Origin of the sequence: Kocuria sp. TGY1127_2 (assembly GCF_013394385.1) — a bacterium.
Classification (GTDB): Bacteria; Actinomycetota; Actinomycetes; order Actinomycetales; family Micrococcaceae; genus Rothia.
In genome coordinates this window covers 403,700-461,370 of record NZ_AP022834.1, presented here as the reverse complement: position 1 = coordinate 461,370, position 57,671 = coordinate 403,700, and the positions used below count along the sequence as shown (strand labels likewise).

The 57,671-nt window shown below is 60.0% G+C and carries 51 protein-coding genes and 2 riboswitches (2 of these 53 running past the window's edge); of the genes, 16 read left to right on the top strand and 35 right to left on the bottom strand.

Annotation, left to right across the window (positions count from 1 at the left end):
• Window positions 1-836: the end of a glycoside hydrolase family 15 protein gene (locus tag sake_RS02020; protein WP_178945347.1), read on the top strand. Its footprint begins 991 nt before the window's first position; the window shows 836 of its 1,827 coding nt (coding positions 992-1,827); the start codon falls outside the window, past its left edge; it ends in the stop codon at window positions 834-836.
• 197 nt (window positions 837-1,033) lie between these two features.
• Here sake_RS02020 and sake_RS02015 read toward each other — a convergent pair whose 3' ends face one another.
• From sake_RS02015 to sake_RS01970, 10 genes are all read right to left on the bottom strand, one after another.
• Window positions 1,034-2,080, bottom strand: a complete 1,047-nt coding sequence (locus sake_RS02015; RefSeq protein WP_178945346.1) for an LLM class flavin-dependent oxidoreductase — start codon at window positions 2,078-2,080, stop codon at window positions 1,034-1,036.
• A gap of 50 nt (window positions 2,081-2,130) precedes the next feature.
• Window positions 2,131-2,370, bottom strand: coding sequence for a tautomerase family protein (locus tag sake_RS02010; protein WP_129358666.1), 240 nt, complete (start codon window positions 2,368-2,370; stop codon window positions 2,131-2,133).
• A gap of 4 nt (window positions 2,371-2,374) precedes the next feature.
• Window positions 2,375-3,856: an aldehyde dehydrogenase gene (locus tag sake_RS02005; RefSeq protein WP_129358664.1), complete on the bottom strand. Its 1,482-nt coding sequence runs from the start codon at window positions 3,854-3,856 to the stop codon at window positions 2,375-2,377.
• A complete protein-coding gene (locus sake_RS02000) occupies window positions 3,849-4,604 on the bottom strand; it encodes an alpha/beta fold hydrolase (RefSeq protein ID WP_129358662.1) in 756 nt (251 codons plus the stop codon). The genes sake_RS02005 and sake_RS02000 overlap by 8 nt, the downstream gene beginning before the upstream one ends.
• A 5-nt stretch (window positions 4,605-4,609) precedes the next feature.
• Window positions 4,610-5,161, bottom strand: coding sequence for an amino acid synthesis family protein (locus tag sake_RS01995; RefSeq protein ID WP_129358660.1), 552 nt, complete (start codon window positions 5,159-5,161; stop codon window positions 4,610-4,612).
• On the bottom strand, window positions 5,158-5,802 hold the full coding sequence (locus tag sake_RS01990; RefSeq protein WP_129358658.1) for an amino acid synthesis family protein: 645 nt from the start codon (window positions 5,800-5,802) through the stop codon (window positions 5,158-5,160). The genes sake_RS01995 and sake_RS01990 overlap by 4 nt, the downstream gene beginning before the upstream one ends.
• The gene (locus tag sake_RS01985; RefSeq protein ID WP_129358656.1) at window positions 5,792-6,541 is read right to left on the bottom strand and encodes a GntR family transcriptional regulator; all 750 of its coding nucleotides are present in this window, start codon (window positions 6,539-6,541) and stop codon (window positions 5,792-5,794) included. The genes sake_RS01990 and sake_RS01985 overlap by 11 nt, the downstream gene beginning before the upstream one ends.
• Window positions 6,542-7,036: 495 nt before the next feature.
• Entirely contained in the window at window positions 7,037-7,573 is a 537-nt protein-coding gene (locus tag sake_RS01980; RefSeq protein ID WP_129358654.1) for a cysteine hydrolase family protein, read from the bottom strand.
• 1 nt (window position 7,574) lies between these two features.
• Window positions 7,575-9,026, bottom strand: a complete 1,452-nt coding sequence (locus tag sake_RS01975; RefSeq protein WP_178945345.1) for a cytosine permease — start codon at window positions 9,024-9,026, stop codon at window positions 7,575-7,577.
• A 44-nt stretch (window positions 9,027-9,070) separates the two neighbouring features.
• Window positions 9,071-10,018: a flavin reductase gene (locus sake_RS01970; RefSeq protein ID WP_129358650.1), complete on the bottom strand. Its 948-nt coding sequence runs from the start codon at window positions 10,016-10,018 to the stop codon at window positions 9,071-9,073.
• Between the two features lie 816 nt (window positions 10,019-10,834).
• On the opposite strand from sake_RS01970, the gene purS reads away from it, so the two are divergent.
• The 3 genes from purS to purL are packed head-to-tail and all read left to right on the top strand — an operon-like array spanning window position 10,835 to window position 14,234.
• Window positions 10,835-11,086, top strand: coding sequence for a phosphoribosylformylglycinamidine synthase subunit PurS (gene purS / locus sake_RS01965; RefSeq protein WP_129358648.1), 252 nt, complete (start codon window positions 10,835-10,837; stop codon window positions 11,084-11,086).
• Between the two features lie 2 nt (window positions 11,087-11,088).
• Window positions 11,089-11,898: a phosphoribosylformylglycinamidine synthase subunit PurQ gene (gene purQ, locus sake_RS01960; protein WP_129358646.1), complete on the top strand. Its 810-nt coding sequence runs from the start codon at window positions 11,089-11,091 to the stop codon at window positions 11,896-11,898.
• A 32-nt stretch (window positions 11,899-11,930) separates the two neighbouring features.
• Window positions 11,931-14,234 (top strand): phosphoribosylformylglycinamidine synthase subunit PurL, encoded by a 2,304-nt coding sequence (gene purL, locus sake_RS01955; protein ID WP_178945344.1) that lies wholly within the window; start codon window positions 11,931-11,933, stop codon window positions 14,232-14,234.
• Window positions 14,235-14,318: 84 nt separating this feature from the next.
• Here the strand turns inward: purL and sake_RS01950 are convergent, their stop codons facing one another.
• Window positions 14,319-15,506, bottom strand: coding sequence for a hypothetical protein (locus tag sake_RS01950; protein ID WP_129358642.1), 1,188 nt, complete (start codon window positions 15,504-15,506; stop codon window positions 14,319-14,321).
• A gap of 219 nt (window positions 15,507-15,725) precedes the next feature.
• Between sake_RS01950 and sake_RS01945 the strand changes: the two genes are divergently transcribed.
• Window positions 15,726-18,203 (top strand): HAD-IC family P-type ATPase, encoded by a 2,478-nt coding sequence (locus sake_RS01945; RefSeq protein ID WP_178945343.1) that lies wholly within the window; start codon window positions 15,726-15,728, stop codon window positions 18,201-18,203.
• A 353-nt stretch (window positions 18,204-18,556) separates the two neighbouring features.
• On the top strand, window positions 18,557-20,758 hold the full coding sequence (locus tag sake_RS01940) for a glucose PTS transporter subunit IIA (RefSeq protein ID WP_129358637.1): 2,202 nt from the start codon (window positions 18,557-18,559) through the stop codon (window positions 20,756-20,758).
• A 67-nt stretch (window positions 20,759-20,825) separates the two neighbouring features.
• Here sake_RS01940 and sake_RS01935 read toward each other — a convergent pair whose 3' ends face one another.
• The 3 genes from sake_RS01935 to sake_RS01925 all read right to left on the bottom strand — a co-directional run bounded on the left by sake_RS01935 (window position 20,826) and on the right by sake_RS01925 (window position 24,627).
• On the bottom strand, window positions 20,826-21,284 hold the full coding sequence (locus tag sake_RS01935; RefSeq protein WP_129358635.1) for a thioesterase family protein: 459 nt from the start codon (window positions 21,282-21,284) through the stop codon (window positions 20,826-20,828).
• A 133-nt stretch (window positions 21,285-21,417) separates the two neighbouring features.
• The gene (locus sake_RS01930; protein WP_207718913.1) at window positions 21,418-23,079 is read right to left on the bottom strand and encodes a GH25 family lysozyme; all 1,662 of its coding nucleotides are present in this window, start codon (window positions 23,077-23,079) and stop codon (window positions 21,418-21,420) included.
• A 138-nt stretch (window positions 23,080-23,217) separates the two neighbouring features.
• Window positions 23,218-24,627, bottom strand: a complete 1,410-nt coding sequence (locus tag sake_RS01925; protein ID WP_238147523.1) for an amino acid permease — start codon at window positions 24,625-24,627, stop codon at window positions 23,218-23,220.
• Window positions 24,628-24,781: 154 nt separating this feature from the next.
• On the opposite strand from sake_RS01925, the gene sake_RS01920 reads away from it, so the two are divergent.
• Window positions 24,782-25,648: an MBL fold metallo-hydrolase gene (locus sake_RS01920; protein WP_129358631.1), complete on the top strand. Its 867-nt coding sequence runs from the start codon at window positions 24,782-24,784 to the stop codon at window positions 25,646-25,648.
• Here the strand turns inward: sake_RS01920 and sake_RS01915 are convergent.
• A complete protein-coding gene (locus tag sake_RS01915) occupies window positions 25,638-26,387 on the bottom strand; it encodes a queuosine precursor transporter (RefSeq protein WP_178945341.1) in 750 nt (249 codons plus the stop codon). The two genes, sake_RS01920 and sake_RS01915, sit on opposite strands and share 11 nt — an antisense overlap.
• Before the next feature lie 145 nt (window positions 26,388-26,532).
• Here sake_RS01915 and sake_RS01910 point away from each other — a divergent pair, with 145 nt between their 5' ends.
• The gene (locus sake_RS01910; protein ID WP_129358627.1) at window positions 26,533-27,348 is read left to right on the top strand and encodes a hydroxymethylpyrimidine/phosphomethylpyrimidine kinase; all 816 of its coding nucleotides are present in this window, start codon (window positions 26,533-26,535) and stop codon (window positions 27,346-27,348) included.
• 64 nt (window positions 27,349-27,412) lie between these two features.
• Here sake_RS01910 and sake_RS01905 read toward each other — a convergent pair whose 3' ends face one another.
• Both sake_RS01905 and sake_RS01900 read right to left on the bottom strand, forming a co-directional pair.
• Entirely contained in the window at window positions 27,413-28,093 is a 681-nt protein-coding gene (locus sake_RS01905) for a TetR/AcrR family transcriptional regulator (RefSeq protein WP_129358625.1), read from the bottom strand.
• Window positions 28,094-28,167: 74 nt separating this feature from the next.
• A complete protein-coding gene (locus tag sake_RS01900; RefSeq protein WP_129358623.1) occupies window positions 28,168-28,506 on the bottom strand; it encodes a type II toxin-antitoxin system VapB family antitoxin in 339 nt (112 codons plus the stop codon).
• 378 nt (window positions 28,507-28,884) lie between these two features.
• Here sake_RS01900 and sake_RS01895 point away from each other — a divergent pair, with 378 nt between their 5' ends.
• Complete coding sequence (locus sake_RS01895) at window positions 28,885-29,586, top strand: heme oxygenase (biliverdin-producing) (RefSeq protein WP_243155722.1); 702 nt, start codon at window positions 28,885-28,887, stop codon at window positions 29,584-29,586.
• Window positions 29,587-29,706: 120 nt separating this feature from the next.
• Here the strand turns inward: sake_RS01895 and sake_RS01890 are convergent, their stop codons facing one another.
• From sake_RS01890 to paaA, 9 genes are all read right to left on the bottom strand, one after another.
• Window positions 29,707-31,464 carry an MDR family MFS transporter gene (locus sake_RS01890; protein WP_371811968.1) on the bottom strand — a complete coding sequence of 586 codons (1,758 nt, stop codon included), beginning with the start codon at window positions 31,462-31,464 and terminating at the stop codon, window positions 29,707-29,709.
• Window positions 31,465-31,556: 92 nt separating this feature from the next.
• Window positions 31,557-32,207, bottom strand: coding sequence for a TetR/AcrR family transcriptional regulator (locus sake_RS01885; protein WP_129358621.1), 651 nt, complete (start codon window positions 32,205-32,207; stop codon window positions 31,557-31,559).
• 202 nt (window positions 32,208-32,409) lie between these two features.
• Window positions 32,410-33,846: an LLM class flavin-dependent oxidoreductase gene (locus tag sake_RS01880; protein WP_178945340.1), complete on the bottom strand. Its 1,437-nt coding sequence runs from the start codon at window positions 33,844-33,846 to the stop codon at window positions 32,410-32,412.
• 116 nt (window positions 33,847-33,962) lie between these two features.
• Window positions 33,963-34,085, bottom strand: a riboswitch (SAM riboswitch).
• A 183-nt stretch (window positions 34,086-34,268) separates the two neighbouring features.
• Window positions 34,269-35,039, bottom strand: a complete 771-nt coding sequence (locus sake_RS01875; protein ID WP_178945339.1) for an enoyl-CoA hydratase/isomerase family protein — start codon at window positions 35,037-35,039, stop codon at window positions 34,269-34,271.
• 33 nt (window positions 35,040-35,072) lie between these two features.
• Window positions 35,073-36,251 carry a 1,2-phenylacetyl-CoA epoxidase subunit PaaE gene (gene paaE, locus sake_RS01870; protein ID WP_243155750.1) on the bottom strand — a complete coding sequence of 393 codons (1,179 nt, stop codon included), beginning with the start codon at window positions 36,249-36,251 and terminating at the stop codon, window positions 35,073-35,075.
• Between the two features lie 37 nt (window positions 36,252-36,288).
• Window positions 36,289-36,867, bottom strand: a complete 579-nt coding sequence (paaD, locus tag sake_RS01865; RefSeq protein WP_129358612.1) for a 1,2-phenylacetyl-CoA epoxidase subunit PaaD — start codon at window positions 36,865-36,867, stop codon at window positions 36,289-36,291.
• A 5-nt stretch (window positions 36,868-36,872) separates the two neighbouring features.
• Complete coding sequence (paaC, locus tag sake_RS01860; RefSeq protein ID WP_178945337.1) at window positions 36,873-37,709, bottom strand: 1,2-phenylacetyl-CoA epoxidase subunit PaaC; 837 nt, start codon at window positions 37,707-37,709, stop codon at window positions 36,873-36,875.
• On the bottom strand, window positions 37,706-38,014 hold the full coding sequence (paaB, locus tag sake_RS01855) for a 1,2-phenylacetyl-CoA epoxidase subunit PaaB (RefSeq protein ID WP_129358608.1): 309 nt from the start codon (window positions 38,012-38,014) through the stop codon (window positions 37,706-37,708). Before paaB ends, paaC begins: the two co-directional genes overlap by 4 nt.
• Window positions 38,015-38,016: 2 nt before the next feature.
• The gene (paaA, locus tag sake_RS01850) at window positions 38,017-39,039 is read right to left on the bottom strand and encodes a 1,2-phenylacetyl-CoA epoxidase subunit PaaA (RefSeq protein WP_178945336.1); all 1,023 of its coding nucleotides are present in this window, start codon (window positions 39,037-39,039) and stop codon (window positions 38,017-38,019) included.
• Between the two features lie 146 nt (window positions 39,040-39,185).
• Here paaA and paaI point away from each other — a divergent pair, with 146 nt between their 5' ends.
• From paaI to sake_RS01835, 3 genes are all read left to right on the top strand, one after another.
• On the top strand, window positions 39,186-39,593 hold the full coding sequence (gene paaI, locus sake_RS01845) for a hydroxyphenylacetyl-CoA thioesterase PaaI (RefSeq protein WP_178945335.1): 408 nt from the start codon (window positions 39,186-39,188) through the stop codon (window positions 39,591-39,593).
• Window positions 39,594-39,598: 5 nt separating this feature from the next.
• Window positions 39,599-40,936: a phenylacetate--CoA ligase family protein gene (locus tag sake_RS01840; protein WP_178945334.1), complete on the top strand. Its 1,338-nt coding sequence runs from the start codon at window positions 39,599-39,601 to the stop codon at window positions 40,934-40,936.
• Window positions 40,937-41,190: 254 nt separating this feature from the next.
• Window positions 41,191-41,832 (top strand): TetR/AcrR family transcriptional regulator, encoded by a 642-nt coding sequence (locus sake_RS01835; protein WP_129358600.1) that lies wholly within the window; start codon window positions 41,191-41,193, stop codon window positions 41,830-41,832.
• 387 nt (window positions 41,833-42,219) lie between these two features.
• On the opposite strand, the gene sake_RS01830 is transcribed toward sake_RS01835, so the two are convergent.
• The 4 genes from sake_RS01830 to sake_RS01815 form a co-directional block, all read right to left on the bottom strand.
• Complete coding sequence (locus sake_RS01830) at window positions 42,220-43,665, bottom strand: sugar porter family MFS transporter (protein WP_129358598.1); 1,446 nt, start codon at window positions 43,663-43,665, stop codon at window positions 42,220-42,222.
• A gap of 73 nt (window positions 43,666-43,738) precedes the next feature.
• Window positions 43,739-44,866, bottom strand: a complete 1,128-nt coding sequence (locus sake_RS01825) for a glycoside hydrolase family 172 protein (protein WP_129358596.1) — start codon at window positions 44,864-44,866, stop codon at window positions 43,739-43,741.
• Window positions 44,867-45,055: 189 nt separating this feature from the next.
• A complete protein-coding gene (locus sake_RS01820; RefSeq protein WP_129358594.1) occupies window positions 45,056-46,114 on the bottom strand; it encodes a LacI family DNA-binding transcriptional regulator in 1,059 nt (352 codons plus the stop codon).
• Between the two features lie 79 nt (window positions 46,115-46,193).
• The gene (locus sake_RS01815; protein ID WP_178945333.1) at window positions 46,194-47,849 is read right to left on the bottom strand and encodes a fucose isomerase; all 1,656 of its coding nucleotides are present in this window, start codon (window positions 47,847-47,849) and stop codon (window positions 46,194-46,196) included.
• A 412-nt stretch (window positions 47,850-48,261) separates the two neighbouring features.
• Between sake_RS01815 and sake_RS01810 the strand changes: the two genes are divergently transcribed.
• Window positions 48,262-49,686, top strand: a complete 1,425-nt coding sequence (locus tag sake_RS01810; protein WP_178945332.1) for a sugar porter family MFS transporter — start codon at window positions 48,262-48,264, stop codon at window positions 49,684-49,686.
• Here sake_RS01810 and sake_RS13590 read toward each other — a convergent pair.
• Window positions 49,583-50,104 (bottom strand): hypothetical protein, encoded by a 522-nt coding sequence (locus tag sake_RS13590; RefSeq protein ID WP_371811966.1) that lies wholly within the window; start codon window positions 50,102-50,104, stop codon window positions 49,583-49,585. The genes sake_RS01810 and sake_RS13590 overlap by 104 nt on opposite strands.
• A 359-nt stretch (window positions 50,105-50,463) precedes the next feature.
• Entirely contained in the window at window positions 50,464-52,566 is a 2,103-nt protein-coding gene (gene paaZ / locus sake_RS01800; RefSeq protein WP_178945331.1) for a phenylacetic acid degradation bifunctional protein PaaZ, read from the bottom strand.
• A gap of 187 nt (window positions 52,567-52,753) precedes the next feature.
• On the opposite strand from paaZ, the gene sake_RS01795 reads away from it, so the two are divergent.
• Window positions 52,754-53,158, top strand: a complete 405-nt coding sequence (locus sake_RS01795) for a PaaI family thioesterase (RefSeq protein ID WP_129359402.1) — start codon at window positions 52,754-52,756, stop codon at window positions 53,156-53,158.
• Window positions 53,159-53,248: 90 nt separating this feature from the next.
• Here the strand turns inward: sake_RS01795 and sake_RS01790 are convergent, their stop codons facing one another.
• From sake_RS01790 to sake_RS01780, 3 genes are read right to left on the bottom strand one after another with little or no spacing between them, the layout of a single operon-like run.
• Complete coding sequence (locus sake_RS01790; protein WP_256394851.1) at window positions 53,249-54,115, bottom strand: 3-hydroxyacyl-CoA dehydrogenase family protein; 867 nt, start codon at window positions 54,113-54,115, stop codon at window positions 53,249-53,251.
• Window positions 54,116-54,886, bottom strand: a complete 771-nt coding sequence (locus sake_RS01785; RefSeq protein WP_129358583.1) for an enoyl-CoA hydratase/isomerase family protein — start codon at window positions 54,884-54,886, stop codon at window positions 54,116-54,118.
• Between the two features lie 3 nt (window positions 54,887-54,889).
• Window positions 54,890-56,104 (bottom strand): acetyl-CoA C-acyltransferase, encoded by a 1,215-nt coding sequence (locus tag sake_RS01780; RefSeq protein ID WP_178946252.1) that lies wholly within the window; start codon window positions 56,102-56,104, stop codon window positions 54,890-54,892.
• Between the two features lie 204 nt (window positions 56,105-56,308).
• A riboswitch (SAM riboswitch) is annotated at window positions 56,309-56,445 on the top strand.
• A gap of 8 nt (window positions 56,446-56,453) precedes the next feature.
• On the opposite strand from sake_RS01780, the gene sake_RS01775 reads away from it, so the two are divergent.
• Both sake_RS01775 and sake_RS01770 read left to right on the top strand, forming a co-directional pair.
• On the top strand, window positions 56,454-57,296 hold the full coding sequence (locus sake_RS01775) for an ABC transporter ATP-binding protein (RefSeq protein ID WP_178945330.1): 843 nt from the start codon (window positions 56,454-56,456) through the stop codon (window positions 57,294-57,296).
• 79 nt (window positions 57,297-57,375) lie between these two features.
• Window positions 57,376-57,671: the 5' end (the start) of an aliphatic sulfonate ABC transporter substrate-binding protein gene (locus sake_RS01770; protein ID WP_178945329.1), read on the top strand. 748 nt of this gene lie beyond the right edge of the window; the window shows 296 of its 1,044 coding nt (coding positions 1-296); it begins with the start codon at window positions 57,376-57,378; its stop codon lies off the right edge, out of view.

Genomic DNA, 57,671 nt, shown 5'->3' with positions numbered 1-57,671 from the left:
GGTACCAGGGTTCACGACCGGTACGAGTCGGCAACGCAGCTGCGGGACAGCATCAGCTCGATGTGTGGGGAGAGACCCTCGATGGTCTACATCTCGCCCGCGAAGCGGGGCTTCAGGCCAACGATTCCGCCTGGGATCTACAACGTTCGCTCGTCGACTGGATTCAACAGCACTGGCAAGAACCCGACAATGGGCTCTGGGAGATGCGGGGGCCCAAGCAACATTTCGTTCATTCCAAAGTTATGGCTTGGGTCGGAGTCGACCGTGCCATTCGGGCCGTCGAACAGCAAGGACTGCCCGGAGACGTTGCCACCTGGAAACAGTTGGCGCAAGCCATTCATGCCGATATTTGCGCGCATGGCTTCGACCCGAAACGCAATACTTTCACCCAGTTCTACGGTTCCCACGGGCTCGATGCTTCCTTGTTGCTTCTGCCACGAGTTGGGTTCTTGCCCTGGGATGACCCTCGTATTATCGGAACGGTTGAAGCCGTGGCCCAAGAACTCGACAGCGATGGGTTTTTGCTTCGTTATGACAACACCGCGGATGGGAACGCCGATGGATTATCCGGCAGAGAAAATGCGTTCCTGGTCTGTAGCTTCTGGCTGGTAGATGCTTGGCACGGGATCGGTGAGCACCAGCGAGCCGAGCATCTGTTCGAACGTCTTCTGGCATTGCGCAACGACCTGGGACTGTTATCGGAAGAATACGACACCCAAGCACATCGGCACATGGGAAATACCCCGCAAGCGTTTAGTCTTGTCGGGCTGATCAACAGCGCCCAGACTCTAAGCGGCCAGAGCGATCCTCTCATTACTCGAGAGGCATCCCGTTAACGACCATGGTGCCTTGAGAAAGCCCAGGACGTGGCTCCACAGATCATCAAGATGAAAACCGACTGTGCGGGGTCCCACCCGACCGGAGTGAACCTGTTGAGTCAGTGCCCCGCAAGCCGGGACACATCTCGCCACCATAGGGCCCCTCGAGCGCAATCGCTCGAGAGGCCCTATAAAAACATCACGCGATTTATTGACTAATGGAAGTTCGGCATCACTTCGTCTATAAACAGTTGCAGAGAACGCTTCTTGTCCTCATGGGGCATTGAGTTATCCGTCCAGAAGCTGTATTCGTCGTAGCCCATATCTTCATAGGAACGAATCCGTCCTGTGATCTCATCAGGCGTACCAATCATCGCAGTATGATGAAGGGCCTCTGGGTCGAACTCAGGACGCTCGGCGAAATCTTCCTCTGGCATTGGTTCCAGGAATCCGTTCACCGGATCCTTTTTCCCGAAAGACCAGGCGGAAAATGTCCGGTAAAACCGGTTGACCGCTTCCGCGGCCGGCCGCCATCCATCGGGTTCCTCGGAGGGGTGGACGTAGGTGTGCTTGAGCACCATGATTTCCGGCTTCTTCTCCACCTCGGGGTGATTGGCTACTGCAGCGTCGAACTTGTCCTTGAGGTCTTTGACTTCTTCATCCCCCTTCATCAAGGGGGTGACTTGGATATTGCAGCCGTTGGCCACAGCGAAGTCGTGTGTCTCAGGGCTGCGCGCAGCGACCCAGATCGGAGGAGTGGGCTTCTGAACAGGTTTCGGAACGCTGGTCGAGACTGGGAACTGCCATAGTTCGCCGTCATGGACATAGTCGCCCTCCCAGAGTTTACGCACCGCCGGAACAAGCTCACGAAGATATTTACCCCCTTCTGCCCCGGCCATACCGCCAGCTAAACGGTTGAACTCGAACTGGTAGGCCCCACGGGCGATCCCGATCTCAGCTCGCCCGCCGCTGATGACATCAAGCAGAGCGGTTTCCCCAGCAGCCCGAATGGGATTCCAGAAGGGAGCAACGATGGTCCCAGCTCCAAGTCGAATTTTCGAAGTCTTTGCGGCCAGGTATGCCAGTTGGGGCATCGGGCTGGGTGAGATGGTGTATTCCGTGGAATGGTGTTCTCCGATCCATACAGTTTCGAATCCTCCCTCCTCGGCGATTCGCACCAGTTCCACCAAGTTCTTCCAGTGTTCTTCGTGGCTCAGCGATTCGTCCCACCGCTCCATATGGATGAACAGCGAAAAACGCATCTTTCTCCTCCTCTTCTTCTCGGTTCCAGGAACGTCACTGTTCCTGGACATCAGCGATTCTTGGTCTCGACTTCGGCAGGCGATACCGTCAGGTCGGTGCTTGCCGTCCGTTCCGCGATAGTTTGGTTGTTGCGAGACCAGAGCTCGTGGGACACCTCGCGAACAATGACGGTGATGTTTTCCGGCGCGGCGCCGACTGTTGACTCAGCAACGCGGTGCACACCTTCCATCAGTTCCCGCAGTTGTTTCCGACTGCGCCCTTCGGCGATGGAAATATCGATCAGCGGCATTCCTTTACCCCCTCATCACGAACGGGTCCGCGACAGGGCCCTCATCGGTGTTGATCCAGATACTCTTCAGCCGGGTGTATTCATTCATCGATTCGAGACCGTGCTCGACTCCGACGCCAGATTGTTTGAATCCTTCTCGGGGAGACATCGGTGACATGGCCCTGTAGGTGTTCAGCCAAACTGTTCCGGCATCGAGTCTTTGCGACATCCGCATTGCTCGTTGCAGGTTCGAGGTCCACACCCCTGCGGCCAGCCCGTAGTCGGTGTCATTAGCAAGACGCAGGGCCTCTTCCTCGGTCTCAAAAGGCATGATCGCCGCGACTGGGCCAAAGATTTCCTCACGGCAGATCCGCATGTCGTTTGTTGCACCGGTGAGAACCGTCGGAGTAATGAAGTAACCGGGCAGGTCCACCTCGGGGTCTTGGCCACCGTAATGAACTGTGGCCCCTTCATCCGACCCGATATCGATATATGAACGCACCTTCTTGAGCTGATCCTCAAAGGCCAACGGCCCCAATTCGGTTTCATCTTCTAAAGGATCACCGATTTTGATTGTTGATGCCCGTTCGGTGACGCGTTCGACCAACTCGTCGTAGATGCTTCTGTGCGCAAGAACCCGGCTACCAGCGATACAGGTCTGGCCCCCGGCGGCAAATATCCCGGCGATCACACCCATGGCAGCATTAGAAACATCGGCGTCCTCAAAGACAATATTGGGACTCTTCCCGCCCAGCTCCAGTGTGCAGCCGATAAATCGAGCTGCAGCCGACGAAGCGATCGCAGAGCCAGTCCGGGTGGAGCCCGTAAAAGAGATTTTGGCCAGCCTTGGATCATTCACCAGTGCGGCTCCGGCTTCCGCGCCGAAACCTGTTACGACGTTGACGGCCCCGGCGGGGAAACCCGCTTCGTCGGCCAGTTCACCTAGTCGCAGGATGGTTCTAGACGTGTGCTCGCTGGGCTTGATCACCAGCGTGTTTCCAGCGGCCAGCGCCGGAGCCAACTTGGAGACCGTAAGAGTCAGCGGCGAGTTCCAGGGCGTGATTGCTCCCACGACCCCCAGCGGCTCCCGCTGTGTGAAGTTCAATACTTCAGGAGAATTGGTCGGGATCTGAGAACCCTGAACCTTATCGGCCAGGCCGCCGTAGTAGTACAGGTACTCCGGTAAGCTTCTGAGCTGGCCACGCATCTCGCGGTACAGCTTGCCGTTATCTACGCTCTCCAACCGGGCCAGCTCATCAGCGTGTTCGCCGATCACATCGCCCAATCGTCGCAAGAGGTGCCCCCGCTGAGTGGGGGTTTTCCGAGTCCATTCAGGGGAGTTAAACGTTTTGTGGGCTGCCTCTACAGCGGCTCGGACATCGGCCTCGTCGCCGCGTGCTGCCTCGTAGAGTGTTTCCAGGGTTGCGGGGTTGGTACTGGGAAACCATGTCCCGCTGGATGGAGAGTGGTGTTCTCCCCCGATAAAGTGATCGAGACGCTCAGCCATGATGAGCTCCTTCCGCTTCGTTGATGAAATCGTTTAATTCCGCGACAAGTTCTTCAGGGGCCTCCGCGGGAAGCATGTGTCGGACTCCGGCAACGATGCGACGCCGGGCATCGGGTACGACTTCTGCCAACCGGGTGGTCATTTCCGGGGTGGAACCGGTGTCTAGCTCCCCGGTGATAGCCAGAGTGGGCACGGTAATTTTGGGCAGTTCTGGTGCGACGCTTCGGTCCCCACCGGCAAAAACGGCGTATGCATGAAGATAGGACTCGACGTCATTTGCCATCAGCACTTTGAAGGTCCTGTCCCGGCGCAGAGAGCTGATCTCGGTATTGCCCGGAAACCAACGTTGGACCGCTTGTTCCATGCTGGCCCGGAAGTCGTTCCGAGCTGTAGTGAGTCTGTTCTGGACTGCAGCCGCCTCCCCCTGGGTCCTGGAACAAACCGCACTCACGCAGGTCAGTGTCACCAGGCGTTCAGGGTCTCGTGCTGCGATCAACTGGGCGATCAGCGCCCCCAAGGAAAAACCGACGAGGTGGACCGGCTCGTCGGGCATACGTTCAAGAACGTCATCGGCCAGCTCTGCCAACGTCATTGATGACCTCAACGGTGGCTGAGCCCCGTGACCTGGAAGGTCAAGCGCCAAAGTCGGGCGTCTACCCATCTGTTCTTCAACGGCGGACCAGACTGTCCGGTCAAGGCCCACTCCGTGCAGGAGAACCACCGAGGTGCCGTTAGCGGGCTCAGCCATCCGGATCACTGCTCGGATTTCAGTGGCGCCAGTCGTTGCTGCGGGCGTCCTTGGGCAGCACCGGCCAACGCGATCAAGATTTCATCCGGGTGCGGAGCATCCGCGATGCGTACCTCGGTCGTCTGGTGATGCGACCGAATGCTGGCGTCAGTGAAGTGCTTCAGGGGGATATCGAAGACGGCCCCGGAAGGGGCTCGTTTTTCGACTGCGGGCAGCAAGGTGCTCGCTTGAGCAGCATCGCGAAAATGATTGCCGAACTGCAAAGTATGGATCAGGGCCGACCCGTGTTCGATCTCGCCGTTGAGCCCCACGATGGCAGCTTTGCCATAAGCCTCCAGATCTGCACCGAGTGCCTTCATCACTCGCGGTGCCAATTCCGCTCCGAGATCGGAAGCGACAGCTTCGATCCCGTCGGTAAGGTCTTCGACGAATCCCTGACCTTTCCATGGGTTTTCGATAACTGCAGCGACCACGGCCAGACGAGCCGGAGGATCGACAGTTCGTCCTCCCTCACTGGTGATCTCTTCGGTGATAGTAGTGATTTTTCGAATGTTCATGGCAGGATTCCTTTCAGAATTTCGGCGGTAATCGGACGATCAGTTTGCCGGTCGCCCAGGCGCGGGAACGGGCGCGGGCCATTGGCCGCTGCAGCAATGACGCAAATTTCATCTGCCCGAGGAGCGTCAGGCAGGTGGATTTCCATCGTCTGATAGTGGTTCCTGGACGTCGCCCGAGTCTTGTGCCACAAGGGAACCCGCAGATCAGAACCTGGGGCAGAACGTCCGTCGGTGAAACAAAGTACCGAGGTACCCTGTAACAATTCGCGGACAATGTTGCCGAAGTACGGAGTATGAATCAGCGCTCCTGCATGCTCGAGCTCGCCATCGATTCCCACCAGAGCGGCTTTACCGAAGGCTTCAATGGTTTCGACGTCGCCCAACGATGAGATGAGCTGGTCCGTGAGTATCTTGCCCAAGACAGGCGCGATGAACTCCGACGCTGCTCCGAGATCGTTTTGGGTCCCTTGTTCGAGCCACGGGTTTTTCACGACCGCGATCGCCGCGGCCTGACTCAAGGGGCGTTGAAGGGGACTTCCGGCTTCGAGACGCAATTCATCGCAAACGGTCGTGAGCGAGCGGAGACCGATCCGAGTCGCTACCTCCCCACCAATAGCTGTCGGTGCCGTGTTAACAGCCATGGCGGCTACTCCTGACGGTAGGCGAGTGTTCTTCCGTGTTGTCCAAGGCACCAGCTTCGGTGAGACGCGGGTAGTCCGTCGGAGCCAACGCTGCTTGGCTCGAAGCACGAACGTGATTGCGCATGGTGAACTCTGCGTCCAAAGCGTCTTTGCGGTTGATGGCCTCGACCACGGCATGGTGCTCATTATCGGAAGCTTTGAGCCGACCGGGCCGAGTCACCGTGTCAACAACAATGCGGTGGTATGCCAACTGGTTCATCAGTCGCTCGTAGGTCTCGTACAACTTCCGGTTATCGGCACCACGTACCAGAGTCCAATGGAATTCGTGGACTAGCTCTGCATACGATTGGCTGTTTCCTTCAGACGCGGCCACGTCTGAGGCCTCTAGGTTGCGTTCAAGTGTCTCGAGCTCAGGGACCCGGCCGCGTCGAGCCATGAGACTGGCAGCTAACCCTTCCAGGGACTCCTTGAGTTCGAATAGTTCAACGATCTCCCGACGCGTCGGTTCTCGCACGAACGTCCCTACGCGGGGCCGAATCTCCACCAGCCCTTCGTTCTGCAACTGCTTGAGGACTTCGCGGATGGGGGTGCGACTGACCCCAAATTCTTCCGCCAGCACGATTTCGGGGATGAGGTCTCCAGGCCCATAACGTCCGTTGATAACTTGACGACGTACCTTCTCCAGCAGAGGGACCTCAACACCTGTGCTTTGCGTTGGGTTTTCCATGGCTTCTTGCATACATGAAATCTATGACTTGCGTTACGTTGCTGTCAAGGGGAAGCAATGTACCGTGATATTCCGCCTTTTTACCCTTGGTTAACCCATCCGAGTTTTTATTCTCTGGGCTACTGGCATGCAACAGGTGATAATCCTCTAGCTTTAGGGTTTATCAGCCTCGGCAAGGTAGCTCATCGTGGCGTCATCAGGTTCACCCGCAGACGGAGGCACCCATAGCGACGCGAGATTACCCTTCTCTGGTCGAACACCCAGTCGCCGACGAGCTGACTCGGCATTAATGCTTGTCTCGTCAGCGGGCCGGACATGTTTCCGCGAAAGGATTCAGTCGGCTCTTCCTGCACTTCGGCAAGTGACGTACGGATTCACCCTGCACATGGAATCTCTTGCCCGCCCTGGGCAAGTATTTGCCCTTCACGGGTGGTCCCCGCGCAGAGCGTGGGAATGATCTTCTGTCCCCTTGTCGGGACCTGCACAGCTGGCCGCGATTTTGGCTCCTTATCCCAACTCTGAGGCTTTGACGATGCGGCACATCGGTGACAGTAGACCGAGGATCGCTAGCGTCTGGTCTTGAACCTCGTCGCTGACTGCTGCGCACGCATCGGAGACCACCGTGACGGAACGACCGGCGTCGACCGCTGCGATGGCCGTTGCCAGCACGCAACAATCGGTCGCGACTCCGGTGAGCAGCATTTCGTGGCCTTCTGGAATGAGCCGAGCCAGTTCAGGCCCCCATTTTCCAAAGGTGGGTTTGTCAATGACAGAGGCATTGTCCGGCAGGCTGAGGGTGATCTCCCATTGGTTATCGTCGGGCGCGAGCCTCATCTGGTGCCAGTAATCGTAGTAGTTATGCCATGTGCCGCGTTCGGCTGGATCGCGGATGAATCGAGTGGCAATCGGTGGTGTTGAAGTGGACTCGATCAGGTCACTGATGACGGGAACGATATTGTCATAGCGCGGAATGCGCCACTGGGTCTCGTCGCGGAAGGCCCGCTGCATGTCGATGATGACAAGTCTCGGCGATAATTTGAGCATGTCAGTTTGTCGTTACTCGTTCCGTCTCCGGCTGTTCTCTCTCTGACCTGACGGCGGTACGTGGCGTGATACGCCGCCCCGATAGCCGCGGCAACGGGTAGGTGAGGAAATAAATGACGATGGCGATCGCGGCTCCGACGTAATAGGTCACGTCACCGATTTGCGGGAATGCCGATGCCACAGGCCCTGTGTAAAGGGAGGATATCCAGAAAGGCGATGATCCTATGACGCCGACCGCCCAGGCTACGAAACCCCATTCGAATTTGCGGGACCTATCAAATAGCTCGGCGATACCCTGTTTGCTGGCCCGTTTGCCGAAGTAGAAGTCGCACATCAGGAGCGCGGCGAAAGGCGCGATGAAATACGCGGTCAGGTTGAGGAAGACTTTGAAGCTGTCGTAAAAGCTGGTCTGACCCCATAACGCGACAAGGTAGGCGGCAACGCAGATGAGTACAACACCGGTCTGGCGTTTAATGGGAATGCCCAAGGTTTGGATCGAGATTGCGCCGCCGTACACATTGAGGAAATTCTGCGAGAACGAGGAGAGCGCAATTGCCCCAAGCCCCGGCAAGGCCCACGGCCCCATCAGAGAGTGCAGTGCCGTGATTGGATCTTCGGATGTCGCCGAGCCAGCAAGGATGACTCCGAGGATGCCCATCCAAGCAATGGTCACGAAACTGCCCAACGCGGTGAAGATACCTGCACCGCGGCGCGTCTCCTTCGTATTTGGCAGATAGCGAGAGTAGTCCGAAGCGAAAGGGAACCAGGCGATGAGAAATGACAGGAAAAAACCGAAGAATATGATCCAGCTACCGCTGCCGGCGAATCCTGGAGCTTCCGGGTTCGTGTGAAGTTGTGTTCCTCCACGTTGCAGGCTGACGATGCTGATGACGAGGAAAGCAAAGAACAGCACGATGGCTAGGATGCGCTGAAGATAGTGGATGAGGTTGTAGCCTACGAACCCGACAGCGAGCTGCAGGACAACAAGGATGAGCGCTGAGGCCCAGAACGGAACATTGGTCAGCTCGGCGATCGCCTTGCCGCCGAGGATGATCGTCGTGGCGGCCCAGCCTATGCCGGCGAAGACGTTAATGTAGGCGACCGGGAACATATTGCCGATGAAACCGAGCGTGCCGCGGGCTTGCATTTGCTGCGGTATCCCGAGGCGGACCCCCATTTTGGAGAGGATTCCCATCAACATGGATCCGACGAAAGCGGCGATGAGGATCGCGGTGATTGAGGCGCTCGTAGACAGGCCCAGACTGCTTGCACTGAATCCAAGAACAATGATGGGGAAGTTCATACCGGCGGCGAACCAGATGAAAAACTGGGAACTGGGCTTTCCGTGCCGTTCGGCCTCGGGAATGTGTTCGATGCCGTACGGTTCAACTTTGGTCAGGCTGTCTCGATATCCCTGGTCGGGGGCCGTGCCGTTTTCATCGATGCGCGCCATTGCGTATCCTTTCAGGTCATTATGGAGACGTCTCGCCGTCGTGTTTAAAGGGCATGAAGGTCGGCGCCGTCGTAAAATCGGCCCGCCTTGTAAACCATTGGTTCAGAGTCAGTTACTTCTGCGTGTCGCACGCGGCAGATGAACATCGTGTGGGTCTTGGCCTGGAAGCGCTCTTTGATCTCGGCTTCAAGTGCAGCGGATGAACCGTCGATAAGTGGCGAACCATGAGGGCCCTCGTGCCAGGTGACGCCCGCGAATTTGTCGACGCCTTTTGACGCAAACGTTGCCAGTGTTTCGCTCTGATCGTTGGCGATGATATTGATGCCGAGATGAGAGGACTTGAACAGGTCCGGATGCGTCGAAGATGTCTTCTGGACACATACGAGAACCAGCGGGGGCTCGAACGAAATCGAGCAATAGGCGTTGCAGGCAAGGCCTTTCGCCATATCCCCGGAGCCGGTGGTTACGACCGTCACGCCCGTTATGAATTTCCGGTTGAATCCTTTGACGGCTTCGTGGTCGGGGTCCTCGGCCATGGTGTCGACCACAATTTCGGAATGGGACGGTTCGTGAGCAGCAGAAAGTTGCTTGATCCCGGTATCAGCCAACAACCCTGCGCGGTCCCATGTCACGGTCTCGTGGGTGACAAGGTCGCTCTCGATTTCGAGAATATTGGATCCTCGCGTTACGACGGGAAGATTCGTGGAGGGGGCGTCGAGGCTATCACCCGTATGTGTGCCCCTTGATGTCCAGAAGATGACGGCTTTGCAGTCATTGGCTATGAACTCGTCGATTGTGGTGGTCAGGTCCGGGAAAGCTGCTCGTACGCTACGGATCTCGTCTTTGAGCCCATCCATTGTCATGGATGTGTCGCTCGAGGTGCTGGAGCGTCTGTAGTCGGGCGCCATGATGTCATCGAGGCGGTCTACTTCTCCACGGTCCCATGCCGCTTCCCACGCTTTGCAGATTGCTTCTTGTATCTCCTGTTGCATGGTAGAGACTGTAATCGGGGTCACCAATAGGAGTCAACACCTTGTGCAGAACGGCTTTATTCCCACTATTTCAGGGGTGATGGGAATTTTTAGCCATGACCGTTGATGTCTTGTTGTACACAACATGAGGTTTCATGTATGAATGAACGGTCCGGTCCTCAGTCGTCGAATGACCGCAGTCCGACCATTCCTCGACCGGATCTGTGGCCCCCGGCGCGCCGAGGCCCGCGAGCCTGGCGACACAGACACTGTCCCCCTCCCAGCGGCCGTATTCATTGCCCTGCACCTGGCTCTACTCGTTCTCAATTACGGACAGAGGCCAATTCTCGACACTCTTGCGGTGACGGGCTTTTCACGGAACCGACTGGCATCCACAAGATTTCATCAGCTTGGACCATGCGGAGGCACGCCTCCTGACGCCGGGAATATTGGGTTCTCTCCGATCCATGCCCCACACGCACAACTCCCCGAAACGCCTTGGCGCTTGCGGCAGGATTTCATACCCCAATCTCCTACGAGCGCGGGAGCCGCGGGACATGTGAGATCAAAATGGTCAGTGAGATTGTCGACCACCGGGATGGCATTCTTTCGGACGACGAACGGGAAGAACCGGGTTTTTGCTTTTCCCGTCTCAACCGGCCCCAGTGCAACGAACTGATCATTATGCCGGTCGACAACGGTCCGGACGCAACCGCCCCTTTCACCAGTTAGACTGGGGAGGCAAGCTCGCGGAGCGTCCGGGATGTTAGCGTCCGACGTGAGACGGCACCGGTTTCCGCGCGCCTGAATACCCCTAACCGCGTACAGGAGCGACGGATGCCCCGGATCATTGTTGATGTCATGCCCAAGCCAGAAATTCTCGACCCTCAGGGCAAGGCTATCGCCCGCGAACTGCCCCACATCGGACTGAGCAGCTTCGCCGAGGTTCGGCAGGGCAAGAGATTCGAACTGACCGTCGAGGGCGACATCACCGAGCGTCACCTCGAGGAAGCTCGACAAGCCGGGGAAGAGCTCCTCTCCAACCCGGTGATCGAGGACGTCGTCAACGTTTCCATCGCGGAGGACTGACCATGCCCGAATCGCTGTCTTCCACAGAAGTACCTTTGATCGCCGATCTCTCTTCCGAGGTTTCGGACGATCGTCTCGCGAACGCTCGCGTCGGCGTCGTCACCTTTCCCGGGACCCTCGATGATCGCGATGCCGCCCGCGCCGTGAAACTCGCGGGTGGAACGCCGATTCCGCTCTGGTACAAGGACTCGGACCTGCAATCCGTGGACGCCGTGATCATCCCCGGCGGCTTCTCCTACGGTGACTACCTCCGCGCGGGGTCAATCGCCGCCAAGGCTCCCTTGATGCGTGAGGTTTACCGAGCCGCAACCGCCGGGGGCACCTCGGGTTCCTCCCCGCTGCCCGTGCTGGGCATCTGCAACGGTTTCCAAATCCTCACCGAGATGCATCTGTTGCCCGGATCGATGATCAAGAACGATCATCTCAAGTTCATCTGCAAGGACCAAAGGCTCCGTATCGAGTCCACGTCTACCCCGTGGACCGCCGAGCTGGAACAAGGCAGCGAAATCGTGGTTCCGCTCAAGAACCAGGACGGCCAATACGTCGCCGACGCGCAAACGCTTCGCCTTCTCGAGGAAGAGAATCGTGTGGTCTTCCGCTACGTCGACGGCAATCCGAACGGTTCACGCCAGGACATCGCGGGGGTTGCCAATGAACACGGCAACGTCGTCGGCCTCATGCCCCACCCGGAGCACGCCGTGGAACCGGGCTTCGGCCCGTCATCGTCCGGAACGGATGAGGTGGCGATGCGATACGGCTCGGACGGACTCCATCTGTTCACTTCTCTTCTGCGCCAGATCGTCGCCGCATAATCTCCCGAGCCGACACAAGGATTCACATTCACATGAACGAACAGCAGTTCAACCTGGACACCGTCGAGCATGCACAGTCCACCCCGGAGACTATTCTTCCCTGGGCCGAGCTCGGTCTGAAAGAAAACGAGTTCGACGACATCAAGAAGATCCTCGGGCGCCGTCCCACGGCCGCCGAGTTGGCCATGTACTCGGTCATGTGGTCCGAGCACTGCTCCTACAAATCGTCCAAGGTGCACCTCAAGCAATTCGGCGCCAAAGTCACCGAAGAAATGAAGAAGGACCTCATGGTCGGTATCGGCGAGAACGCCGGCGTAACCGACATCGGCAACGGGTGGGCGGTAACCTTCAAGATCGAGTCCCACAACCACCCCTCCTATGTTGAGCCTTACCAAGGAGCCGCCACCGGAGTCGGCGGCATCGTTCGCGACATCATCTCGATGGGTGCCCGCCCGGTCGCCGTCATGGACCCGTTGCGCTTCGGAGCCATCGACCACCCGGACACCCAACGCGTAGTGCACGGCGTCGTCGCGGGCGTCGGCGGATACGGCAATTCCTTGGGCCTGCCGAATATCGGCGGCGAGGTCGAGTTCGACCCCTGCTACCAAGCCAACCCGCTCGTCAACGCGTTGGCCGTAGGCGTGATGAAGCATGAGGACATTCGGCTCGCGAACGCTTCCGGAGTGGGCAATAAGGTCATCCTGTTCGGTGCGCGAACAGGCGGTGACGGCATCGGCGGTGCGTCGGTTTTGGCTTCGGAATCCTTCGATGACGCCAAGCCGTCCAAGCGACCGGCCGTGCAGGTCGGAGACCCCTTCGCGGAGAAGGTTCTCATCGAGTGCTGTCTGGAACTGTTCAAGGACTCGGTCGTCGAGGGGATCCAGGATCTCGGCGCGGCAGGGATATCCTGCGCGACGTCGGAGCTCGCCTCCAACGGCGAGGGCGGTATGCACGTAGACCTGACCAAGGTTCTGCTGCGAGACAGTACTCTGACTCCCGGCGAGATCCTGATGTCGGAATCCCAGGAACGCATGATGGCCGTCGTGACCCCGACGAATATGGCCCGCTTCGAAGAAATCATGGACAAGTGGGACGTCGAGTACTCGGTGCTCGGTGAGGTCACCGACTCGGGCCGCCTGGTCATCGAGTGGAACGGCGAGGTCATCGTGGATGTCGATCCGCGGACCGTGGCCCATGAGGGCCCCACGTACGAACGCCCTTATGAGCGCCCTTCATGGCAGGACGAGACCCAAGGCGACCACTTCGTCGCTTCTGAGGCCGGCTCGGATCGTCCCTCGGGTCCGGCTCTGGGCCAGGCCGTCATCGATCTCATGGCCTCGCCCAATCTGTGCTCCAAGGAATGGGTCACCAACCAGTACGACCGCTACGTCCAGGGCAACACCGCGCTCTCCCAGCCGGACGATGCCGGCGTGATTCGCATTGACGAGGAAACGGGACTGGGCGTCGCCCTGGCCACGGACGCAAATCCGCGATACACGTATCTGGACCCGTATGAGGGTGCCAAGGCCTCCTTGGCGGAGGCTTACCGCAACGTGGCGACCGCAGGCGCCAGACCCGTTGCCGTATCCGACTGCCTCAACTTCGGTTCCCCTGAGGACCCGGCCATCATGTGGCAGTTCGCTGAGGCCGTACGCGGTCTGGCGGACGGTTGCATGGAGCTGGGCGTCCCTGTGACCGGAGGAAACGTCTCGCTGTACAACCAGACCGGCGGCCGCGCGATCAACCCCACCCCCGTCGTCGCGATGATGGGCGTCATGGACGATGTAGCTCGCCGCACCCCGTCGGGCTGGGCACCGACCGAGGACGGCAATGCGATCTACATGCTCGGAACCACCTATGAAGAGCTGGATGGCTCGGAATGGGCTCGGTTGAAGGGACACCTCGGTGGCCGGCCTCCCCGCGTTGACCTGGCACAGGAGAAACTCTTGGGGGACATGCTCGTGAACATGTCCCGCGATGGCATGATCGATGCCGCACACGATCTCTCCCAAGGTGGGTTGGCAGCCGCCTTGGCTGACTCGTGCCTTCGTTTCGGCGTAGGCGCAAGGATCGGATTGGGCGAGATCGCCGAACGCGACGGCGTGGACGAATTCACGATGTTGTTCTCGGAATCCCAAGGACGCGCGATCTGCTCCGTGCCCCGCACGGAGGAAGTCCGATTCAAGGACATGTGTACCGCACGCCGTTACGCGTTCGCGCGCATCGGTGTCGTGGACGCCGTCAACGATGCCTTGGATTTGCAGGGCATCGCCAGCGTCGGGCTTCCCGAACTCCGCCAGGCATGGTCCGACACTTTGCCAGAGTACTTCGGCTAAGCACCCCGGTAAGGCATTGCGGCATGGCCCTGTCGAACATCCCGTGTTCGGCAGGGCCATGGCGCTTGTCTGGGCTACGATCGGTCACAGCGTGTTGACGAGGATTGTTGCGATCACGATCGATCCGGCACTGACGCTGGTGAAACCGCCGATCAACATAGGCGGAAGAATCCGATCCTGGACCGCCTTCTGCAATTCAGGATCCTCCGAAGAGGACCGGGCGACCTCGGTCGTAATGAGGTAGTCCGCGGGAAAGCCGAACATCGCAGTGAGTGCCACGGGCATGCCCAAACGTATGTCCCAGCCCAGGAGCTTCGTCGCTATCGCGCCTCCTACCACGATGCCGATCATTCCGACCAGAAGAATCAATACGACAGCTCCGAGAGACGTCACGATCTGCGATAGCGAGGCGCTCATCAACGGCGCCGCAACGATGACGATGATCGCGACCATGCCCAGTGAGAACGCGTTGGCCTTCTCCAGTGAAGCCCGCGGCAAGACTCCCGACCACACGCACAAGATCCCGAGTCCCAGGCCCCAGAGGCTGTAGGAAACACCCGTGATTCCTTGCATGTACATGGCCAGTGCGCCACCAGCGACCACCATGAAGAGCAGGACGATCTGGTTTTCGCGCACGGAAGCCGGCAGCCTGACCAGCGTCTTACGGTTTGCCTCGGCTTGTGCCTCGGGAGACAGCTGAATCGCTCCGGTATCGGGATCCCGGGTGACTTTGACCTCGCCGCTTTCGATCAGACGACGAGCGTGCCCTTTCAGGAAGAAAGCCGTCAGGGGCATTGCGGGCAAGGCTTGGAGCATCAGAACCAGGGGTGGGATGGCCGCCAAGGTGGTCATCCCGGCGGATGTAAGCCCCTCGGTCGTCAGCAATGTCGAGACGATTCCGCCCACCAGAGGCCCTGTCCCGGCAACAGCCGTGCCATACCCAAAGAGCAGTCCCACGACCAGCAGAATCAACCCTGTTGCGCACGCCATACCCGCTACGGAGATGATGATGGGACGCCACTGCTGTTTCAAGGACGCGATGGGAAGCAAGGTTCCCATGTGAACCATGATCGCGGGTTGCAAAATCGTTCCCATGCCGACGAATAGCGAAGCTTCGGCGATTTGGACGGGAAATAAGCCAGTCTGGGTCAGCGCGGCCATTGCAATCATGGCGACGAGGAGTGCGGGTATGCGAGCCCGAGTCGCGGCCGAGATCAACTCGCCCAAGGCGACGCAGGCCAGGAGAACCACGGCGGCGTACATAGTGTCCATGGGTTTTTCCGATCTGTCATGAGCTGTGAAGGGATTGCTGAATCGAACGGAACGGCGACGGATGTTATCTACATCACCTTCTGGCGCGGTATGCCCGACACTAACACCTCCTCGTTTCACACAGATGACGGGTCGTCGGAATTACAGGCAGGTCTACTCCGACCACAGGGGACACGCCCGTAAACTAATGAATGCACGTTGTGAACCACGAGGAGATCGATGCCAACTCGCACCAAGGATGCCCAGCCGCGACTCTCGCGCGTCGACGACGCCGAGCTCGCGAACACGGGCTTATCCGCCGAGGAGGTCCTCGAACGCACCGAGCTCGGCCTGACGAATCATCAGCCCAACACCACTTCGCGAAGTGTGTGGGCCATCGTCCGCACTCACCTGTTCACGCTGTTCAATCTCGTGCTGGGCATGTGCGCGGCCGTCATCATCATCCTGGGACGCTGGCTCGATCTCCTCTTCTCCCTTGCGGCCCTGGCCAACATCATCATCGGATTCGTTCAGGAGTTCTCGGCCAAACGCCAACTCGACAAGATTGCTTTGCTCCGCCAGGATCCCGCCCGCGTCCTGCGCAATGGTGCGGTTTCCCAGATCAAACTCGAGGAGATAGTTCTCGACGACGTCCTCCTCCTCTCCCGTGGCGACCAGGTTCCTGCCGACGCCGAGGTTCTGACCGCGGACGGTTTGGATCTGGACGAATCACTCCTGACTGGCGAGAACGATCCGGTCGTCAAAAAACCGGGCGATAAAGTCTATTCCGCCTCGTCCGTGGTCGGGGGCTCCGGGCGGGTCCGCGTGACGGCGGTCGGCGAGCGCTCGCACGCGTCACGGCTAGCCAAGGAGGCGCGGCAGTTCGCGCCGATCAATTCCGAGTTGCGCGCCGCAACCGAGCGAGTCGTCAAATGGATCTCGATCGCGTTGATCCCGATCATCCTGGTGGTGCTCAACGGCCAGATGCAAGCGGTCGGCGGCTGGCACCGCGCTCTCTCGACCGGCAGCTGGGAGGACGCTCTCGTCGTTGCGGTCTCGTCGGTTGCCTCGATGGTCCCCCAGGGCCTGGCGCTCATGACCACGATTTCCTTCGCCGTTGCGGCGGTCAAGCTTGCCGCCGACGAGGTCCTCATCCAGGAGCAGCCCGCAGTGGAAGTACTTGCCCGGGTGGACACGGTGTGTTTCGACAAGACCGGAACCCTTACCGAGGGTGGAGTTACTTTCGACCGAGCATATCCCCTGGGTTCGGCCGCTGATCTTGAGGAGCAAGCCCGCGCGGCCCTGGCCTGGTTCGGCCATGATGAAAATGCCAACCCGACCGCGGCCGCTCTCGGGGAAAGTTTCGACTCCGTTCCGCAGCACGAGCCGAGCGGAGTGCTGGGTTTTTCCTCGGCCAACCGCTTCTCCGGCGTGGAATTCGCGGATTCAGGGGCCTGGCTGCTCGGTGCCCCCGAGGTTCTCATCTCCCCCGGTGAAACGCGGGATCGCGCCACGCAGCTCGCATCCGAGGGGCTCCGGACCATGGTCCTGGCCCGTGCCGACGCGCTGACCAGGGACGACGATGCCCGGCCGGTACAGAAGCTGCCCGACCATTGGGATCCTGTCGCGCTGTTGACGTTTCGGGAACAGGTCCGCTCGGACGCCAAGGAGACCCTTTCCTATTTCACCGGCCAGGGAATCGATCTGAAGGTCTTCTCGGGGGACAACCCCGCAACCGTCGCCGCCGCGGCACGGTTGGCCGGCATGAACGTCGAAAAAGGCGCGATCGACGCCTCGGATCTTCCCGACGACGGACCGGCCCTCGCCCAAGCGGCCCTCACCCACCACGTGTTCGGCCGGGTATCTCCTCATCAAAAGAAGAACATGGTGGTAGGGCTTCGGGAACATGGCCGCGTCGTCGCGATGACCGGGGACGGGATCAACGATGCGCTGGCACTCAAACACGCCGATCTCGGCATCGCGATGGGCAACGCCGCCCCCGCGACGAAGGCCGTTTCCCGGTTGGTCCTCCTGGACGGAAAATTCTCCCGGCTGCCTTCAGTGCTCGCTGAAGGCCGAAAGATCATTGCGAATATCGAGAGAGTGACCAACCTTTTCCTGACCAAGACGAGCTTCGCAGTCATGATGGGTGTGGTCCTCGGGTTGCTGGCGTGGAAATTCCCCTTCCTGCCCCGGCAGTATTCGACGGCGGACCTGCTCATCATCGGTGGACCTTCCTTCATCCTGACTATGTTGCCGAATAATCGCCGTTACGTCGGAGGGTTTTTGCGCCGGGCGCTGCATTTTGCGCTACCCAGCGCCGTGGTGGTCACACTGTGCATTGTGGCCGTGAATTTCTATTCGAAGTACGTGGATCCCAGCGGGATGCAGGTCCAGCAACAGATCCAGACGGCGAACTTCATCGTCCTGGTCCTCGTCGGTTTGTGGATCCTCTGTGTCGGCTCTCGTCCCCTGACGCCTGCGCGGTGGGCGCTACTGATCAGCATGTACGTCGCTTTGGTCCTGGTCTTGGTCATTCCGTGGTCGCTCATGTACCACGAGTTCCAGGTGCCCGAAGCGAACCTGCTGTGGGCTTCTTTCTCCATCGCGGTGGTCGGCAGCGGACTCGTCGAGCTGAATTACTGGTTGCATCGACGGTGGATGCGGAGGCACCAGTCCGAGGCATTCCGCGCGGGGGTCTTATCGGGCGAGGTCTAAAAGGCCGCGCACCGCACGTTATAACAAGCGGGGCGAGCTGCGCCTTGTCCGTGTGACTTACCCGTTGCGCAGGTTATGACGTACGGGTAAAGTAATTCCAGGTTCGGCGGACATCGCCGAAATATCAGGGTTGTTACTGACACAGCAGGCAAGACCTGAGTCGCATTGCTGGTCCCAGGACCAGCGGCTTCATCGCGAGGCGCAAAGGCATCGAGGCATTCCATGCTTCGTACCCGCGCCCGTCGCCCAGGACCGTTCACTACGGAACCTAGGTCGTAAGCACCGTGCGGCTCGGGTCTTTTGTGTTTTAAGACGCCGGCCCCACGGCCGGTTGATTCACCGAGGAGTCATCCGTGGACTATCAGAAAACGGCGAAGTCCGTCCTGGACGGACTGGGTGGTGCCGACAACGTCGACTACTTCACCCACTGCGCGACCCGTCTCCGGGTCACCATCAACGACAAGAGCAAAATCAACAAGCCTCAGATCGAGAAGACCGACGGTGTTCTGTCGGTGATCGAGCAGTCCGGCCAGACCCAGGTTGTCATCGGCAATGAAGTAGCCGAGGTCTATGGAGAAATGTCCAAACTGCCCGGCATGGACAAGGAAAGCGGTTCGACCGCGTCGAAGACCAAGGCCGCGGGGCAAGGGAATGAGAAGAAAGCGGGAATCATCACCCGCATGTTCGATGTTCTTTCGGATTCGTTCCGGCCCGTGCTCTGGGCGCTTCTTGGTTCGTCGATGATCCTCACCCTCATCGTGCTGCTTCAGCAGCTCGGTGTATTCGGCCACTACACGAACTTCGCCGGCCAGGTGGTCAATGTCGACCTCGTCAACGGCCCCAAGGTCGGGGACGACGCCGCGAACGATGCCCTGCTCAACGACTGGCGCTCGCAGTTCCCGTTCTGGTTCATTCTGCTGGGCGCGGCCATGTCGGTTTTGAACTTCATGCCGATCTTCATCGGCGCGACGGCGGCAAAGCGGCTTGGCGCCAATATGTGGGTGGGCGCGGCCATCCCCGCTGCCCTCATGACGGATGCTTTCCGAGGCTTGGCAGAGATGGCCGGCAACGCCGACCACATCACCCTCTTCCACATCGGCGGTTGGGGCGTTCCGCTCTACCTGTTCAATTACACGGGACAGGTTTTCCCTCCCCTGTTCGCGGTCGCGGTTCTGGCGCCGCTGGAAAGATTCCTCAAGAAGATCATCCCGAACATGCTTCACATGGTCTTCGTCCCGATGATTTCGATTCTGATCATGGTTCCCTTGACTGCCCTCATCATCGGGCCGATTGGCGTGAACCTCGGACTCGGCATCTCGAACGTGTTCCAGTGGCTCAACGACATCAACCCCGCTATCGTGGGCGTCGTCGTCGCCGGTTCATATCTGTTCATGGTTCCGCTCGGACTCCACTGGCCCCTCAACGCAGTGATGATCTCCAACCTCTCAACCCTGGGCTACGACTTCATCCAGTCCCCCATGGCCGCGTACAACTTCGCCGTCTTCGGCGTGGTCACCGGCGTTGCCATTCGTGCCGCTCGTGACAAGGAACTGCGTCAGGTTGCCACGGGAGCCGCGGTCTCGGGTCTTCTCGGAGGCATTTCAGAGCCATCACTCTACGGTGTGGTCCTACGCTACAAGCGGGTCTTTCCGCTGATTCTGGTCCCGGCCATGATTGCCGGCGGCCTGATCTCCTGGATGGGCGTCAGGTCCTATGCTTTTGCCTTCACCTCGTTGCTGTCGATTCCCGCAATGCAGCCGATACCGCTCTTCGCGATCGGCCTGGCCATTGCATTCTTCGGTGGTTTGGCAGGAGTGCTGATCTTCGGTTTCCGCACCCGCGAGCAACGCGAAGCCGATCTCGCGAAACAGAATCTCGCCTCGGATGAGGTTCCCACGAGCGAGAAAACCGAGAACGTTATCGAGAAGGATCATCAAGACTCCGAGGTCGCGCGCTCCGAAGAACGCACTCCGGTCGGCGCGGGTGTAGGTGCTGCCGCGGCCGGGTCGACCGCTGCTTCCGCCGGGACCTCGGCTCCGGTGTCAGCCGCATCAGCGGAGCAGACGGGCCACTCAACCTCGCAACCGGCGGCGGGTACTGAGCTGACAGTTGGCGCTCCACTAGAAGGCGAAGCCGTCTCCCTGTCGGAAGTCCCCGATCCGATTTTCGCCGCCGGTAAGTTGGGTCAAGGCGTGGCAATCAAGCCGAGCGCCGAAACAGTTGTGGCTCCGGAGGCCGGCAAGATCATAGCGACACCTACCTCCGGCCATGCACTCGGTATCCGGTTGGATTCGGGGGTCGAACTGCTCATCCATGTGGGCATCGATACCGTGAACCTGGGTGGCCAGGGCTTCACACCCGAGGTGTCCAAAGGCGACCGGGTCGAGGCGGGGCAGAAGCTGCTGACGTTCGACCGCGAGGTCATCGCCGACTCCGGGTATTCGTCCATCACCCCCGTGCTGGTAACCAACACGCCCAAGTATGCGAGCGTCGAAGGCATCCCTGCGGGTGCCGCGTCCTTGGGGAGCCCGGTAATCCGGATCGTCACCAAGTAGCCTTCTGACGGTACGGCAACGGCCCGGCGTCCCATGGGACGCCGGGCCGTTGCTGCACGGGTGAAATTCAGTCTGAGGACGCGGAGCCCTCGAGGAGCTGACGCTGTTCGGCTGAGATGCGAACGATCCTCCCTTCCGGTTCGTTGAAGAATGCCAAAACGGTAGAGGCATCTACACAACGCTGACCGGTTCGAGCATCGTAGATTCGGTATTCGATCGCCAAACTTGCCGCAGTGATCTTATCCACCCAAACCTCTACCCGAGCAGGCGTCCTGCTGTACGGAAGCGGGGCACGGTACTTGATGTGGTTCTCAGCAATCAACGCCTGCGTTCCGCGGGGAAGCCGGGTGAAAAGCGGAATGGGAGCGTCCGACTCTTCCGCTCCCGGAGCCGCCGGTGGCGGGCCGAATGCTGCCACGCGGGCTTCCTCCATGATGCGCGCGATCTGCACGTTGTTGATGTGGTGGTACGCATCCATGTCGCCCCAGCGAAGGGGCACATTTACGGTGAGGATTCGAGAACTCATCCTTCCACCTTATCCATTGGAGGGAAGGTTGGATTTCAATCCCGCCGTGCGTGCGAGAACGCACCGATTCCGCCCCTCGGGCGGCGCCCCAGGAACGGAACCGGTACGTTCTCGCACGTACCGACATCGGTCATCAGCTCGGATTGGTTACGGTCCAGCCATTGGAGAACTTCTGGTAATACTGGCTTCCGTTCCAGATCCGTTCCGTTGTCGGGTACCCGTACCCTCGCTCATAACCGGCAGCCATCCATTCCTTGCCGATCTCGCCCCAGGTGTACACCGCATGGGTTCCGGTGCCGAATGGAGTCCAGTACACCGTGTAGCCGTTGGAGAAGGTTTGATAACAGCCGCCTCCGACCAACCCGCACGTCTCCTCGTTGACCGGATACCCATAGAACCGCTCATACCCGGAAGCCATCCATTTATCCCCGATCGCACCCCACGTATATACCGCGTGGGTTCCCGTGCCGTTCGGGGTCCAGTAGATGGTGTATCCATTCGAGAAAGTCTGGTAACAGCCGCCCTGGACCAAACCGCACGTCTCGTTATTGACCGGTTCGCCGTATTTGCTGCGATTTGCGTTCCACTTGGCACCGATCGCCCCGGAGAGATTGACCCTTCTCCCATTCGCCGACGTGTAATACGAGCCCCCCGTATCACCACCCGGATTTCCTGGGGAGCGGCCACCGACCGGCTTGTAACCCGCGTTCCTGACCAAGTCGGACAGTCCAGCTGCGTTGCCGTTGAAAACGTTCGAATCCCCCGAATAGGGCCCGGAAGCGCTGTATTGCCAGATGTCGTAGGTACTCCACCCGGCGGGCATCGGTCCCGCCGTGGACGAATAATACGAGATATCCAGCGGCATAGAGTTGAACTGATTGGTGTTACCGGTGCAAGAAACCCACCAGGAGTAGTTCGTGTAAATCACCGGATACCGTCCGGTTCGGTTCTTGTACTGTTCCGTGAATGATGTGATCCACGAGTTCATCTGGCCTTGGGACATGTTGTAACAGGTGTTGCCCAGACTCGGATACGGATTGAACTCGATATCCAGCATTCCGGGCATCGTTCGACCGTCCGCGGTCCAGCCACCGCCGTTGTTCACGAAGTAATCGGCCTGCGCCGCCCCGGAAGACTGGGAGGGCAAAGCAAAATGGTAGCCACCACGGTACATTCCCGCGTTGCTGGCTCCGGTGTACTGAGAAGAGAAAGTGGGAGAGGTGTAACCAGTCCCCTCACTGGCTTTGATGTAAGCGAAACGAGCCCCGTTGGCGTATTCGGAATTCCAGTTGACGTTGGGCTGCCACCCGGAAACGTCCATCCCCTGGATTCCCGACGTCGCCGCGGTTTGCCCTACCCCTGCCGATGCGGCTGCACCCGCGACTTCCGGAGCAGCGTTCTTGGTCACCGCTTCGCCTTTGAGTGCTTTCTGCATGTCCTGGTGAGCTGATTCCGCCGATGCCGGAGACAGATGGTCCATCTGGTCCATGGGCTTCTGAGTCTGCCCCATCGTCGCACCCGGATTCTCGCCACCGGTGATAGGGGGATTCGCACCGAGGGTCGGTGATTTGAGGACATCCCGCTCGGGGACAAGGCTCCTGACCTGTTTGTTTTCGGTACCATCGGTTTCATTCGCCAGCGACGACGTGCCGGTCGAAGTCGACTCCGGTACACCGTCGACCGCGAAAGCAGGCGCATGGATGCCCAACAACCCCATGCATAAGGTCAGTGTCAGAGCCCCTTTGGCCGTTCTTTTCAGTCCTAATGCGGAAGGGGGACGAAGAGTTATTGTCATGCGATTGATTCCCTTAAGGCCGGCCCGGCACGATATGGGTCGATACAGGCAATTGCCTCCCCTATCGGCGCGGGTGAATGATCGTGGGGTATTCCACGGATCAAGATTAGCGCCGACCAACCGCTCGTCTCGGTAGAACTACACGTCAGTTTTCGTTGCGAGTTCCGCCTCGTCGAATGCGTCTTTGTCACTGCCGACAAACCGGCGCACAAACGCGTAGTAAATAATCGTCAGGAAAGCGTAGAAACACACCGCGACAATGCCCGGCAGGCGCATATCAGGACTCGAGAACACCGCGGCAAAAATGGCCACCAAACAGATGATGCCGATAATTGCCGTTGGTACTCCCCCGATCAATCGGAATTCTGCGGAAGCCCCGTTCCGGCGCCGGTAGCTGATGTAGGAGAACAGGATCAATGTCCACACCACGAGGATGAACGTGGTGATCACCGACATCATGATCAGGAAAACGTTCTCGGTGACCAGGGCAAGGACGATGACCAGAAGAATGCCCACACATGAAATGGCCAAGGACCGTACAGGGCTGCCCAGCTTGGTCGTTCGCTGCAGTCCGCGAGGCGCCATGCCCTGGTACGACAGCGAATGAATGAGGCGCGTCCCGGCATAGACGTTTGCGTTGGCTGCGGAGAGCGCCGCGACGAGAACAATGAAATTGATAATCGCTGCTGCCGCCGGGATTCCGACCTCGGAGAAGACCATCACGAAGGGACTCGATGACAGGTCACCGGTGCCCGCGGCCGCGGACCACGGCATCAGCGCCATGACCACGAATAGGGCCAATACGTAGAACGTCGCAAGACGCCAGATCGTTGCCTTGCCGGCGCTGCGGACGGAGCGCACAGGGTCCTTGGCCTCCGCAGCGGAAATCGAGATGAGCTCAATACCGCCGAAGGAGAACATGACCACTGCCATGCCCAACCAGATCGAGCTCGGACCGTTGGGCATGAAACCATGTTCGGTCAGGTGCCTCGTCCCCTCGGCTGGGTGGCTTGGAAGACCGAAGAACACGATGATCAGACCGATCACAATGAACGCAATCACGGCGATGACTTTGATACCAGACAGGAAGAATTCGACCAGGCCGAAGGACTTCACACTGTATGCATTGAGGGAAATGACGACGACGGCGAAGACCAGGATGCCCGCCCAGAGCGGGAATTCCGGCCACCAGAACTTGAGATAAGTGGCCACGGCGACCAGTTCGGCGCCGGCAACACACACGGTCGTCGCCCAATAGGCCCAACGGGTCACGAAGCCACCAAAGGGACCGAGAAACCGGCCCGCCATGGTTCCGAAACCGCCCCGAACGGGGAATTTGACCGCCATTTCCCCGGCCGCGCAGGCGATGATCGCCGCAATCAACGAGCCGATCGCATAACAGATGATGACCGCAGGCCCGGCCACGCCGATCGCCGCTCCCGAACCCAGAAAAAGTCCCGTGCCCAGGGCGGAGCCCAACGCGATCATGGTCATCTGCTCATGAGACAGCGAGCGCGCGAGCGCGCCATCCTTCGTATTCTTTTCCATTGAGCTGCCCAGGGCCTTTCGCGTGAATTCGAGTGAATATCCCGTATTATCGCGCGATTGCACCGGGTTACGCACACTGGATTCCACACTTCAAACAACGCAAGAACCCGGAGGGAAGCAGGTACTCATTGCTGAGGTGTGATGAACTAGTGCTATGAGTGCTTCTTCGAGCTATACGTCCACGCCTCCCGTGCCAGGATCGCACGGTTGGGTTCGAACGAGCGCCCACACTGCGTACCTGACCGTCGACAATCCCAGCGCAATGACGCTGGAGGGCACGAATACCTACGTCATCGGCGACTTGGGAGAAACCTTCCCACCGGCTCCGGGTCAGCCGAAGCCGCAGGCGGTCGTCGTCGATCCCGGCCCCCGAGACCAAGGGCATGCCCGCGCTGTCACCGCCGCCGTGGATGTCGCCCTGATCGTGGTGACCCACTGGCACGAGGACCACATCGGCAACGTTCAATTCTTGCGCGAGCTCACTGACGCACCCGTCCGTGCGTGGGATCGATCGCTGTGTGTTGGGGCCGGACCGCTTCAGGACGAAGAAGTATTGCGGGAAGTCGACGTCGAGATCAGCGTATGGCACGCGCCGGGGCACACCTCCGATTCGATCTGTCTCAGCATTTTCGACGACGGCGTGATCCTGACGGGGGATACGATTCTGGGCCGCGGCACCACAATGCTCGACTACCCCAATGGCGATTTGGAGGACTATCTCGATACCCTGCGGGTGTTCAAAGATGAGCCAGGCTTCACGGTACTGCCTGCTCACGGCCCGCACGGCGAATTCCTCGAAGAAGCTTGCGAGCGCCTGTTGGACCACCGTCTCAATCGAATCCACGAGCTGCGCCGCCGTCTCAAGGCGTCCAACGACGACCTCGGTCCCTCCGCATCGGCGCTGGCCTCCGATATCTACGCGCATGTCCCTGAGGAAGTGCGCGGGCCGGCCGTGAAAACCCTCAAGGCCCAGCTCGCGTACCTCATGGACATCGGAGAAATAGCCGGATTTACCGATTGACCGCACCCGGATACGTGGGTTCGTGCCGTTTGAACCAACCTATAGTCGGGTACGTGATGGGCAACAGGACAACCTCGATGAGGCACTTGTAGAAGTAGCCGACGATGACGTAATTAGCGAAATCACCGAATTGTTCGATGCCGAGGATCGGCGCCGCGATCGTGCAGAAGATCAGGGTATCGGCGAACTCTCCCACCAGAGTGGAACCGATCAGGCGAATCCACATGAACCGCTCACGGGTCCATTTCTTGATCAGCGCCATGATCCATGCATTCAGCAGCTGCCCGACCAGGAAGCCGAGCAGCGAGCCACCGATGATTCGGGGCACCGGCCCGAGGACGGCTTCGAAGGCCTCTTGGTTCTCGTAGAAATCAGCCGAGGGCAGCATGATCGTGATCCAAAAACACAGGGACGCGAAAGCCCCCGCGCAGAAGCTCGTCACGATCGCCCGACGCGCCGCTTTGAATCCGTACACCTCGGTCACCACGTCACCCAAGACGTATGCGAGCGGGAACAGGAAGAAACCGCCGTCGGTCAGAATGGGCCCGAATGCGACACCCTTGGTCGCGCCGATGTTCGACAGGATCAGCAATACGCAGTACAACGCGAGAAGTAGGTCGAAGTAAGTCCGCGGGCGCTTCGCGTATCGGGGCTGAGCCGGTCGCCAAGGCGTCCCGGCTTCGGGGCTCGGGGCTGACGGCCTCGCCCGTCTGCCCTGTCCGGATGGGGTGGACTGCATGCTGGTCACCAATCTGTATTGACGCGACCTCTCGATTCCGAGAAACCGTGGTTCGACTGTTCCGAAGTGAAGGCCTTCTCAGCCTTCGAGGCCCGTCTGCCACCCGAGCCGTGAAAATCTTACCTGTCGGCTGGATAATGGGTACATGACTACGACTACTCAAACCCCTGTTGCGATGACCATCGCGGGTTCCGAAGCCACCGGTGGCGCCGGGGCTCTGGCTGACATCAAGACGTTCCAGGCCCTCGGCGTCTCCGGGTGTCTCTCCTTGACCTGCATTGTGTCTTTCGACCCCAAAAACGACTGGGGGCATCGCGTTTTCCCGATCGATCAGCAAACCCTCGCAGACCAGTTGGAGGTCAACACGGCCGTCTACGATCTGGACGCGGTCAAGATCGGCATGCTCGGTTCGCCCGCAACCATTGAGACCGTCGCCTCGACTTTGGTGCAAAACAAGCCCCGGAACATCGTGCTGGACCCGGTGCTGATCTGCAAGGGCCAGGAGCCCGGTGCGGCCTTGGACACGGATGAGGCTCTCAAGGCCAAAATCCTTCCCTTGGCCGACTTCGTGACCCCGAATCACTTCGAGTCCCTCTCGCTGTCAGGAATGGATGAGATTTCCAGCGTCGAGGATTTGGAAGAGGCCGCCAAACGGATTCACGAACGTTCCGGTGCTGCGGTACTCGCCAAAGGCGGCGTAAGGCTCGCGGGACCGGATGCAGTTGACGTGTTCTATGACGGCAAGACCTTGAAAGTGTTGTCCGCACCCAAGATCGGTGAGGTCGCGGTTGCCGGGGCCGGATGCTCACTTGCGGCCGCCGTGACCGCCGAACTTGCCAAGGGTGCTACGCCGCTCGAGGCGGCGGAGAATGCCAAACGCTTCGTCAGCCAAGGCATTGAGGCACGAATCAGCTCCCATGCTCCGTTCGATTCGTTGAGGCAGATCAACCAAACCTCCTGACGGTACGCACGTGGCCACGCCGGAAGGAATCCGACCTGGCCACGTGCGTACGCTCGGAAGGAGGTCAAGAAGCCACTGAGCGCAACCTCGGCCCCTCCACCGGGAGCAGATCCGTATACGCCGCAACCGGCCGGCCCTCGTCGTCGAATTGGGCTCCCAGGCCGAGCTGGATAAATCTGGTCGTGTGCCGGATACGTTCGTCGCGAGCTTCTTCGTCTTCGTTCTTGCCGCGGTCCGCAGCCGAACTGAGCGATCCGTGCACCAGCTGCGCAAGTTCGGTGATGTCCGATTGGGCCAGGTATCCCTGGTCTATGCAGGCCGTCAGGATCCTCGCGAGCACAGCTTGCAGTTCACCGACGTGATCCCCGAGCTTCTCGAATGCCTCCGGAGACAGCACCGACCTCATGGCAGGCCCGGGCGGAAGATGACGACGGGACATGTCCTCGATCTGCATGCGAACGTAGACCGCAAGTTGGTCCACCGGGTTGGTGACGCTGGTCAGCTCCGTACGCAGATCGTTGATGAAACGTTCGGTCTCATCCAGCGCATATGCAACCAACAGCTCGCCCATGTCGGCGAAGTAGTTGTATACGGCGGTTCGACCGATCCCGGCGTTCTTGGCAACGTGGGTCATGGTCAAACCGGTGAGACCGCGGGTATAGAGGAGCTCCCCGAAGGATTTTAGGATCGCGTTCTGGGTGTTCTCTCGCTGGGCGGCATTGGAGGCTGCGGAGATACGAGGCATATTGACAGTATAGGACCGGTTGTCACTAAATAACGAGCCGAGAGGCGATGTCTCAGTGACCTGCCAGGCGGCATTCAGCTTTCCCACTTGTGATTTTCTTCCGGGTCGACGGCCTCTGCGTCCAGGTCGAGGATGCGAGCATACATCACGGGGCGATGCTGCAAAGCTGTTCGCAAGGCACGGTGCACCCCTTCTTCGAGGTACATCCGGCCCTCCCATTTGACGACATGAGGGAATATGTCCCCATAAAAGGTGGAATCCTCCCCGAAGAGGGTCGAAAGGTCGAGCATCCTCTGCGTGGTGATCAGCTGATCGAGCCTCACCTGCCGCGGGGCGAGCATGCCCCACTCCTTCTGGCTCTTGAACGGATGCGCGGGGTATGGCCGCGTCTCCCCGACCGCCTTGAAGATCATGAGTTCCATGGTAGTACCGCCCACTGTGTTCTGCGTTACTTTTCACGCTGAGCTGTCTACAAATGCCCTTGCCACTCCGGGGCAACGAAGAGTCTTGCCGGTCCGCGAATGGGGGGGGGGGCAGGCCCCCAGCGCCCAGCCGTGGGCGTCGGCCAAGCGCTCGGTCGTCACAACCTCCTCAGGGTGCCCCGGCGCCATTACCCGACCCTGACGGAACAGGACAACTCGGCCGGCATGAGCCGCGGCGACGTCGAGATCATGCAGAACCACGGCCGCTTTAGTCAAGACGAACCTTGTTGCGGTCGAAATAATTTGGTGACAAGATGTCACCACCATGTTGCTGACACTTTGTCAGCATCTCGATACACGGAGACCCCCTTGAAATCAGCGCCTTACACCCCTCCGAACCCCGATGACGCGCCGAACGAAGACACCAGATTTTCGGCGGTTGTTCGCGCCCGTACCGCGGAAAGGCATTCCAAGGCCGAGCACTCGACCTTCATGTCAGATCTCATGGAAGGGAGTCTGGATGCTGCGGCCTATACCCAACTCCTCACGCAGTACGAGTACATCTACGAGGCCCTCGAGTCAGTCGCCCACCGCTTCCGCCAGCTCGACGACGAGCTGACTCGCCCTTTCAACCAACCAGGGCTGGACCGCCTCGCATTGATCCGACACGACCTTCGGCAGTTACGAAAGCCGGGTGACGCGATGACCCCTTGCCTAACCTCGACGAACGATTACGTGGAACGAATCAGGCAGACCGCAGCATCGCCCGAGCGTTTCCTGGCTCATCATTACTTGCGGTACTTGGGCGATCTTTCCGGCGGGCAAGCGGTTGCCGCGCTCATGGAGCGCCACTACGGCGTGTCCAGTGAGGGATTGAGCATGTATCGCTTCGAGGAGCTCCCCAAGCCCAAGATCTTCAAGGACCAGTACCGCACCCTCCTGGACGAGGCGCCCATGTCCGAGGAACAGCACCAAGCCTTTCTCGATGAAGCGGTCCTGGGCTTCGATCTGAACGCCCGCGTCTTCGATGACCTGGCGGCCCACCGCGAGCGCGCAGGTACCACAATCTAGCCTCGATCTCTCCTTAACGTACGACGCCGCCCGCCCACCATCCCTCAAGGATGGTGGGCGGGCGGCGTCGTCATGGAGCCCAAGGCCCGAGGTGCGATCCCGGGCGTACAGACAGCCGAGTTACTTTCGGTGGATATTCATCATCGAACCTGTTTCCGGAAGGGGAAATTCACCGGTCCGAGGGCGAACCTCATCTTCCGAACCTGCCCTCGATTCCGCACCATCACTGTTGCCGGATGAAGCAACGTGGCGCGGAGCCGACGACTCGGTCTCACCCTCGTGCGAAGCTCCCTCGGAGGAACCCTCGGCCTTGACGTCCTCGGTTTTTCCGGAGTCGGAGACGCTGGTTGCCAGTGCCTTCTCGCGGATGAACAAGAGGACGAGAGCCGCAAGAATACCGAGCGGAGCGATCCACAAGAAGATCGGGACGAGGGCGTCGTTGTACGCTCCCACGACGATTCCCTTGATCGGCTCCGGAAGGCCGCTGACGAGCGCCGGGGTCAGCGAGTTGGACCCACCACTTCCGGTAGCGGACATCGCCTGTGGAGGCATGCGGTCCTCGAGGAACGTCTTCAGGCGCGAAGTGAACAGGCCGCCCACCAAGGCCGAACCCATGGTCGCACCGACCTGGCGGAAGAAGTTGTTGGACGCCGTCGCAGTGCCGACCATGCTGATCGGGAACGAGTTCTGCACGATGAGCGTCAGCAGCTGCATGGACATACCCAAGCCCAAACCGATCACGGCCAGGAAGATGCAGATGATGTAGGCCGGGGTATCAACCTCGAGGTGGGACAAGAGGAAGAGACCAAGAGCCAGCAGAACCGAGCCCACGACGGTGAAGGCCTTGTAGCGGCCGATTTTCGAAACGATGAAGCCGACGGAGATCGACGTAATGAGCAGCATGCCCATCATCGGAATCATGAGCAGACCGGCTTCGGTCGCATCCACGCCGAGAACCATCTGCATGTACGTCGGCATGTAGCCGACGGCACCGAACATACCGATGCCCATGCACAGGTTGGCGATGGTGGTCAGGTTGAAGTTGCGGTCCTTGAACAACGCGAGCGGCATGACCGGCTCGGTCACCTTGGACTCGATCGGAATGAAGATTGCCACGCAGACGACGACGGCGATCAGCAGACCGATAATGGTCGGCGAATTCCAGTCGTACTGGTTGCCGCCCCAGGTCATCGCCAGGACCAGACAAGCGGTTGCCGCACCAAGGAACATCATGCCGAACACGTCAATCTTTCGACGTTGCTGGTCCACAGCCTTATTGGTGTGCGGGATGAGGAAAATGGTTGCCGCGAGCGCGAGGACTCCGAGCGGAATATTCATCCAGAAGGCCCAACGCCAACCGGGCCCTTCGGTCAACCAACCACCGAGCAGCGGGCCGGCAACGGATGAGAACGCGAAAACACCCATGAGGGCGCCCATGTACTTACCGCGCTCACGCGCGGGGATGACGTCCGCAATCACGGACTGCGAGAGGATCATCAACCCGCCGCCGCCGAGGCCCTGCAGGCCACGAGCAATGATGAGGGTCGTCATATTTTGGGCGACAGCGCCAGTTATCGAACCGGCTGCGAAGGCGAGGATTGCAAAAATCAGCAGAGGCTTGCGCCCCCAGAGGTCGCCCAGTTTTCCGTAGGCCGGCATCATGATGGTCGAGACCATAATGAACGCTGTGATGACCCAGCTCATGTGCTCGACGCCGTTGAGCTCGCCGACGATGGTCGGCAAGGACGGAGAGAGAACGGTCTGGTTCAGCGACGACATCAGCATGATGATCATCAGGCCGATGAAGAGCAAGGGGATATTGGTGTTCGGGGTGGGTCGGCCGAACCCTTCCTTCTCCGCAGAATGCGCAGAACTCAATGTCCCCGTCTGGGGCGATGCGGACCCGCCGTCTGCGGCTCCGGAGTCGGTCGTGCCACCCCCTGGGGCGTGACGCGGTGTGTAGGTGGTACTCAACGGGGCTCCTTGACGATGGTGGAGAACAGATTCACTGTGCGGTTGATGGATGCGGCAAATTCTTCCCGGGAAGACCGTGCGCCGTAGTCGACGTATCGGAGAACCGCGGTGGCCATGAGGATGATCGCGCGAATGCGCTCTTCCTGCTCCGGCGCCGGGTCGCTGTTCTCGTCCTCGCGAGGCACGAACTGTCCGGTCTCTTGATAGACCGACCAGTCCATTCTCAGCAAGAAATCCTTGAGCTCCTGCTCGCAACGAAGCATGTGGATTTTCATGCGTTGACGCATGTACTCCCCGTCTTCGACGAGTTGGCCCATGACCTCCTTGAGGTCACCTGCGAAGGAATCGTACATGACACGAGCCAAAAGCTGGGCGGCCTGTGCGAGAAGACCACCGGAGTCGCTCGCTTGAACGCTACCGAGTATTTCCTGGGTCATTTGCGGAGGACGCAATCCGATGACGGCATCCTCCTTGGTTGCGAAGTAATTGAAGAACGTACGCGGCGAGACGCCGGCCTTTTCTGCAATCAACTCCGCCGTGGTCTGCTTGATCCCCCGCTCGGACGCGAGCTCACGCGCGGCCTCGTGGATCGAGTCCCACGTCCGCGCGCGGCGACGTTCTCGGAGGGATGGTTCAGTGGTTTGCACTCATGCAGTTTATGCAGTTCTGCAAACAGTGCACAACTGCAAATTTTGTGGCGTTGCTCTCAAAGGTTCGCCTTACTATATAAGTAGGCGATGGGCGCACGACGGCGCCGCGTGAAAATGACAGCCTCGTGGACCATCTTTTTTCACGCGGCGCCGTCGTTCGTGGAGCTCGTGGAAGTCGCCTTTTCTCGGACCGCCGACTCTAGGCGGCGTCATCTTCCTCGCCGGGACGCGCCGGGGTGTCCTCCGTGGACGGCTGACCCACGTACGCACCCTTGTATGCCGCCGCAGGGTGGTTCTCGTCGATGGAAACCTGCCCCTGACCGAAGAGGTTCTCCCGGAATGTCGAGCCTTCGTACGAGGTGCGGTAGCGCCCGCGCTTCTGCAGCTCGGGAACAACGAACTCCACGAAGTCTTCGAATGAACCCGGAGAGACGTGGTACGCGAGATTGATACCGTCCAGCCCTCCTTCATCGATCCAGCGTTCGAGCTCGTCCGCAACCTTTTCCGGGCCGCCGATGATCACATCGCCCATGCCGCCAATCGCGCAGTGCTTCGCAATGTCCTCTCGGGTCCATTCCTTGTCCTTGGACTGCAGAGTAAATGGCGTGAGGAAGGACTGGATCGAGTCGGTCTTGATGTAGTTGAGCACCTCATCCTCGCCGAATTGGGAAAGGTCCACTCCTGACCAACCGCCAATGATCGCCTGAGAAGTCTCGGTCGAAACATACTTCAAGTACTCCTCGTACTTTGCCTGGGCCTTTTCGTCGGTCTCGTCCACGATGACCGAGAGCATTGCGAAGATCTTGACGTCATCGCGCTGACGACCGGTCTTCTCTGCCTCGTCTCGAATCTTGTCCGTCATGAATCGGGTGAGGTCCGGTCGAAGGCCCCCGACGAACACGGCTTCGGCGTGCTTGCCCGCAAAAGCCTGCCCCCGCGACGAAGCCCCTGCCTGAAAGATCACCGGTGTGCGCTGACGGGAAGGCTCGGTCAGACCGGCGCCCGGGACGGTGAAGTATTTGCCCTGGTGTCGAATCGGATGGACCTTAGCCGGGTCCGCGTAGACGCCGGACTCTCGATCCTTGACCACGGCGTCGTCCTCCCAGGATCCTTCCCACAGTTTGTAGCAGACGTCGAGGAACTCGTCGGCGATCTCGTAGCGCTTGTCATGCTCGATTTGGCGCGGCAGTCCCTGATTCTCGGCCGCAGAGGGGAGGTACGAGGTCACCACGTTGAATCCGACGCGCCCTTTGGTCAGGTGGTCGAGCGTCGCGTATTTCCGGGCGAGAGTATAGGGCTGCTCGTAGGTCACGGCGCTGGTCACGCCGAAACCGAGGTTTTCGGTCACGGCCGCCATCGCTGAAATCTGCATGAACGGATCGTTGACCGGTACCTGTGCACCGCCGCGGATCGAAGGTGCCGCGGAGTTCTTGTAGACGTCGTAGATGCCCACGACGTCGGCCAGGAAGACCCCGTCGAACAACCCTTTCTCTAGGGTTTTGGCGAGGTCTGTCCAGTATTCGATGGTGTTGTACTCAGTGGCACGCGAGCGAGGGTGGCGCCACAGATCAAAGCTCTGATGACCCACGCACGTCATATCAAAGGCGTTGATGGCGATGCGCTTCTTTTCCGACATCGGGATTCCTTTCGGTGCATGGAGGGACTCCAACAGGTCTCCGCGCGCCCGAGCCTTGCGCTTCTGTCCCGGTAACGAGAAGCGGCGCAAACATTCACGCGGTGGCGCCGATTCTCGCGCCGTACTTGCATGTCCGCCGGTCGCAATGCCGACGGTGCCAGATCATCATCTGGGGCACCCCGCTACGGGAGAGGGTTGCCGCCCAACCAGCCAGAGCTTGATCGTTGGGACTCTTGATCTTCTCCATCCGAGCGTATGCAAGCACCTGGTTCGCAGCCATCCTGTGAGCTTCTGTTACCCGCTTTTCGCAGTGTTACGTGGAACCGCGTCCGTACCCCAATCCAGCCACATCAGACATATTGCCCGCTTTCGCAAAGAAAACGGGCAATATGGGCCTGGATCAAAAGTAGGGGTTGATACGGCTATTGGCCTCGGAAGTTCGGTTTGCGCTTTTCCTGGAACGCCGTGAAACCCTCCGCGTAATCATCCGTCGAGCAGAGCCGTGCCTGTTCGGCGGATTCGGCGGCCATGGACTCCCACAGTCCAGCCCGTTCGTCGCGCAGTTGACTGATCAGTGATTTCGAGACCAAATATGCTTGGGTCGCCCCTTGGGCCACTTTTCGCACCCTCTGCATCGTAAAATCGAGCACGTCGTCCGCCGGTACGGACCGGGAAAACAGCCCTGCGGTGACCGCTTCGGAGCCACTCATCATCTCGCCCGTGTAAATCAGGTCGAGGGTCCGGTGCGCGCCCAACCGCTCGTAGAACAGTGCGTGGCCACCCGAGTCCAACGTTGCCCCAAGATTCGCGAAGGGGGAACCGATCTTGGCGTCCTCGGCCACGTAGACGACGTCGCTCGCGATCGCCAGGCCCAGCCCGACCCCCAGACACGCCCCGTGGACCGCGGCGAAGGTCGGAGCCGAGAATGCAGAAATTTGCCGAAACAAGGCCGTGGCCCGATTCCCGAGATACCCTTCGACGTCATCGTGGGCCGGATCGACCCCGGAGATGTCGCGGCCGGCGCAGAAACCCCGTCCTTCACCCCTCAGAACCAGCGCCCGGACTCCCGCATTCTCTGCCGTGCGGTAGGCCTCCGACAGTTCGGCAAGGTCTTCGGAATTCAGTGCATTGAGCTTCTTCGGTGCGTCGAGCACTATCTCGGCGATGTCGTCGGAGATGGTCAGATCAATCATGATCGGGATTCCTTTCCTCGCGCACTCCAGCGGTTACGCGTCGAAGTCAACTTCCAGACTGTCGGAGGTCGGCCGTGTTTGGCAGGTCAGAACGTAGCCCGATTCGACTTCGTCCTTCTCCAGCGCAAAGTTCTCTTCCATCGTAAAGTCGCCGGAAACCACCTTGGCCCGGCATGTTCCACACACGCCACCTGCACATGCGAACGGCACATCGGGCCGAACACGCAAAGCGGCATTCAGGACAGTCTCGTTGGCCGACTTGGGCGTGTCCACCTTTCCGGAGTTGCCATCCAAAGTGAAGCTGATCTGGAAATTTTCGCCCTCGGGGTCGACGGCGACCTCCCGGCCCTGCTGTCCCGCGGGTTTCTCCGGTTTCCCCGTACTGAACAATTCGAACCGCACCTTGTCCTCCGGGACGCCTCGTTCTTTCAGCGCGTCCCTGCACAACTGCACCAGCTCGAACGGCCCACACAAGAACCATTCGTTGACGGTCTCGACCTGCAGAACCCGATCCAGGAGTTCGTCGAGCTTCTCCGGGTCAATGCGACCGGACATCAACGGTGAAATGCGCTGCTCTCGGGATAGCACGTGATGGAGAGCCAGCCGTGACGGAAACTTATCCTTCAGGTCCCCCAGCTCCTCGGCGAACATCACGTCCATCGCGGATCTGTTGGCATAGACGACGTCGATGCTCGTGGTCGGCGAGGCCTTCATGAGCGATCGGGCGATCGCCATGATCGGCGTAATGCCCGAACCCGCGGCAATCGCCACGACGTGAGCACTCTTGTCCCGGCGCACTTCCTCACGGGCCAAGTCCTCCGGATGGTTCATCGAGGTCAACCGGGTTTTAGATGTGAAGGCTCCCTGAGGATTCATGACGTCGAGCTCATCCCCGACCGCCAATTCTTCATTGGCCCACGTCGAGAAGATCCCGCCCACGTCCTTCTTGATGGCGACGCGAATCTCTCCCGGACGAGGCTCGGCGCAGATCGAGTACGATCGACGCACTTCCTGTCCGCCGATCTGAGCACGTAGGGCTACGTATTGCCCTGGAAGATAGTCGTAATCATTCTCGAGCTCTTCCGGAACCCCGAAGGCCACCTCGACCGACTCCGAGGTCAGCTTCCGAAGCCCTGTAACGGGAAGGCGGTTGAACGTCGCGCGACGCCGGCCGTTACGTCCCGGAGACGTGTTCTCCTCCGCCCTTTCCATGGCGACGGCCTTGCGTTGGGTACTGGTTTGTGACATGTCAGTGAACCTTGAAGTAGTCGAAAGGCTCCAAACATTCGTTGCACACCCAAAGGGCCTTGCACGAGGTGGAGCCGAAGCGTGTCATCTCTCGGGTCTTGAGCGAGCCGCAATGCGGGCACTTGACCGAGAGGGTCAGGCGTACCGGCCCGCTGTTGTGACCGGGAGCGCTATTTCCCGTTGGTGGAGCGATTCCGTATTCGGACAGCTTTGCTTTGCCTTCATCGCTCATCCAGTCGGTCGTCCACGCCGGTCGCAGGACTTTTTCGATTCGGACCTCGGAGTATCCTGCCGCAGAAATGGTTGCCACGAGGTCATCGGCCATTGTTTCCATGGCCGGACACCCGGAATACGTGGGAGTGATAACCACGATGGCCTGCCCGTCCTCTACGTAAGCATCTCGGAGCACGCCCAGGTCGGCGAGCGTCAGAACGGGGATTTCCGGGTCACAGACGGTTGCCGCGAGGTCCCACAACGTAGCGTCCACGTCGCCAGAGGGGCGCCGTGAAGGACCTAGAGGAAGAGCCCGAGCCAACCCGGCGGATTCCTTGTCCGGCGCCGTATGAATGATCGGAGACATTGCAATCACCATCTTGCCCCGGGGTGCTGGCGGGCCAGGGACTGCATCTCGGCAAGGATGAACCCCCGATGTTCCGAATAGGAACCATCGCGCAACTCACGGGGCAACCGGGCCTGGGAGACTTTTGGTGCCTCCAGCTCGGCCTCGGCCAGGATCCCCTCGATGGCCTTCATGGAGGCCTCCTTGATCGAAGAGGGCCGCACGGCCACGCCTTCGAGCTGATCGATCAGCTCGTCGTCGGTGAACAACTCGTCAACGTACGGCCACAGGTATTCGAATCCGGCGGCTATACGACGTCGGGATTCTTCAGTGCCGAGACCCAAGCGCAGAACCCACTGCGATGCGTGATCCACGTGGTACTCGACCTCCTTGACCGCTTTGTCCGCGATCGCCGCCAAGGTCGCATCGGATGAGTCCTGAAGAGCGGAATACAACTCGTACTGATAGATCGAGAAGATGAGTTGACGCGCTATGGTCTGCCCGAAGTCGCCGTTCTCCTGTTCGACTAGTCGGCACGAGCGGAATTCCTCTTCACTTCGAAAATACGCGAGATCGTCCTCGCTCTTGTCCCACGCCGTGCCCGCGTACGTCAGCAGGAAGCGCGCGTGCCCGATCAGGTCCAAGGCGATGTTGGACAGCGCGATGTCCTCCTCGAGTTCGGGAGCCCGAGCGATCCACCAGCCGAGGCGCTGGGACAGGATCAGAGCGTCGTCGCCCAACCGCAACGCATACTGTGCGACAGGCTCGGCAGCTTGGGCTCCGGAATCGGCGATCGACTCGGTGCTGATGGACTCGCCGGCACTGATCTTGGTGGCCGATTCGTGCGATGCGAAGGTGCTCACAGGTGCTTCACCCCTTCGGACTTGGTGTAATACGTAGCGTGTCGATATGCCTTGCCTTGGGCCGACTCGAAATAGCCGCCCTTGGAATCGGGATCCGAAGCCGTGATTGCCTCGGCTTCGACAACCCACACGCTCGTTCCCTCATTCCGTCGTGTGTAGAGGTCACGCGCGTTCCGGACCGCCATGGTTGCATCGGGGGCATGCAACGAGCCCGCGTGAACGTGGGAAAGCCCTCGGGAGGACCGGACGAACACTTCCCAGAGCGGCCAGGCCGATTGCTGGTTTTCTTGGCTTTGCTCACTCATGCTCAGGCTCCAATCAGCTGGGCAGCGGGACGTTGCTGTGGTGTCGAGGCGGAGTCGGCATCCTCGTGCGCGGCTTCCGCCGCACGGGCGGCCTGACGTTCGGCGTAGGCGGCCGCCGCTTCGCGGACCCATGCGCCGTTCTCGTGGGCTTCGCGACGTCGCTTCATTCGCTGCACGTTGCACGGCCCGTTGCCCTTGATCACGGACATGAACTCGTCCCAGTCGAGCTCTCCGTAGTCATAGTGCCCTCGCTCTTCGTTCCACCGCAGGTCAGGATCGGGCAGCGTCAGACCCAAAGCCTCGGCTTGAGGCACCATCATGTCGACGAAGCGCTGACGCAGCTCATCGTTGGTGAAGCGCTTGATATTCCACGCCATGGACTGCTGCGAGTTGGGAGATTCGTCATCCGGAGGCCCGAACATCTGCAGGGCCGGGCCGTAGAAACGGTCGACCGCGTCCTGTGCCATCTTCTTCTGCGCTTTTGTTCCGTGGGACAGTTCGTAGAGAATCTCCCAGCCCTGCCGCTGATGGAAAGATTCCTCCTTGCAGATGCGAACCATCGCGCGCCCATACGGGCCGTACGAGGCGCGGCACAGCGGAACCTGGTTGCATATTGCGGCGCCGTCCACGAGCCAACCGATGGCACCCATGTCGGCCCAGGTCCGTGCCGGGTAGTTGAAGATCGACGAATACTTGGCCCGGCCAGAGAGTAACTGGTCATTGAGGACCTGCCTCGGCGTCCCCAGGGTCTCGGCGGCTGAGTACAAATACAGGCCGTGGCCGGCCTCGTCTTGGACCTTGGCCATGAGAATTGACTTGCGCTTGAGGCTCGGGGCACGCGTAATCCAATTGGCTTCCGGCTGCATTCCAATGATCTCGGAATGCGCGTGCTGCGAGACCTGACGGGTCAAAGTCTTTCGGTATGCCTCGGGCATCCAGTCCCTCGGCTCGATGCGGGAGTCGTCCGCGATGAGCGCGTCGAAGCGTTCCTGCTCAGGGGCGACGGCGTCGTCGATGTGGGTCATGACGTCCTCCAATAAATAATAACCGAACGTTCGTTCAGGATATAGGCATGCGATGTGGTCGTCAACACACGATCGCCCCGGTTGACACACTGTCAATTTAACGATTCCCTACTGAACATTCGGTCATATAATGTGAGGAGAACAACATGCCAGATCATCCGATGCTGGCCAACGATCGGACCTCGGAGTGGTTGGGCATCCAGGTGCACCGCTCGGAGTACGGTCACGCGGTCATCAGCATGACGCTGCGGGAGGAGATGCTCAATGGATTTGGGATCGCCCACGGCGGCATGGTGTTTTCTCTGGCGGACACTTGTTTCGCCATGGCCTGCAATGACCCCGCCGGCGATGGAAGCACCATTACCGTTGCCCAAGGGGCCCAAATCGACTTCGTCAAGTCCGGCCGGCCAGGCCAGGTCATGACTGCAGAAGCCATAGAGATAGCCCGCACCGGTCGTAGCGGTCTCTACGACGTCACGGTCACGGCTGACGACGAAGTCATCGCCCATTTCCGCGGACGCAGCCGGACCATCCCCCAACGTCAGAAAGCGTGAACCCCTTGACTACTTATTCCATCGAGAACCCTTATTCCCCCACAGCTTCGGCGGACCCCTCACAGCCTGACCCCGAAGAATTGATGAGCCGGGACGAAATCGAGTCTCTGCAATTCGAACGCCTCAGGTGGACACTGCACCATGCCTACGAGAACGTCCCGGCCTACCGGGATCTCTACGACGAGCACGGCGTGCATCCCGACGATTTCAAAGAACTCGGAGATCTCAGCAAGTTTCCATACACGGACAAGGAATTCCTGCGAAAGGCCTACCCCTTCGAGTCCTTCGCCGTACCGATGAGCGACATTCGCCGCATCCACGCTTCGTCCGGCACGACGGGCCTGCCAACCGTCGTCGGATACACCCAAGACGACCTCGACACATGGGCCGGCCTGGTCGCTCGATGCTTCCGGTTCTCGGGCGTCCAACCCGGCCAGAAAATCCACAACGCATACGGTTACGGTTTGTTCACCGGCGGCCTCGGGGCACACTACGGCGGAGAGAAGCTCGGTTGCGCAGTGATCCCGATGTCTGGCGGTCAGACCGAGAAACAAGTTCAGCTCATCCGCGACTTCGAGCCGGACGCGATTCTCGCGACTCCCACATACCTTCTGGCAATCGCTGACGGGTTTCGCAAGGCCGGGATCGATCCCCGCGATACCTCGCTCAAGCGGGCTGTCCTCGGCGCCGAGCCGTGGACGGACGAGATGCGCCGCGAGATCGAGCGCACCTTCGACATCACCGCGTGCGACATCTATGGTCTCTCCGAAGTCATGGGACCCGGAGTTGCTGGGGAATCGGCCGTGACACGGGACGGCTCCCACATCTGGGAAGACCATTTCCGTCCCGAGATCATCGATCCCTTCGACGACCGCGTTTGCGAATTGGGAGAGCCCGGCGAGCTGGTCTTCACCGCGCTGACCAAACAGGCCCTTCCGATCATTCGCTACCGAACCCACGACCTCACCCGGTTGCTGCCCGGCACCGACCGTCCGGGGCACCGGCGCATGGGACGAATTACGGGCCGCTCGGATGACATGATCATTCTGCGTGGCGTGAACCTCTTCCCGACGCAGATCGAGGAGCTCGCGCTCAACCTCCCCGCGCTCGCACCTCATTTCACACTCGAAATCAGCCGTCCGAATCGCATGGATCAGATGACGGTCCACATCGAACGCCGTGAGGACGTCACTCATGAAGAGGCGGTCGAGGACGGCAAAACACTGTTGTCCGAAATCAAGACCAAGATCGGTTCGACGGCGCTGATCGACATCGCCGAACCGGGCACGTTGGCACGGTCGTCCGGGAAGATCCGTAGGGTCTACGACCACCGGAACAAGTAACCGGGCCGGGTTGCCGGATCTTCCGGGCTCTGTTCGTGCAGGTCCGTCCAGGGCCGGGTTGATCCGGTTTGTGTTCCCTCGAAGAGGGCTGACCGAGCTTCGGGACGGGTTGCTCCTTCAGAGACGTCCGCACTGAGACGGTACGACCCACTTATGCCGGAGGACCCTCCGCACGGGGCGGCGAGGCGGTAGCGTCGGGCCCGCCTCGTCGTCGGGTAATCTCGTGATGGACCCTGCAGAAAGCCGAGAAATCTATGCCCACTGTGCCCGCCACGAAAGACCAGGAAACCGGCGCGTCCGCTGCACCGAGCAACGGCGCACGACGAGGACGGCCCGGTTACGACCGTGAGAAGCTCATCTCGGTCTGTGTTCAGGTCTTCAACAAATACGGGTACGACACGACGTCCATGGGCACCCTCTCCGAAAACCTGGGGATCTCGAAGTCGGCGATCTACCACCATGTGAATTCCAAGGAAGAGATCCTCGAGGAGGCCTTGCTGAGAGCCCTCGACTCGCTTGAGAAGGCGATGGAGGACGTCCAGGCGACCGACGCTCGCGGCATCGACAAGCTCGAAGGCGTGATCCGGGGATCGATCCGCGTGCTCGTCGATCAGATGCCGTATGTGACCTTGCTCTTGCGCCTTCGCGGCAACTCACCCGTGGAGACTGCCGCTCTGGAACGACGTCGAAAGATCACCCGTACCGTGGAGAACCTGGTCCGCCAGGCACAGGAAGAGGGCGACCTCCGCGAGGACATCTCCGGCAAGTCGGCTCCACGGCTAATGCTCGGAATGATCAATTCGATCGTGGACTGGTACCAGCCGGAAGGCGAAGGAACCGTGGATATGCTCGCCGAGACCGCAGTCAAGATGGTTCTGGACGGTCTGCGGTCGTAGGTCCCGGGTGCGCTTTGGGTTTTCAGGAGTTCACGCTCCAGGCTTGCGCCAGACCTGACCGAGCGGACGGAACCTGCGCATGCCCCCCCCCTGAGAGCTGCACTCTCGCGGATAACCCCTGAAGAATACCCGTGTTGTGTTTCTGAAGTCTTTGGACGTTTAGCTTTCATTCAGGATCTGACCGATGGTTTTCATCGGACAAGGTGCCGACATTCTTTTTGTGGGCTCCCTTGAGGCAACAGATCGACGCTGTGGGCGTCGGAGGACGAGATTGGGTACGGTGAGTCCCATCATCGCGCCGGATGATCTTCCGTCCGATGCTTTCAACCTAGGCCTGGGCCTAGGGGGGGGGGGGCATTGCCCGGTGTTCGAGAAGGTCCATTCCACTTACTTACGCTTCACTGGAACCTTGTAGATGGCGCCCGTGGTCACTCCTTCTTCGAGAACTTCGAGCGAACGGCCACGTGTTTCCGGGACCTGGGTCCGAACGAAGATGAGTGCAAGGACGCCTACACCGAAGAACAAGAAGAAGACCGTGGACATCCCGAGGTTGTCAATCAACGACGGGAAGGTAAGCGAGAGAACACCGTTACTCATCCAGCCGCAGAAGACAGCCAGGCCGTTGGCGACACCTCGCATATGAAGAGGGAAGACCTCCGCGAGATAGACCCACACAGCAACATTGAGAAAGGTCTGCATGGAGGCCACAAAACCCACGATCAACACGAGCAGAATCCACGGCTTGATGGCATTGCCTTCCGGAATGATCATCGACGCAATCCCGATGAGGAGGTGAAACACGGTGGTCAGAGAGATGCCAAGCGTAAAAGTGGTTCGACGATCCACGCGATCCATCATGTAAAGCGCGGTGAATCCCCCGATCACCGCAACGATGCCCGGTGCAATATTGGCGATCAATGCTGCGTTTTCCCCGAAGCCGGATTGGATCAGCACGATCTGCCCATAAAACATGATCGTGTCGATACCGGTGATCCTTTGCATGATGGCCACACCGATACCGACCAAGAGTATACGGAAGAGCCATTTATTCTTGAGGATGGCACCGAGACCTGTGCGCCGGTGTTTCTCGTCCTGTGCGGTGGTCTGAACGTCTTCCAGCTCAATTTCCGCCCGACTTTCGGGTCGAACCGATCGGAGCACCTCCAGGGCTTGGTCTCTCCGACCGTTCTCAACCAACCACCGTGGGGATTCCGGCATACGGAGCATGCCAACGAATAGACAGACCGCAGGTATGGCACTAATGGCAAACATCAGGCGCCATATGCCGTCTAGATGGCCGAGCGTGCTCCCCAAAATCGCGTTGATCACGAAAGCAGAAAGCTGACCGATCACAATGGCCACCTCGTTCCGCCCAGCAATCGACCCTCGAATCTCAAAGGGAGCGAGTTCGGCCAAGAACACCGGAACCACGGTTGACGCGCCACCGACACCGAGTCCGAGGAAGATCCTGCCGAGCACCAGTAACGCGAGATTCGGCGTTGCGACCACCAAAACCGACCCGGCAAAGAAGAGCACGGACAAGGTGATGATCGCTATGCGACGACCCTTCGCATCGGCCAACCGACCGCCGAAGAAGGCTCCGAATGCGGCGGCGAACACCAATGCGCTGGTGGCGATTCCCTCCGTGATCGACGTCAGCCCGAGCTCCGCTGACATCGGCCGGAGGGCCCCGTTGATCACCCCTGTGTCGTATCCGTAAAGCAGGCCACCGAAGCAGGCCACCGTGGAGATGAGGCCGAGCCTCTTGCGATATGGCCCAGGAGTTAACGGTGGGAGAGTCCGCGAAGACGAAGGATCCTGATCGATTGACATAACTGTCCTTACACGTGGAGAAGATCGGACGTGGGATGGGGCCTCAGCGACGCTGCCGTGGCTTAGTCAGGACCTACTCATGGCCCGGTTGTCGCGGCGGAGTCGCGCCGAGGTCAGGCACTGGGGCTGACCCCAGATGTACCTCCATGTCGTCAAAGCTGGGTGGCTGGGCACGAGCCGTGACCGGTTGATCGAGGTAGAACACGGCGGTTGAGGATATGTCGTCGTGCAGAGGCAGGTACCGCCACCCGCTTCTCCATCCCAGAGCTTGAATGTCCACACTGATGTCCCGGTGAAAATAGATCGGGTCCTGTATATGCCACCGGTACATGCCGAAGCGCTGTTGGCTCGCGTAAAGCCCGTCGGGACGGATCACCTGAGGCATTCCGAGGTACGGCGTCGAAAAAGCGGTATATCCCTGGCCCGGGACGTCGAAGTTCCACGCTCCACCGAAATAGTCTTCGGTACCGGTGCCACAGATGGTGGGGAAATCACGGTCTCCGTCGAGATAAAACTTGATTTCGCCTTCGCCCCACCAGCCACTCGAATTGCTTCCCCACGCGATGTAGGTACCGGCGTAGTGACCGGCGCCTTCCACTCCCTCGAGTATGGTGTGGGTCGTTTTCTCGGCCAGAGGATTGCTGCGCCGCCACTGAGCGTGGAAGTACGCTTCTTCCGAATAGTCCCCACCGATTTCGTAGGTCACTTGGTAATAGACCGTCACGGTGACCTCGGAGGTGTTTTCGAGCGCGAGGCGGGCGGATTCTTTGAAAGGCATAGGCCAGTAGGCGTTGAATCCACCCTGCGGATTGGAAGTCACGGGGAGGGAATTCACCTGCGAAAACTCTCCCCATCCGTTGCAGAAGAAGTCACCGTAGGGAACCTCGACCGCGGGCTCGATGGCGCCGTCCCAGAAGGCCCGGAAGATCAACGTACGCCAGTGATCGCTGTGCGTTGTGAGCCAGATGTGCGTTATGCAGCCGGGCTCAGAAATTCTCGCCAGATCCACGGTGTGCCCCGGAGCTATGTCGATGCTGGGCGAAACTTTCCATCCCTGACCAAGATCCCTCGAGGCAGCAGCGCCGGTACCCTCCGTGGCTCGACCTCCGCCACCGGGAGCGCCGTCAAAATTTTCCGGACTGATTGATCGCGTCGAGATTGTTCGATTGAGCTGGGAGATGGCGGCTAGATAGGTACCCATGTCGGTAACCACGCTTCCTTGAACGAGAATACTCACTGAGAAATCGATTACCGACACCATATGTGCCAGATCACGGAGGGTCAATAGGTTTTTTCGGAAGACAAGGCGTCCTTCTCAGGTGCCATGAGTAAACGATTTATCACAAAGTGACAAGAGGCAGCAGCGAGTCGATCTCCCCTCGAACTCTTTCTAGCGATCGACGGCAGGTCCACCCGCGGTCGACTCGCGTACGATCACCTTGGCGCGCAATAGGGTGGTGCGCGGCATCTCTGCAGGGTTTGAGATGCGGTTGATCAGCATCTCTGCGGAGAGCCGGCCCGTTTCCCGAATAGGTTGTTGAATCACGGAAATGGACGGACTTACGAGTCGGGTCCAAATATCGTCGTCCGTCGAGAGCAGAGCCGGCGCATCCGCCACTCCTCGCACAGACTGGAACGCGCCCGCCGACATCCGATTATTTGTGACGAAGACGCAGTCGACCTCTGCCTCTTTCAGGATCTCGGTCATCGCGTCAGCCCCGGATCCAATATGCAGGTCCCCCCGATAGAGGACCGGCTCCCTGGCGATCGGGCCGGCATCGCCCGATGAAACCCCTCCAGACCATGCCTGGAAGAAACCTGTGACACGATCTTCGGTCGCCGAAAGGGTGCTCGGACCTGTAATGCATGCGGGCTTGCGAAATCCACGTTCCCGCAAATGCATTGCCGCTCTTCTCCCTGCATCCACGTTGTCCGTTGCAACGCAATCCACCTCAAAATCGGGGAGGCGGCGATCCACGAGTACTACCGGGATGCCCGCATCCGTCAGAGGCTTAAGACCTGAACGGCTTTCGTCAGAGGGAATCGCGATCACTCCGGCCATCTTTCGGGCAATGATTTGCCCGAGATACAAGCGCTCTTGTTCGGGATCGTTGTCCGCATGGCACAACATCACAGAGTATCCGGCTCCCCGCACAACCGCCTCGACCTCGCTGACCACCTGGGTGAAATACGGGTTGTCGGCATCGGGAATCATGACCGCAATCTGCGAACTATTCCGAGCCCGCAGTGACCGACCGGCGACATTCGGAACATATCCCGTTGCTTCCACAGCCTCGCGTACCCGCCGGACGAGGATCTTGTCGACGTTAGCGGCACCATTCATGACTCGCGAGACCGTGGCCGATGAAACCCCTGCCCGGCTTGCGACGTCACGAATAGTCGGCTCCGACCGGGGCATATGTACTCCGAACATTCTGGTTATGGTCATGCCGTCTCCGCGATTCGGCCACGGCAAGTTTCCTCACGAATGGGACCGAGATACTTCGTGTCCCACCTGCCCATAATAATCAGGCGACGTTGACCTCACCACACAGGTGAACCGTCACACCAATGCGCGCAAAGAAAGATGCTTTTGCCGTCAGTGCACGATCAGCCGCGTCGGCGTCATCCCCATAGACCACCTGAACGTGATTGGCCTTGTGTCGAGCCATGAACTGGTTTCGGTCAACTCCGTGTAAGACGACGTTGGCTATGGGCCACTCTGGGTTCGTTGACTCCTTACGTCGCCGCGTTTCGTCGGCCGGAAGATCAACAACGCTCCCCCGCCCGATATCAATATGCAGGCCGCCATCTTCGATGTAGACCCTAGACCACACGATTTCCCCGGGCTTGGAAACGCCGTTGATTGTGGATCCTCCCGCCGGGAAGAAGACAGGGTTTTGGCGCCACCCCTCGGCGTTGTGATATCCCTCCGGCAGGTGAGAAGGGGGAACCGATCCGGAGATCTCGTAAATCCAGACATATTGTCCCTCGTGCTCACCGCCCCATCGGACGTCATGCAATGTCGTTGCGGGATCCATCCCCATGGCGCTCCAGATGCGATTGGTCACGAGGGCATCCACAGCCACGCCCTCGTCCACTTCGTTAAAGTTGGGCAGGGCTTTGCCCTCCCACAGGACTCGAGAACCATCGCGACTTGTCACCGGGGGCCGGTACTCGTTATTGAGGAGCCCCTCCACAAGGTCCGAAGCCGGGCACACGTCTTTGAGCCCTTGTTGGTATTGGATTCCCACGGCGTCCAGCCCAAAGTCGTCGGCGATGCGCAGCGCAGCGATGTACATCTTGTACTGCAGACGCAGCTGGCCCTCCGTGAGTTCGGTGGCCTCATCGTCGCCGAGCCGAAAAGTCATGCCCTCGTCGATAAGCCAGCGGCCAATCGCATTTGCCTCCTCATCAGATACGGTCTGCATTTCCGCCCACAGGGCTGATTGAGATAACCGTTCCTTGTACATACCTATCTGGTTGAGCAACGCGTCGTCGAAAATGGCGTTATACATGCCCATGCACCCCTCGTCGAAGATGCCCATGATGGCCTTGTCGGCAAGGAGTTGATCACCCAGTACCTCCCCCAATCTCTTCTCTTCGCTATCCACGAGCTCGGGGAGATCGCGGACATGCGATGCATCGTGCGTGACGCTCCCCGTATCAAGCCACTCGTGGACACCGCTTCGGAACCAATCATCCGTACCATCGACAGTCCACATCGTGGAGTATTCAGTCCCCATCTTTGTCAGACTGGCGTTGAGGTTAAGCAGGCCCACCAGGCCCGGCCACTCGGGGGCAAAATTTGCGACGGTGAGAATCGGACCTCGGTGTGTGCGCAAGCCCGCGAGGACGTGGTGGCTGTACTGCCAATTAGCGGTAGCGACGATGAGCGGCGCATCCGGAGGTATGTCCTTGAAAACTTCAATCCCCATCCGCTGAGAACGGATAAACCCGTGTCTGCGCTCTTCGTCCGGCCTAAATCCGCGTTGAATCGACCATCCCGATTCTTGGACAACATCGGTCACGATTCGTTCAAGCTCCTGCTGAGCTGGCCAGCTCGCGGTGTTGGCACTTTCCCGTAGGTCACCGCTAGGAATAAGGATCACGGTGCGAGCGGGCGTAGTCGCGGCGGACGAGAGCTTTGGGAACCTGTAGTCGCTCTGAAATTGGTCAGTCATGAATGCTCCTTGATCCGCGGTGACTCTTCGTAACGTCGAAATGTACAACGCTGTGAGATAACGATTACTTGCCAGAACCGTATGCTCACCCGAAGCCCATGTCAACGAAACATCGGTTTTTCTTGCAACCAAATCGGCCTATACTCCTGGTATTTCAGGGGTTTGGTGCGTGGGCGGGATGTTTTTAGGCGATATCACCTCTTGCCACCCTCGCGTGAGCCCAACTACTCTGTGGTGAAATCAATAAATCGATTTCCTATTCATGGGCACGACACCATGAGGCGAGCCACCTTAGGCCATCCTGTTCCCTCGCTCTCCCGTACAAGCCCAACGGCGCCGGCACGACTGACCCACGCCCCACAAGCACAGTTCCCAGTATTCGCCAGGTAAGCCCTCGAGAAAGGCGTCCATCGTGAGATTCAGAAACAGACTCATTAACACCAAGGTGGTTTTCATCTTGGGCGCCTTGGGCGCTCTTCTCTTCGGTTACGACAACGGGATTGTTGCCGGAGCCATTCTTTTCATACCTGATGAGATCCCGCTGACGCCATTGATCGAGGGGATGGTCGTCAGCTCGGCCGTGATTGGCGCCATGATTGGTGCAATTTCCAGCGGGCCTGTTGCGGATCGCATTGGCCGCCAACGCGTTCTCCTGGCGGCCTCGGTGGTATTCCTGATTGGTGCCGCGGGATCAGGTTTTGCACCTACTGCCGCCGTTCTCGTGACCTCTCGACTCATCCTCGGGCTCGGAATTGGCATCTCATCCGTGGTGGTTCCTCTCTACCTGGCCGAGATGGCTCCCGCGGATAAACGCGGCATTGCAACCTCAATGAATCAATACATGGTCATCATCGGCACAGGGGTTGCTGGCGGTGTCGCGTTTACTTTGTCCTTCAGCGGATCCTGGCGTTGGATGCTCGTGATCGGCGTTTTCCCTGCCCTTGTACTTCTCGGCGGAATGCTTTTGATGCCGGACACACCGCGCTCCCTGGTCCGCCGCGGAGACCCGGAGATGGCCAGGTCGGTTTTGCATCGTTTGCGCGAGAATCCCGAGGAAGCCGAAGAGGAATTCGCAGAGATCACGGAATTGGCCAACGATGACCCGGATCAGCAGGCCTCTCCGGCTGATCCTTCCAACGCCGCGTTGGCTCGGGCCAAAGGACCCGGCAAGTTCAGTGAACGATGGGTCAAAAGGCTCTTGGTGGTAGGGGTGCTTCTAGCGGTATTCCAGCAAGTCACGGGCATAAATGCAGTGGTCTACTACTCTCCAACCGTGCTCACAGATCTCGGACTGACACCCACACAATCGCTGTTGTTCTCATTCCTCAACGGCATTCTGAACATCGTGACCATCGCAGTCACGGTTCAGCTCAAAATCGTGGATCGTCGAGGCCGCAAACCCATGTTGCTGGCTGGTTTGGCGGGGCTAGTCATTAGCACGGCAGCCATCGGACTGGTGACCATCTTTGGCGCGCCGGGTACAGCCACTCAGATCGTGGTCACGATTCTTGCATTCGTCGTCTTCACCAACGTCTTCTCGGCAACCTGGGGCCCGGTGCTTTGGGTCATGCTCGCAGAGATCTTTCCGTTGCGGATCCGCGGATTCGCCATGGGCATCGCAACACTTTTCAATTGGCTGGCGGCGTTCGCCGTATCTCAAGCCTTTCCGATCCTTCAACACGGAATCGGGGCCGGCCCGATCATGATCGCATTCGCGATCATCGGCGTGATCATCATGCCCATCGTGGCGCGCTGGGTTCCGGAGACAATGGACCGAAGCTTGGAGGAACTCGAAAACGACTTTCGAACGGGAGCGACACCGATAGTGGATCGGTAACCCCAAGAACACATGAGAACGCAAACCAGCCGAGCTGGCGCCACGTGGCCCGAAATCGGCGAATCTCAATCTCAGCTGCCTTCCGGAATACCCGCGACGAAATCGCCAGGGAACGCGCCCGGGCAGTGAAAGAGCTCATCGTTCTGCTGCGCGTCACTGATTTCGATGCTGACGCCCTTCGACCTCTCGAAGCTCGCAAGATTGCCGAGACCGCACACTGGGGCACCAGGGAGGAATCCCTCGCCTGCACCCGCCCGGTGGGTGCAGGGCCATGTTCCAAGAGTTCGATGCGCTGGTGGCCAAGGATGATCGCTGCTGCGTGGATACTGGGGCCGGGCACTCCCGTCGTCGCAACCGTAACGGTCTCATTCAGATCAAATCTGCGCTCGAGGGTAAAGCCAAGGCCGTCGCACCACATCGACAACGCGATATCCACGTCGGGGTCGGCTAGTCCAACATGATCCACTTCGGAAACGATAGGCGTGTTCAGCCCACGATTCTGACCCATTCCACTGATGGATGTGAGGTCCTCATAAACCTCAGCTCAATTGGTCGACCAGGGGATAAGGATTCGGGGCAGAGAGCATCCGGAGCCTACGCTTCAATTGGCAGGAGGTTGGCCTCAAAGCTCGACGATGCCCCCCGAAGACGTCTCCGGCAAGCCGGCTCCGCGACTGGTTCTCGGAATGATCAATTCGATCGTGGACTGGTAGCAGCCGGAAGGCGGTGCCGAATGCCGCCTTCCGACTGAACCTCCATCTCCACCGCCCCGGAGGCCTACTCCTTCTCGACCAGCGTCAGCACGTCGTACGTCGCCACGACCTCGTCGTCCTGGTTGGTCAGGCGGACGTCCCAGGCGACCTCGCCGTAGTCGTCCGTGACGCGCGGGGTGATCCGCTTGGCCGTGAGGGTCACGCGGAACGAGTCGTCATAGGTGACGGGCGTGATGAACCGCAGGTTCTCCAGGCCGTAATTGGCCAGGACCGGCCCCGGTGCGGGCTCCACGAACAGGCCCGCGGCCCACGAGACCAGCAGATATCCGTGGGCGACGCGGCGCGGGAAGAACGGATTGGCGGTCGCGGCCTCCTCATTGGTGTGCGCGTAGAACGTGTCCCCGGTCGACTCCGCGAATTCCGTGATGTCCTCCAAGTTGACCTTGCGCAGGTCGGAGCGGAACTGGTCGCCGATGCGAAGTTCGGCCAGTGACTTGCGGAACGGATGCGTGCCGGTCCCGTTCTCGACGTCCTCGCGGGTCACGGTCTGCGCCGTCGCACCCCAGTGCCACATGCCGGTCACCCCGGTCAGCAGGTCAGGTGAACCCTGCACGGCCGTGCGTTGCATATAGTGCTTGACGCCACGGACACCGCCGAGCTCTTCGCCGCCACCAGCTCGACCCGGCCCGCCGTGGACGAGTTGAGGCATCGGCGAGCCGTGGCCCGTCGAGGTCTTGGCGTCGTCGCGGTCGAGGAAGAGCACGCGGCCGTGATGAGCACCGATCCCGGCAGCGAATTCGCCCGCGGTCAGGGGATCGTGAGTGCACACCGTGGCAACCAACGAGCCGCCCCCGAGGGCAGCGAGCTCCACGGCTTCCTCGATGTCGCCCGAATACCCCAGAACCGAGGTAACGGGACCGAATGCTTCGACGCTGTGCGCCTCGCGTGTGCGTGCATCGTCGAATTCGAGCACCGTGACGGGGAAGAACGCGCCCTCGGCCGGAACTGTATCCAGTGCGTCCGGTCCGCCCACGCGGACGGATCCGCCGGCGTCGACGAGCCTGCGCACGGCCTTGAGCACTTCTTCGCGCTGCTCAGGGGAGGCCAGCGCGCCGACCGTCGTCGCTTTGTCCCGCGGGTCACCGACGACGCCGCGCTCGGCAATGCGGACCTCGAGCGCGTCCACGACCGGTCTGCGCATCCTGTCCGGAACGATGACCCGGCGGATCGCGGTGCACTTCTGCCCAGCCTTAGCCGTGATCTCGAGGACCACTGACTTGATGAACGCCGCGAACTCCGGGGAATCCTCGGTGACGTCAGGTCCCAGGATGGCCGCGTTGAGCGAGTCGGTCTCTGCCGTGAACCGGACCCCTCCCTCAATCACGTTCGGATGCTGGCGCAGCGAATTCGCGGTCGCCGCCGATCCCGTGAAGGCCACGTGATCACGCATGTCCAGATGATCCAAAAGATCCCGAGCCGAGCCGGAGATCAACTGGATCGACCCTTCAGGCAGCAATCCCGACTCGACCATGAGTCGCACGCATTTTTCCGAGACGTAAGCGGTTGGTGTGGCGGGCTTGACCACGGTGGGCATCCCGGCGATGAACGCCGGGGCGAATTTCTCGAGCATTCCCCACACCGGGAAGTTGAACGCGTTGATCTGCACGGCAACACCCGGCAGACGGGTGTAGATGTGCTCGCCGAGGAAGCTGCCGTCACCGGAGAGCTGTTCGACAGCGCCGTCGACGATCACATTGGCGTTGGGCAGTTCACGGCGGGCCTTGGACGAGAACGTGAAGAGCGTACCGATGCCACCGTCCGTGTCGATCAGATGGTCCTTGGCGGTTGCACCGGTCAGGTAGGAGACCTCGTACAGCTCATCCTTGCGCTCGTTGAGGTACATCGCGAGTTTTTTGACGATCAGTGCTCGTTCATGGATGGTCAGCTCGCCCAGAGACTTCTGGCCGTTCTCACGTCCGTATCGGATGACCTCGGCAGTATCGATACCGTCGGTGCTGACGCGCACCACGGGATCACCCGTCGCCGCATTGACGACGTCGACGGCTCGCTCCGGCTCGTCCGGGCGCCACCATTGCCCTCGCACGTAACTCGGCAATATCTCGGTGGCCTGGGTGGTTGTAGCCTCGTATCGGGTTTGGGTGGTCACGGGTGGATTCACTCCCTGCAATAAATTAGCCGAACGTTCGGTCAGTAATTAGTGTCAGAATAGCCCACGTCACAGTCGCGTGCCACAACGCGGCCCGGCACAAAGTCATGAGGAGGTCTCATTGGAGAACCAATCAGTCAACGCACAAGGCCAGGCAACCGGAACGGAACCGGATTCAACACGGCTGGTGGGCCGCATCGACCCGGGCGAACTCGACCACAAGCTCAACATCGAATTCGAGGAGCAGACGCCGGAACGAGTAGTGGCGACCATGCCGGTCGAGGGAAACCGCCAGGGACACGGAATCCTGCACGGCGGAGCATCAATCGCCCTCGCAGAATCGACGGGCTCCTGGGCGGCCGTGTTGCACGCCGCCCAATTCGGGAAGATCGCAGTCGGAATTGAGGTCAATGCAACACACCACTCCTCGGCAACCGAAGGCACCGTGCGGGCGGTTGCGACGCCGATCAAGCTGGGGCGCTCAATGACCAGCCACGAAGTCGTGATGACGCACGTCGAGACCGGTCGGCGTCTCTGCACCGTCCGGATCAGCAACTACCTCAAGCCAGCACCGGAAGGATTCTTCGACTGAGGCACGCCCAGACGTACCGGGCGTTGCGTGCATATCGGGCCCTGAGATGATCCGATGCGCACGTTACGTCCCGATATACGGGTCGAGGCGCTACTCGTACGAGTAGAAGCCTTTCCCGGTCTTCTTGCCCAGCTCACCGCGTTCGACCATGTCTCGCATGAGTTGCGGCGGACTGAAACGCGACCCCAGCTTGGACTCCAGGTATTCGGCGATGTCGAGACGCACATCCACACCCACGATGTCGGTCAGCGCCAGGGGGCCGACCGGATGCTTGTATCCCAGGGTCATCGCATGATCGATATCCTCGGGCGAGGCCACCCCCTCCTCGACCATGCGGATCGCCTCCAGGGACAGGGCAATTCCAAGTCGCGAGGACGCGAAACCGGGGGCATCGTGCACGGTCACCGGGGTCTTGTTCAGCCCGGCCACCCACTCCTGGGTATGGCCCTGCAATTCCTCCGAAGTTTTCTTCCCGACGACGACCTCTACGAGCTTGGAAGCCGGGACCGGGTTGAAAAAGTGCAGTCCGCAGAACCGTTCGGGACGCTCCAAGGTTTCGGCCAGCCCGTCCACGGACATCGAGGATGTATTGGTCGCGAGCCACGAATTCTCGCCCACATTCGACTCTGCCCTGCGAAGGGATTCGACCTTGAGATCCCAGATCTCCGGAACGGCCTCGATCACCAGCTGGCGGTCGGCAAAGGCGGAAGCATCGGTCGCGGTCTCCAGTTTCTTGGCCCACTCGTCGGCTTCTCCGCTGATCTTGCCGCGCTCGACGGAAGCCCGGATGTCTTTCTCGATGCGAGCTCGAGCGGCTTGAGCGGCGTCGTCATCGACCTCGACGACGGTCACTGCCGCACCTGAGATCAGGAACGCATGCGCGATCCCGGCCCCCATGCGGCCACCGCCAAGTACTCCTACGCGTTCGGGAACTTGCTGCTTGTCATGCGCGCTCACTTAGCTGCGCTCCTTCCTGCGGTCCAAGAAAGACTGCATACGGTCGAATTTGGCGGGAGATTCGAACAAGACCGCCTGGGCGAGCTCGTCAACGTATGGATGCGCCTCCCGAGGCATATGGAAGACGCCTTTGGCGATCCGGACCGCGAGCGGATCTTGCTTGGCGATTCGATCGGCCAGACCGTCGGCGGCTTCGAGCAGATCCTGTGATTCGTGAATTTCGGTAATGAGGCCCGCCCTGAGGGCCTCTTCGGCACTCAGCGTGCGCCCTGCGAACAGAAGCTCCTTGGCCAGCGGTTCTCCGGCGAGTTCCTTGAGCCGCCACATGGCCCCGGCGGCTGCCACGATGCCGAGGCCGGTCTCCGGCTGGCCGACCTTGATCTCGGGTGTCCCGATGCGAAAATCTGCGGCCCAGGCGAGCTCGGCACCGCCACCCAGGGCGTAGCCGTCGAGGGCCGCGATCACGGGCATCGGAAGGCTCCCCAATCTCTCGAAGAGCCGCGAATTGATTCCACGCAGTGCATCGTCCCGGCGCCGTTCACGCAACTGGGCGATATCGGCACCGGATGCGAAGATGCCTTTTCCGTTCACCTCGGTTCCGGAGAGGATCAGGATTTTCGGTTCGGATTCCAGGTGCGCGCAGACCCGGTGCAACTCGTCGATCATGGTCGCGTCGATCGCGTTGCGAACCTCGGGCCTATTGAGGCGAACGTGGAGTCGGTCTTCGCGCTCCTGGATGTCGATCGCCGTGAATTCACCGGTCAATTCCATGGTCTATGCCCTTTCGAGGAGGAGAGCGGCGCCCTGTCCGACGCCGATGCACATGGTCGCGAGGCCCCTGGAAGCACCCTCGCGCTCCATTCGGCCCAACAGCGTGATGGTGATTCGGGAGCCGGAAGAACCGAGAGGGTGTCCCAACGCAATCGCTCCTCCATCCCTGTTCACGAGGTCCGGATCCAGGCCGAGTCTACGGATCGAGGCGAGCGACTGAGTCGCGAAGGCTTCATTGATTTCTATGGCGCCCAGGTCCTCGACGCCCCAGCCGGAACGATCCAGGACCTTCTGACTCGCCGGGACGGGCCCGATGCCCATGATTTCCGGAGGTACACCGGCCGACGCACCATCCACAATCCGGGCGCGGACCTCCAACCCGTATTTCTTCACGGCTTTCTCGCTAGCGACGATAATCGCCGAGGCACCGTCGTTGAGGGCCGAGGAGTTACCGGCCGTGACCACGGATCCGCCTTTGACGACCGGCTTCAGCTTGGCCAGAACCTCGGTAGTGGTACCCGGGCGCGGGCCCTCGTCGGTCTCGACCAGACTCACCTCGCCCTTACGACCGGTAACTTTGACGGGCACGATTTCGTCCGCGAACCTGCCCGCCCGGATCGCCGCGTTGGACTTCTCCTGGGAGCGCGCCGCGAATTCGTCTGCTTCCTCGCGCGTGATTCCGTCCACGCGAGCAACCTCCTCGGCGGTCTCCGGCATCGAATACGTTGCCTTGCCGTTGCGGGACAAAGGACCGTCCACAAATTTCGAATTCACGAACCGCCAGCCGATTGAAGTATCGAAGACCTCACCGGGCTTGGAGAAAGGTTTGGTCGGCTTTTCCATGACCCAGGGCGCGCGAGACATCGATTCAACGCCGCCGGCGACCACGATCTCCGCGGCACCAGCCTTGATCATTTGGGAGGCGATCGTGATCGCGGACATCCCCGAGGCGCATAGCCGATTCACCGTCATCCCCGGCACCGAGTCCGGGTAACCGGCCAGCAACCAGGCCAAACGGGCCACATTCCGGTTCTCCTCACCCGCCCCGTTGGCGTTGCCCAGGATGACTTCATCGACGTCGGCCGGGTCGATTCCCGCTTCCTCGACGACGGTGCTGATGCACAGTGCCGCGAGATCGTCCGGGCGAACCGAGGAGAGGGAACCGCCGTATCGACCCACCGGAGTGCGGGCTCCACCGACGAGGAAGGCTGCGGGCATTTCGGGCATAAGAACTCCTGGTGGGACAGACTTAGAATTACTGACCATTCGTTCACTAATATCGCATCCGGTGTGACATGCGTCAATTCCACTCCATTCGCATCGTGCGCCAGGGTTACGGACTTTGACGGTCCGCAGTTCATCTCCCGCAATAGTCCCTCGCGAGTTGGAGCCCTTGCAGCACACGGGATTAACTGGAGGGGAAAACCATCCAGAGCGACTGAGAGACCTGGCTCGATGACGTCGCAGCAACCCATCTCCACGGTGATCTTTCGCTCTGCCCGCAGGCGGAGAGATCCTCCGCGGACGAGCACGGTGCTAACGCCAGGATTCGATGGAGTGATTGATTGTGACCTCGGCGCACTCGACGGAACGCGCGCAGGAAGCCGGGACGAAAGCGGCTTCGGTTCGGTTCCACGGCGTCGGAAAGTCATTCCCGGGATCCAGGCGCGGCGCTGCCGGGTCCGAAGTTCTCCGTGACGTGAACTTCACCGCGGAACCGGGGGAAATCGTCGCGGTCGTCGGCCCTTCGGGCTGTGGGAAGTCGACTCTTCTGCGTGCAGCGGCCGGACTCGACGCCGCGAGCGCAGGATCCGTCACGATTGACGGAACGCCAGTGCGCAACATCGATTCCCGGTGCGCCGTGGGATTCCAGGAACCACGGCTGCTACCGTGGCGTTCCGTCACGGACAACGTTGCTCTCGGATTGCCGAAGAATGCGAGCAAGAACGGCGGACGCAGACGAGTCGCCGAGCTGATCGACCTTGTGGGTCTGGGAGAGCACGCGAGCCATCGCCCCGGGGAAGTCTCCGGGGGCATGGCGCAACGCGCGTCCTTGGCCAGGGCACTGGCACGCAACCCCAGGGTTCTCCTCCTCGATGAGCCCTTCGGGGCCCTGGATGCCTTGACTCGCCTGAAAATGCAGGATCTGTTGCTGGATGTTCATGGTCAGGACCCCACAACGGTTCTCCTCATAACCCACGATGTGGACGAGGCCCTGTACCTATCCGACCGCGTCGTCGTACTCGGCCGCACGGCACCGGGAGTACCGGCGGGGATTGTCGAAAGCGTTGAGGTCGGTTTGCCGCGTCCTCGTTCCCGGGAGGACGCGCAACTAGTCCGAATGCGCGGCCACCTCTTGGGTCTGCTGGGCGTGGACACCACCGCGCATGAGGCGTTTCAGGAAGTGTGACCCGCTGCGCCAACGCGGCCCGCGCCCATGGTTTCCTCGTTCATCCCCTCCTCGACTTCCTCGCAAGGACCCCAACCTCATGATCAACTTTTCCCGCCGAGACGCGGTGCGGGCCACCGGCCTCGGAGTCGTGGCATTCGCCCTGACGGGGTGCATGTCCGGCGAAGGCGCCGGACGCGGCGTCATCAACGCGGACGCGACCAGCAGCATTACCCTCGATTACGCGACGTACAATCCGTTGTCCCTGATTATTCGCAGGAAGGAATGGCTCGAGAAAGCCGCGGCCAATCTGGGGCAATCGGTCACGTGGCTCAAGTCGGCAGGTTCGAACAAAGCCAATCAGAACCTCATCGGTGCAGCTATAGACGTGGGGTC

What these genes read in the sequence shown, in the direction of transcription:
- sake_RS01925 (WP_238147523.1), bottom strand. Translation starts at nt 24,627, where the DNA reads ATGGAAAAGAATACGAAGGATGGCGCGCTCGCGCGCTCGCTGTCTCAT.
- paaD (WP_129358612.1), bottom strand. Translation starts at nt 36,867, where the DNA reads ATGTCTCCGATCATTCATACGGCGCCGGACAAGGAATCCGCCGGGTTG.
- sake_RS02005 (WP_129358664.1), bottom strand. Translation starts at nt 3,856, where the DNA reads ATGGCTGAGCGTCTCGATCACTTTATCGGGGGAGAACACCACTCTCCA.
- sake_RS01950 (WP_129358642.1), bottom strand. Translation starts at nt 15,506, where the DNA reads ATGGACACTATGTACGCCGCCGTGGTTCTCCTGGCCTGCGTCGCCTTG.
- sake_RS01915 (WP_178945341.1), bottom strand. Translation starts at nt 26,387, where the DNA reads ATGCAGTCCACCCCATCCGGACAGGGCAGACGGGCGAGGCCGTCAGCC.
- paaB (WP_129358608.1), bottom strand. Translation starts at nt 38,014, where the DNA reads ATGAGTGAGCAAAGCCAAGAAAACCAGCAATCGGCCTGGCCGCTCTGG.
- sake_RS01995 (WP_129358660.1), bottom strand. Translation starts at nt 5,161, where the DNA reads ATGAACATTCGAAAAATCACTACTATCACCGAAGAGATCACCAGTGAG.
- purS (WP_129358648.1), top strand. Translation starts at nt 10,835, where the DNA reads ATGCCCCGGATCATTGTTGATGTCATGCCCAAGCCAGAAATTCTCGAC.
- sake_RS01830 (WP_129358598.1), bottom strand. Translation starts at nt 43,665, where the DNA reads ATGTCAATCGATCAGGATCCTTCGTCTTCGCGGACTCTCCCACCGTTA.
- sake_RS02015 (WP_178945346.1), bottom strand. Translation starts at nt 2,080, where the DNA reads ATGCGTTTTTCGCTGTTCATCCATATGGAGCGGTGGGACGAATCGCTG.
- sake_RS01935 (WP_129358635.1), bottom strand. Translation starts at nt 21,284, where the DNA reads ATGAGTTCTCGAATCCTCACCGTAAATGTGCCCCTTCGCTGGGGCGAC.
- sake_RS01905 (WP_129358625.1), bottom strand. Translation starts at nt 28,093, where the DNA reads ATGCCTCGTATCTCCGCAGCCTCCAATGCCGCCCAGCGAGAGAACACC.
- sake_RS01985 (WP_129358656.1), bottom strand. Translation starts at nt 6,541, where the DNA reads ATGCAAGAAGCCATGGAAAACCCAACGCAAAGCACAGGTGTTGAGGTC.
- sake_RS01780 (WP_178946252.1), bottom strand. Translation starts at nt 56,104, where the DNA reads ATGCCCGCAGCCTTCCTCGTCGGTGGAGCCCGCACTCCGGTGGGTCGA.
- sake_RS01825 (WP_129358596.1), bottom strand. Translation starts at nt 44,866, where the DNA reads ATGGGTACCTATCTAGCCGCCATCTCCCAGCTCAATCGAACAATCTCG.
- paaE (WP_243155750.1), bottom strand. Translation starts at nt 36,251, where the DNA reads ATGGAAAGGGCGGAGGAGAACACGTCTCCGGGACGTAACGGCCGGCGT.
- sake_RS13590 (WP_371811966.1), bottom strand. Translation starts at nt 50,104, where the DNA reads ATGTGGTGCGACGGCCTTGGCTTTACCCTCGAGCGCAGATTTGATCTG.
- sake_RS01875 (WP_178945339.1), bottom strand. Translation starts at nt 35,039, where the DNA reads ATGATTGATCTGACCATCTCCGACGACATCGCCGAGATAGTGCTCGAC.
- sake_RS01900 (WP_129358623.1), bottom strand. Translation starts at nt 28,506, where the DNA reads ATGATCTTCAAGGCGGTCGGGGAGACGCGGCCATACCCCGCGCATCCG.
- paaI (WP_178945335.1), top strand. Translation starts at nt 39,186, where the DNA reads ATGCCAGATCATCCGATGCTGGCCAACGATCGGACCTCGGAGTGGTTG.
- sake_RS01910 (WP_129358627.1), top strand. Translation starts at nt 26,533, where the DNA reads ATGACTACGACTACTCAAACCCCTGTTGCGATGACCATCGCGGGTTCC.
- sake_RS01920 (WP_129358631.1), top strand. Translation starts at nt 24,782, where the DNA reads ATGAGTGCTTCTTCGAGCTATACGTCCACGCCTCCCGTGCCAGGATCG.
- sake_RS01990 (WP_129358658.1), bottom strand. Translation starts at nt 5,802, where the DNA reads ATGGCTGTTAACACGGCACCGACAGCTATTGGTGGGGAGGTAGCGACT.
- sake_RS01820 (WP_129358594.1), bottom strand. Translation starts at nt 46,114, where the DNA reads ATGACCATAACCAGAATGTTCGGAGTACATATGCCCCGGTCGGAGCCG.
- sake_RS01930 (WP_207718913.1), bottom strand. Translation starts at nt 23,079, where the DNA reads ATGACAATAACTCTTCGTCCCCCTTCCGCATTAGGACTGAAAAGAACG.
- sake_RS01880 (WP_178945340.1), bottom strand. Translation starts at nt 33,846, where the DNA reads ATGTCGGAAAAGAAGCGCATCGCCATCAACGCCTTTGATATGACGTGC.
- sake_RS01970 (WP_129358650.1), bottom strand. Translation starts at nt 10,018, where the DNA reads ATGCAACAGGAGATACAAGAAGCAATCTGCAAAGCGTGGGAAGCGGCA.
- sake_RS01945 (WP_178945343.1), top strand. Translation starts at nt 15,726, where the DNA reads ATGCCAACTCGCACCAAGGATGCCCAGCCGCGACTCTCGCGCGTCGAC.
- sake_RS01835 (WP_129358600.1), top strand. Translation starts at nt 41,191, where the DNA reads ATGCCCACTGTGCCCGCCACGAAAGACCAGGAAACCGGCGCGTCCGCT.
- sake_RS01980 (WP_129358654.1), bottom strand. Translation starts at nt 7,573, where the DNA reads ATGCTCAAATTATCGCCGAGACTTGTCATCATCGACATGCAGCGGGCC.
- sake_RS01975 (WP_178945345.1), bottom strand. Translation starts at nt 9,026, where the DNA reads ATGGCGCGCATCGATGAAAACGGCACGGCCCCCGACCAGGGATATCGA.
- purL (WP_178945344.1), top strand. Translation starts at nt 11,931, where the DNA reads ATGAACGAACAGCAGTTCAACCTGGACACCGTCGAGCATGCACAGTCC.
- paaA (WP_178945336.1), bottom strand. Translation starts at nt 39,039, where the DNA reads ATGACCCACATCGACGACGCCGTCGCCCCTGAGCAGGAACGCTTCGAC.
- sake_RS02010 (WP_129358666.1), bottom strand. Translation starts at nt 2,370, where the DNA reads ATGCCGCTGATCGATATTTCCATCGCCGAAGGGCGCAGTCGGAAACAA.
- purQ (WP_129358646.1), top strand. Translation starts at nt 11,089, where the DNA reads ATGCCCGAATCGCTGTCTTCCACAGAAGTACCTTTGATCGCCGATCTC.
- sake_RS01815 (WP_178945333.1), bottom strand. Translation starts at nt 47,849, where the DNA reads ATGACTGACCAATTTCAGAGCGACTACAGGTTCCCAAAGCTCTCGTCC.
- sake_RS02000 (WP_129358662.1), bottom strand. Translation starts at nt 4,604, where the DNA reads ATGGCTGAGCCCGCTAACGGCACCTCGGTGGTTCTCCTGCACGGAGTG.
- sake_RS01785 (WP_129358583.1), bottom strand. Translation starts at nt 54,886, where the DNA reads ATGGAATTGACCGGTGAATTCACGGCGATCGACATCCAGGAGCGCGAA.